The organism is Photobacterium iliopiscarium (genome assembly GCF_003026395.1).
GTDB lineage: Bacteria > Pseudomonadota > Gammaproteobacteria > Enterobacterales > Vibrionaceae > Photobacterium > Photobacterium iliopiscarium.
This window is the reverse complement of sequence record NZ_PYOO01000009.1, coordinates 115,344-160,916: the sequence shown is the minus strand read 5'-3', so window position 1 is coordinate 160,916 and position 45,573 is coordinate 115,344. Positions and strand designations below refer to the sequence as shown.

The 45,573-nt window shown below is 42.4% G+C and carries 47 protein-coding genes; 11 read left to right on the top strand and 36 right to left on the bottom strand.

Going from position 1 to position 45,573, the window contains the following annotated elements; genetic code table 11:
* From C9J51_RS13990 to fkpA, 9 genes are all read right to left on the bottom strand, one after another.
* A partial coding sequence (locus tag C9J51_RS13990; RefSeq protein ID WP_146144939.1) for an elongation factor Tu occupies window positions 1–727 on the bottom strand: 727 nt, incomplete at its 3' end.
* A gap of 100 nt (window positions 728–827) precedes the next feature.
* Window positions 828–2,933: an elongation factor G gene (gene fusA / locus C9J51_RS13985; RefSeq protein ID WP_045039747.1), complete on the bottom strand. Its 2,106-nt coding sequence runs from the start codon at window positions 2,931–2,933 to the stop codon at window positions 828–830.
* A gap of 89 nt (window positions 2,934–3,022) precedes the next feature.
* Window positions 3,023–3,493: a 30S ribosomal protein S7 gene (gene rpsG, locus C9J51_RS13980; RefSeq protein ID WP_045035985.1), complete on the bottom strand. Its 471-nt coding sequence runs from the start codon at window positions 3,491–3,493 to the stop codon at window positions 3,023–3,025.
* A gap of 95 nt (window positions 3,494–3,588) precedes the next feature.
* The gene (rpsL, locus tag C9J51_RS13975; RefSeq protein ID WP_004399892.1) at window positions 3,589–3,963 is read right to left on the bottom strand and encodes a 30S ribosomal protein S12; all 375 of its coding nucleotides are present in this window, start codon (window positions 3,961–3,963) and stop codon (window positions 3,589–3,591) included.
* Window positions 3,964–4,139: 176 nt separating this feature from the next.
* On the bottom strand, window positions 4,140–4,433 hold the full coding sequence (gene tusB / locus C9J51_RS13970) for a sulfurtransferase complex subunit TusB (protein WP_045035984.1): 294 nt from the start codon (window positions 4,431–4,433) through the stop codon (window positions 4,140–4,142).
* Between the two features lie 7 nt (window positions 4,434–4,440).
* Window positions 4,441–4,797, bottom strand: coding sequence for a sulfurtransferase complex subunit TusC (gene tusC / locus C9J51_RS13965; protein ID WP_045039746.1), 357 nt, complete (start codon window positions 4,795–4,797; stop codon window positions 4,441–4,443).
* Between the two features lie 10 nt (window positions 4,798–4,807).
* Window positions 4,808–5,200, bottom strand: coding sequence for a sulfurtransferase complex subunit TusD (gene tusD / locus C9J51_RS13960; protein ID WP_107237227.1), 393 nt, complete (start codon window positions 5,198–5,200; stop codon window positions 4,808–4,810).
* A complete protein-coding gene (locus tag C9J51_RS13955) occupies window positions 5,197–5,919 on the bottom strand; it encodes a helix-turn-helix transcriptional regulator (RefSeq protein ID WP_045035998.1) in 723 nt (240 codons plus the stop codon). Before C9J51_RS13955 ends, tusD begins: the two co-directional genes overlap by 4 nt.
* A gap of 188 nt (window positions 5,920–6,107) precedes the next feature.
* Window positions 6,108–6,971, bottom strand: a complete 864-nt coding sequence (gene fkpA / locus C9J51_RS13950; RefSeq protein ID WP_045035981.1) for an FKBP-type peptidyl-prolyl cis-trans isomerase — start codon at window positions 6,969–6,971, stop codon at window positions 6,108–6,110.
* 192 nt (window positions 6,972–7,163) lie between these two features.
* Between fkpA and C9J51_RS13945 the strand changes: the two genes are divergently transcribed.
* Window positions 7,164–8,141, top strand: a complete 978-nt coding sequence (locus C9J51_RS13945; RefSeq protein WP_045039745.1) for a WD40 repeat domain-containing protein — start codon at window positions 7,164–7,166, stop codon at window positions 8,139–8,141.
* A gap of 10 nt (window positions 8,142–8,151) precedes the next feature.
* A complete protein-coding gene (locus C9J51_RS13940) occupies window positions 8,152–8,373 on the top strand; it encodes a SlyX family protein (protein ID WP_045035979.1) in 222 nt (73 codons plus the stop codon).
* A gap of 87 nt (window positions 8,374–8,460) precedes the next feature.
* Here the strand turns inward: C9J51_RS13940 and slyD are convergent, their stop codons facing one another.
* From slyD to kefG, 4 genes are all read right to left on the bottom strand, one after another.
* Complete coding sequence (gene slyD / locus C9J51_RS13935; RefSeq protein WP_045039744.1) at window positions 8,461–9,060, bottom strand: peptidylprolyl isomerase; 600 nt, start codon at window positions 9,058–9,060, stop codon at window positions 8,461–8,463.
* An 83-nt stretch (window positions 9,061–9,143) separates the two neighbouring features.
* Window positions 9,144–9,353, bottom strand: coding sequence for a YheV family putative zinc ribbon protein (locus tag C9J51_RS13930; protein ID WP_045035977.1), 210 nt, complete (start codon window positions 9,351–9,353; stop codon window positions 9,144–9,146).
* A gap of 15 nt (window positions 9,354–9,368) precedes the next feature.
* Window positions 9,369–11,174 (bottom strand): glutathione-regulated potassium-efflux system protein KefB, encoded by a 1,806-nt coding sequence (gene kefB, locus C9J51_RS13925; RefSeq protein ID WP_045039743.1) that lies wholly within the window; start codon window positions 11,172–11,174, stop codon window positions 9,369–9,371.
* A complete protein-coding gene (gene kefG / locus C9J51_RS13920; protein ID WP_045035975.1) occupies window positions 11,167–11,742 on the bottom strand; it encodes a glutathione-regulated potassium-efflux system ancillary protein KefG in 576 nt (191 codons plus the stop codon). Before kefG ends, kefB begins: the two co-directional genes overlap by 8 nt.
* Before the next feature lie 259 nt (window positions 11,743–12,001).
* Between kefG and C9J51_RS13915 the strand changes: the two genes are divergently transcribed.
* The 4 genes from C9J51_RS13915 (at window position 12,002) to C9J51_RS13900 (ending at window position 16,284) form a co-directional block, all read left to right on the top strand.
* Complete coding sequence (locus C9J51_RS13915; protein WP_045039742.1) at window positions 12,002–13,924, top strand: ABC transporter ATP-binding protein; 1,923 nt, start codon at window positions 12,002–12,004, stop codon at window positions 13,922–13,924.
* A 63-nt stretch (window positions 13,925–13,987) separates the two neighbouring features.
* Window positions 13,988–14,968, top strand: coding sequence for a hydrolase (locus C9J51_RS13910; protein WP_045039741.1), 981 nt, complete (start codon window positions 13,988–13,990; stop codon window positions 14,966–14,968).
* A gap of 85 nt (window positions 14,969–15,053) precedes the next feature.
* Window positions 15,054–15,266 (top strand): YheU family protein, encoded by a 213-nt coding sequence (locus tag C9J51_RS13905; RefSeq protein WP_045035972.1) that lies wholly within the window; start codon window positions 15,054–15,056, stop codon window positions 15,264–15,266.
* Between the two features lie 148 nt (window positions 15,267–15,414).
* Window positions 15,415–16,284 (top strand): phosphoribulokinase, encoded by an 870-nt coding sequence (locus C9J51_RS13900; protein WP_045039740.1) that lies wholly within the window; start codon window positions 15,415–15,417, stop codon window positions 16,282–16,284.
* Between the two features lie 89 nt (window positions 16,285–16,373).
* Here C9J51_RS13900 and C9J51_RS13895 read toward each other — a convergent pair whose 3' ends face one another.
* Entirely contained in the window at window positions 16,374–16,778 is a 405-nt protein-coding gene (locus C9J51_RS13895) for an OsmC family protein (RefSeq protein WP_045039739.1), read from the bottom strand.
* A 382-nt stretch (window positions 16,779–17,160) separates the two neighbouring features.
* Here C9J51_RS13895 and crp point away from each other — a divergent pair, with 382 nt between their 5' ends.
* Both crp and C9J51_RS13885 read left to right on the top strand, forming a co-directional pair.
* Complete coding sequence (gene crp / locus C9J51_RS13890; RefSeq protein WP_036789513.1) at window positions 17,161–17,793, top strand: cAMP-activated global transcriptional regulator CRP; 633 nt, start codon at window positions 17,161–17,163, stop codon at window positions 17,791–17,793.
* Window positions 17,794–17,987: 194 nt separating this feature from the next.
* A complete protein-coding gene (locus tag C9J51_RS13885; protein ID WP_045035969.1) occupies window positions 17,988–18,170 on the top strand; it encodes a hypothetical protein in 183 nt (60 codons plus the stop codon).
* Window positions 18,171–18,242: 72 nt separating this feature from the next.
* Here C9J51_RS13885 and C9J51_RS13880 read toward each other — a convergent pair whose 3' ends face one another.
* From C9J51_RS13880 to rpe, 8 genes are all read right to left on the bottom strand, one after another.
* Entirely contained in the window at window positions 18,243–19,037 is a 795-nt protein-coding gene (locus tag C9J51_RS13880; RefSeq protein ID WP_045039738.1) for a DUF1338 domain-containing protein, read from the bottom strand.
* 40 nt (window positions 19,038–19,077) lie between these two features.
* Window positions 19,078–20,538 carry a succinylglutamate-semialdehyde dehydrogenase gene (astD, locus tag C9J51_RS13875; protein WP_107275217.1) on the bottom strand — a complete coding sequence of 487 codons (1,461 nt, stop codon included), beginning with the start codon at window positions 20,536–20,538 and terminating at the stop codon, window positions 19,078–19,080.
* A 13-nt stretch (window positions 20,539–20,551) separates the two neighbouring features.
* The gene (gene astA, locus C9J51_RS13870; RefSeq protein ID WP_045039737.1) at window positions 20,552–21,568 is read right to left on the bottom strand and encodes an arginine N-succinyltransferase; all 1,017 of its coding nucleotides are present in this window, start codon (window positions 21,566–21,568) and stop codon (window positions 20,552–20,554) included.
* Window positions 21,569–21,672: 104 nt separating this feature from the next.
* Window positions 21,673–22,902: an aspartate aminotransferase family protein gene (locus tag C9J51_RS13865; RefSeq protein ID WP_045039736.1), complete on the bottom strand. Its 1,230-nt coding sequence runs from the start codon at window positions 22,900–22,902 to the stop codon at window positions 21,673–21,675.
* Window positions 22,903–23,258: 356 nt separating this feature from the next.
* Window positions 23,259–23,834: an aminodeoxychorismate/anthranilate synthase component II gene (locus tag C9J51_RS13860; protein WP_045039735.1), complete on the bottom strand. Its 576-nt coding sequence runs from the start codon at window positions 23,832–23,834 to the stop codon at window positions 23,259–23,261.
* A 103-nt stretch (window positions 23,835–23,937) separates the two neighbouring features.
* Window positions 23,938–24,957, bottom strand: a complete 1,020-nt coding sequence (gene trpS / locus C9J51_RS13855; RefSeq protein WP_045039734.1) for a tryptophan--tRNA ligase — start codon at window positions 24,955–24,957, stop codon at window positions 23,938–23,940.
* Between the two features lie 105 nt (window positions 24,958–25,062).
* Window positions 25,063–25,746 (bottom strand): phosphoglycolate phosphatase, encoded by a 684-nt coding sequence (locus C9J51_RS13850; protein WP_045035997.1) that lies wholly within the window; start codon window positions 25,744–25,746, stop codon window positions 25,063–25,065.
* Window positions 25,747–25,760: 14 nt separating this feature from the next.
* A complete protein-coding gene (gene rpe, locus C9J51_RS13845; protein WP_045035963.1) occupies window positions 25,761–26,435 on the bottom strand; it encodes a ribulose-phosphate 3-epimerase in 675 nt (224 codons plus the stop codon).
* 201 nt (window positions 26,436–26,636) lie between these two features.
* Between rpe and C9J51_RS13840 the strand changes: the two genes are divergently transcribed.
* The gene (locus tag C9J51_RS13840; RefSeq protein ID WP_045035962.1) at window positions 26,637–26,834 is read left to right on the top strand and encodes a DUF2970 domain-containing protein; all 198 of its coding nucleotides are present in this window, start codon (window positions 26,637–26,639) and stop codon (window positions 26,832–26,834) included.
* Window positions 26,835–26,843: 9 nt separating this feature from the next.
* On the opposite strand, the gene dam is transcribed toward C9J51_RS13840, so the two are convergent.
* The 9 genes from dam to pilM form a co-directional block, all read right to left on the bottom strand.
* Entirely contained in the window at window positions 26,844–27,680 is an 837-nt protein-coding gene (dam, locus tag C9J51_RS13835) for an adenine-specific DNA-methyltransferase (protein WP_045035961.1), read from the bottom strand.
* Between the two features lie 108 nt (window positions 27,681–27,788).
* Window positions 27,789–29,225, bottom strand: a complete 1,437-nt coding sequence (locus C9J51_RS13830; protein WP_045039732.1) for an AAA family ATPase — start codon at window positions 29,223–29,225, stop codon at window positions 27,789–27,791.
* A 23-nt stretch (window positions 29,226–29,248) separates the two neighbouring features.
* On the bottom strand, window positions 29,249–30,328 hold the full coding sequence (gene aroB / locus C9J51_RS13825; RefSeq protein ID WP_045035959.1) for a 3-dehydroquinate synthase: 1,080 nt from the start codon (window positions 30,326–30,328) through the stop codon (window positions 29,249–29,251).
* Between the two features lie 23 nt (window positions 30,329–30,351).
* A complete protein-coding gene (gene aroK / locus C9J51_RS13820) occupies window positions 30,352–30,870 on the bottom strand; it encodes a shikimate kinase AroK (protein WP_045035958.1) in 519 nt (172 codons plus the stop codon).
* Between the two features lie 387 nt (window positions 30,871–31,257).
* Window positions 31,258–32,979 carry a type IV pilus secretin PilQ gene (locus tag C9J51_RS13815; protein WP_082301460.1) on the bottom strand — a complete coding sequence of 574 codons (1,722 nt, stop codon included), beginning with the start codon at window positions 32,977–32,979 and terminating at the stop codon, window positions 31,258–31,260.
* A 13-nt stretch (window positions 32,980–32,992) separates the two neighbouring features.
* Window positions 32,993–33,508, bottom strand: a complete 516-nt coding sequence (locus tag C9J51_RS13810; RefSeq protein WP_045035957.1) for a pilus assembly protein PilP — start codon at window positions 33,506–33,508, stop codon at window positions 32,993–32,995.
* 10 nt (window positions 33,509–33,518) lie between these two features.
* Window positions 33,519–34,103 carry a type IV pilus inner membrane component PilO gene (locus C9J51_RS13805; protein WP_045035956.1) on the bottom strand — a complete coding sequence of 195 codons (585 nt, stop codon included), beginning with the start codon at window positions 34,101–34,103 and terminating at the stop codon, window positions 33,519–33,521.
* Window positions 34,096–34,707, bottom strand: a complete 612-nt coding sequence (locus C9J51_RS13800; RefSeq protein WP_045039731.1) for a PilN domain-containing protein — start codon at window positions 34,705–34,707, stop codon at window positions 34,096–34,098. The genes C9J51_RS13805 and C9J51_RS13800 overlap by 8 nt, the downstream gene beginning before the upstream one ends.
* Window positions 34,704–35,684, bottom strand: coding sequence for a type IV pilus biogenesis protein PilM (pilM, locus tag C9J51_RS13795; protein WP_045035954.1), 981 nt, complete (start codon window positions 35,682–35,684; stop codon window positions 34,704–34,706). Before pilM ends, C9J51_RS13800 begins: the two co-directional genes overlap by 4 nt.
* 148 nt (window positions 35,685–35,832) lie before the next feature.
* Here pilM and C9J51_RS13790 point away from each other — a divergent pair, with 148 nt between their 5' ends.
* Window positions 35,833–38,421 (top strand): penicillin-binding protein 1A, encoded by a 2,589-nt coding sequence (locus C9J51_RS13790; protein WP_045039730.1) that lies wholly within the window; start codon window positions 35,833–35,835, stop codon window positions 38,419–38,421.
* Window positions 38,422–38,508: 87 nt separating this feature from the next.
* On the opposite strand, the gene oxyR is transcribed toward C9J51_RS13790, so the two are convergent.
* A complete protein-coding gene (gene oxyR / locus C9J51_RS13785) occupies window positions 38,509–39,420 on the bottom strand; it encodes a DNA-binding transcriptional regulator OxyR (RefSeq protein ID WP_045035952.1) in 912 nt (303 codons plus the stop codon).
* Window positions 39,421–39,579: 159 nt separating this feature from the next.
* Here oxyR and C9J51_RS13780 point away from each other — a divergent pair, with 159 nt between their 5' ends.
* Window positions 39,580–40,308 carry a glutathione peroxidase gene (locus tag C9J51_RS13780; RefSeq protein WP_045039729.1) on the top strand — a complete coding sequence of 243 codons (729 nt, stop codon included), beginning with the start codon at window positions 39,580–39,582 and terminating at the stop codon, window positions 40,306–40,308.
* Between the two features lie 71 nt (window positions 40,309–40,379).
* On the opposite strand, the gene argH is transcribed toward C9J51_RS13780, so the two are convergent.
* From argH to argC, 4 genes are all read right to left on the bottom strand, one after another.
* Window positions 40,380–42,257: an argininosuccinate lyase gene (argH, locus tag C9J51_RS13775; protein ID WP_045035950.1), complete on the bottom strand. Its 1,878-nt coding sequence runs from the start codon at window positions 42,255–42,257 to the stop codon at window positions 40,380–40,382.
* A gap of 98 nt (window positions 42,258–42,355) precedes the next feature.
* Entirely contained in the window at window positions 42,356–43,561 is a 1,206-nt protein-coding gene (locus C9J51_RS13770; RefSeq protein ID WP_045039728.1) for an argininosuccinate synthase, read from the bottom strand.
* 103 nt (window positions 43,562–43,664) lie between these two features.
* Window positions 43,665–44,459 carry an acetylglutamate kinase gene (argB, locus tag C9J51_RS13765; protein WP_045035949.1) on the bottom strand — a complete coding sequence of 265 codons (795 nt, stop codon included), beginning with the start codon at window positions 44,457–44,459 and terminating at the stop codon, window positions 43,665–43,667.
* A 10-nt stretch (window positions 44,460–44,469) separates the two neighbouring features.
* Window positions 44,470–45,483 carry an N-acetyl-gamma-glutamyl-phosphate reductase gene (gene argC / locus C9J51_RS13760; protein ID WP_082064127.1) on the bottom strand — a complete coding sequence of 338 codons (1,014 nt, stop codon included), beginning with the start codon at window positions 45,481–45,483 and terminating at the stop codon, window positions 44,470–44,472.
* Window positions 45,484–45,573: the final 90 nt, after the last annotated feature.

Here is a 45,573-nt window from a genome sequence, read left to right as displayed (position 1 = left end):
CTTCGTCACCAACTTTAACGATACCTTGCTCAATACGACCAGTTACAACAGTACCACGGCCTTGGATTGAGAAAACATCTTCGATTGGAAGGATGAATGGTAGATCGATAGCACGCTCTGGCTCTGGGATGTAAGTATCTAGAGCTTCAGCTAGTTCAACAATCTTAGCTTCCCACTCAGCTTCGCCGTTAAGCGCGCCTAGTGCAGAACCCATGATTACTGGGCAATCATCACCAGGGAAATCGTACTCAGAAAGAAGTTCACGAACTTCCATCTCTACTAGTTCAAGTAGTTCTTCATCATCAACCATGTCACATTTGTTCATGAATACGATGATGTAAGGAATACCAACTTGACGACCAAGTAGGATGTGCTCACGTGTTTGAGGCATAGGACCGTCAGTTGCAGCAACAACTAGGATACCACCATCCATTTGAGCAGCACCAGTGATCATGTTTTTAACATAATCGGCGTGTCCAGGACAGTCTACGTGTGCGTAGTGACGAGAAGGAGTATCGTATTCTACGTGAGAAGTAGAGATTGTGATACCGCGCTCGCGCTCTTCAGGAGCGTTATCGATAGATGCGAAGTCTTTAGCAACACCACCGTACACTTTTGCAAGTGTAGTACAGATAGCAGCTGTTAGAGTTGTTTTACCGTGGTCAACGTGACCGATTGTACCAACGTTAACATGCGGTTTTAGACGTTCAAATTTTTCTTTAGACACAATTGTGTTCCTTCCTAGTTAAGATACGCCCCCTACTAGGTCGGGGACGGCTCTGAAGTTTGTATTTTATGCGCCAATAGCCATTGACGCAATAATGAAATTAAATACGTTCAGCAATAATTTTATCAGTAACGTTCTTTGGCATTTCAGCGTACTCGCTAAACTCCATAGAATAAGACGCGCGGCCTTGTGTTGCTGATCGTAAATCAGTTGCGTATCCGAACATTGCTGATAGTGGAACTTGCGCACGAATAATTTTAATACCCGCGTTGCCATCTTCCATACCGTCGATCATACCACGGCGACGATTAAGGTCACCAATGACATCACCCATCCAATCTTCTGGCGTGGTAATTTCAACTTTCATCATCGGTTCAAGCAATACTGGAGTTGCATCAAGTGCACCTTGTCGTAATGCCATTGAACCTGCGATTTTAAATGCAATTTCGCTTGAATCTGTGTCGTGGTAAGAACCATCAACTAACGTCGCTTTAACGTCAATCATAGGGTAGCCTGCTAGCACGCCACTCTTCATTTGTTCTTCAATACCTATGGCAACAGCACTAATGTATTCTTTAGGTACGCTGCCACCGACAATTTCATCTACGAAGACGAAACCTTCACCCGGTTCTGATGGTTCAAGATTTAGCCACACATGACCATATTGGCCACGGCCGCCAGTTTCACCAGCTTGACGAATGAATTTACCTTCAACTTTAGTTTTACCGCGAATAGTTTCACGATAAGCAACTTGGGGTTTACCCACGTTACAGTTGACGTTAAATTCGCGTTTCATACGATCGACGATGATATCTAGGTGAAGTTCACCCATGCCAGAAATTAAAATCTGACCTGATTCAGCATCGGTTTCAACGCGGAAAGATGGATCCTCTGCTGCTAATTTATCTAGCGCGATTGTCATCTTATCTTGATCAGCAACAGAACGTGGTTCAACCACAATCTGAATAACCGGTTCAGGGAAATCCATACGCTCTAGAATCACTTTATGATTCTGATCACATAGGGTATCACCTGTTGTTGCGAATTTAAGACCAATAGCTGCAGCGATATCGCCAGCACGAATTTCTTTGATCTCTTCACGTTTATTGGCATGCATCTGAACGATACGGCCTAAACGTTCGCGTTTTTCTTTAACAGTGTTGAAAACAGTATCACCTGTATTAACAACACCTGAGTATACGCGCATGAAAGTCAATGTACCTACGAACGGGTCGGTTGCGATTTTGAACGCTAGTGCTGAGAATGGTTCGTCATCACTTGAATGACGCTCAACAGGGTTACCGTGTTCGTCTTCACCAGTAATTGCTTTTACTTCAGTTGGTGAAGGTAAGTAATCAACAACAGCATCTAGTACGGCTTGAACACCTTTGTTCTTAAATGCAGAACCACAAGTTGCCAATACGATTTCGTTGTTGAGGGTACGTTGACGCAGACCAGCTTTAATTTCAGCTTCAGTCAGTTCACCTTCTTCAAGGTATTTATCCATTAGTTCATCATTAGCTTCAGCTGCTGATTCAACTAAGTTCATGCGCCACTCGTCTGCCAACTCTTGCATGTCAGCAGGAATATCTTCATAGGTAAAACTGGTTCCTTGATCAACGTCAGACCAATTAATGGCTTTCATTTTGATCAGGTCAATCACACCTTTAAATTCATCTTCAGTACCAATATTTAATTGCAGCGGTACTGGTGTTGCACCAAGACGATGTTTGATCTGCTCGATAACGCGGAAGAAATCTGCGCCCGTGCGATCCATCTTGTTAATAAAAACGATACGAGGAACTTCATATCGATCGGCCTGTCGCCATACAGTCTCAGACTGAGGCTCCACACCTGAAGCACCACAGAACACAACTACAGCACCATCTAATACGCGCAGTGAACGTTCAACTTCAATCGTGAAGTCTACGTGTCCTGGAGTATCAATGATGTTGATTCGGTGCTCGTCGAACTGCTTGTCCATACCGCGCCAAAAGGTGGTCGTTGCAGCAGAGGTGATCGTGATACCACGTTCTTGCTCTTGCTCCATCCAATCCATAGTAGCAGCGCCGTCGTGTACTTCACCTATCTTGTGAGATAGGCCTGTATAAAACAGGATGCGCTCGGTAGTGGTTGTTTTACCGGCGTCAACGTGAGCACAGATACCAATATTACGGTAGCGCTCGATAGGCGTTTTGCGAGCCACGGTTGTATCCTCTTACTAAGGTGAACCTTAGAAAATGGTTTAGGCACAGCAGGAAAACCTGCTGTGCCCAAGCGGTATTACCAGCTATATTACCAGCGGTAATGTGCGAACGCTTTGTTCGCATCTGCCATACGGTGAACGTCTTCACGTTTCTTAACAGCAGAACCTTTGTTGTCAGCCGCATCAAGCATTTCGCCTGCAAGACGCTGAGCCATAGATTTTTCACCACGCTTACGCGCAGCTTCAACCAACCAACGCATAGCTAGTGCATTACGACGTACTGGACGTACTTCTACAGGCACCTGGTAAGTTGAACCACCCACACGGCGAGATTTAACTTCTACCGCTGGACGAATATTTTCAAGAGCTTTTTCGAATACAGATAAGTGTTCTTCACCAGAACGCTCAGCTATAGTGTCTAGTGCAGAATAAACAATTTTTTCTGCAGTAGATTTCTTTCCGTCAACCATTAGGATGTTAACGAATTTTGCCAGCAATTCTGATTTGAATTTAGGATCTGGAAGGATCTTACGCTGACCGATTACGCGACGACGTGGCATGGATTATCTCCGTTGTCTTCTTCAGGTTATCCAAAACTTTTCAGTTTCTTCAAAATTAAATAATTTTAGTGTTTGGCCTTACTTAACGGAATCCATTAAGATTTAGGACGCTTCACACCGTACTTAGAACGACCTTGTTTACGGTCATTAACGCCTGCACAGTCAAGTGCACCACGAACAGTATGGTAACGAACACCCGGTAAGTCTTTAACACGACCACCGCGGATAAGAACAACTGAGTGCTCCTGAAGGTTGTGACCTTCACCGCCGATGTATGATGTTACTTCGAAACCGTTTGTTAGACGAACACGACAAACTTTACGTAATGCTGAGTTCGGTTTTTTAGGTGTAGTAGTGTAAACACGAGTACATACACCACGTTTCTGTGGGCACGCTTCTAGTGCAGGCACGTTGCTTTTTACAACTTGCTTAGCACGTGGCTTACGTACCAACTGGTTAATAGTTGCCATTAAATAGCTCCTGATTGTTACTTTCGTAAGGTGAAAAATCTGCCTCCCAACAACAGGAGGACGCGAAATTTTAGGCATCGCACCTAAAGGTGTCAAGATCTAACCAACGATCAATTAAGTGATCATTTCTTAAACAATCACTTTTTTGTCCATATATCGTTACTAATAATGGCTTATCATGACCATTTCATGTGCTTGTCATGTTGTTCGGTTAACAAAACAAACCCTTTATAATCAATAACATCTATATCTTTGTCACATTTATCCTGTAAACCACGCGCAATAATGTCGGCTTCCAGTAAATAAATTTTTACGCCAATATTTTTTATTAAATCAAAGTAAATATTTTTACTCAAGGCGACAATTACAGCATCTTCGAGCAATAAGATCTCATCACCAGGGCAAATAAACTGTAAACATTGTGTCAATGAGTGGCTCTGAAATGGTGATCGGGTCACGGTATGTAACATCGGCACCTCAAAAAGTGAGAATTTGATGGCAACAATGTAATCTTGTCATCAGCTCAGTATGGGGACAGATAATAACGTCAATTAATAAATCATCGACGCTTAATCCTCGTTCAATTAATGATTGCTGACAAACATAAATATTTTCGATGTCATACAGAGGCAACATTTTAAAAGTCGCAATATAATTACGACTTAAAATAGCGTCTGGCTGCTGATTTTTAATCAATTGCAGCACCCCATCACCAATAAAAAACACGTTTAATGCCTCGGTATAAGCTGACGCTGCCAATAATGCATCAAGTCCTTCACGGCCACTGCTATTGCCATGAGGTGGCTGTCGAAAAACAAACCCTACGTTATTCACTCGCTTAACCTCAAAATTGAATCACGCGATCAGCACTAAGTAACACTTCAGCAAGACTACCAAGCCCTGCCGCTTCAAAATCTGATGCTAAATTATTACTGAGTAATTGATGTTGTTGTGCTTCTTGTTCACCAATAATGCCACGTCGTAATGCTGCTGCAACGCAAGTGTGTAATTCAACCTGATGTGTTTGTGCTAACTGCTGCCAAGCGGCGACAAGATCAAATTCATCAGATGCAGGTACTGTCAGTGCATTACTATTAAGCACACCATCTTGATAAAAAAACACGCGGGTTAATGTATGCCCCAACTCAATAACAGCACATGAAAATTGATACGCTGAACGTGCAGCCTGCGTGCCATAGGCGGGACCATTAACCACAATGGCGTAAGTTAAACTCACTTGTCACCATCCTCTGTCTTTCGCTGACGAATATAAAGATACACGGTGTGTTTAGAGATATTTAATCGATCAGCTACGCGGTTAATCGCATCTTTAATGTCAAAAATACCTTTATCAAACAGTGCCATCACTATCTGACGATTTTTGGCATTATTAGAGACATTCTTATCCGCGTTAATTTCTTCAATCGTGCGTTCAACCGTTTGATCCACTAATTCATCAACATCACTAGCAAAATTCACTTTTGATGCCGCTTGTTTCGCTTCATCGGTTGGCATAAACGATTGCAGGATTTGGGTAAAAGGTACGTCGAGATTAACGTTAATACACAACAATCCAATCACTTTATTATCACCATTTCGAATCGCGATAGTGATCGATTTCATTAAATCACCGCCTTTAGCGCGAGTGAAATAAGGATGTGAAAAATTACGTTCTGACTTTTGAATATCACGTAAAGATCGTAACGCAAGATCAGTAATTGGTGATCCCACTTTACGACCTGTATTTTGGCCATTGGCTATTTTGATTGCCGAGGTATTTAAATCGGCTAAGGAGTGCAGAACAATTTCACAAAATGGCCCAATCAATGCGGCTAAACCGTCAACAACGGCTTCATATGCACGCAGAATATTATCATCGTGTTCAGAAAAAATTCGTCTGTCAACGATGTCACTATCAACAATTATCTCTGTTCCAAAATTATCTACTGAAATCACGATATCACCTTCCATTTTGTTGCTTATCTACAATGCGATCGCCCTGATCTATCACCACAAGCATTCAATATAATTGATAAAAATTAAAATCTTCTCAGTAAGTTTATCAGATAATTGAACAAAAAAGACCCGACATATGCCGGGTCTGGATCAACTGTTACGCTTTTTTGTCACTAAATAGTGATAATTTATTGCGCTTTTGTCGTTGTAGTTGTTGTTTTTACTGCTTCAACAACAGGTTGCTGAGCTTGCTTAGCACCTTTAATGCTGAGTAATTCCACTTGGAAAACTAACGTAGAATTAGCAGGAATACTTGGATTTGCTTGTGCGCCATAAGCAAGTTGTGGCGGAATAACAAATTCAAACTTAGAACCAACAGGCATCAATTGTACGCCTTCAGTCCAACCTGGAATCACTTGGTTTAGTGGGAAGGTTGCAGGTTGGTTACGTTGGTATGAGCTATCAAATACAGTACCGTCAGTTAGCATGCCTTTGTACTGTACTTCAACAGTATCAGTTGCAGCTGGTTTTGCGCCTGTACCTTCTTTCTCAACTTTGTACATCAAACCTGATTTAGTGGTAACAACACCGGCTTCTTTAGCAAATTTAGCGCGGTATTCTTCACCAACTTTAATGTTCTTTTCAGATTCAGCTTTTGCTTTCTGCTCAACAATCTTAGCAACACGTTGATCTAGAGATTGTAGTGCTTGTTGAGTTTGCTCTTGTGTCATCAGGCTCTTACCTGCAAACACATCTTCTACACCCGCAAGTACATCTTGGCGGTTAAGATCAAGACCAAGTTCTTTTTGTTGATCAAGATTAGCGGATAGGTATTGTGCTAGTGATGCACCAATAGCATACGCTGCTTTTTGATCTTCAGTTTTAAATTCAACTTTAGCAGCATCCGTTGTTGCAACAGCAGCTGAAGTCGTTGTTTGTTCAACTTTTACAGGCTCAGCAGGCTTGTTGGTGTCTGCTTTATTATCATCCTGGCAACCCACAACAAGGAAGATTGTTGCTGCTAATACAGACATCTTTAAAATAGGCTTCATGTATTTCTCCATCAGTCATTGAGGTCATGCCTCACTTTTATACTGTGTTTATTAGTATGAGTATGAAAACAAAATTATATCAATATACTACTACCACTCTGATTAAGTAACTGTAAATACTTAGCGCTGCAGTTATTTAATCAGATTCATTTCTTCTATCTAGTTACCCTAATAAAGCGGAACCAGAGCTTAATGTACAAGAAATTTTTGTCAGTTAGTCTACTTTTCTCTACCTTTGCCTTAAGCGGTTGTTTGTTCTTTGATTCAGAAGTTCAACGCTGGCATCTTGCTCAACAAGGTAGCACGAGTTTAAGCCTTAGCCGTGATGGCCGTTTTGCACTTATTAGCACAAACATACAAGGTATCGCGCTATGGGATTTACAGCAAAACAAAAAGTTAGCAGATTTTGGTTCTCAAGATCAATATCACAATAGTGTGATAACAAGTTATATATCCGATAACAATCGTTATGCTATAACCGCAACAACTCAAAATTTTGCCGTGTGGGATTTAGGCTGGTCACAAGCCCATGGTTTATGGTCTGTTGACAACGCGACGATTCAAGATGTCGCTATAGCCAATAACGGTACTGACGTATTATTAGCATTAAACAATGGTAAAGCGCTATTTATCGATCTCACGAATGGGCGACGATTGGAATTTTTAGCGCATCGAGACAAAGTAAACAGTGTTGCCCTTTCCGCTAATGGCCACTATGCCCTTTCTGGCGGTAATGATCACCACGCCTATTTATGGGATACCCGCAGCGGACAGATTATTTATTCATTTAAGCATAGCAGCCGTGTCAACCAAGTCGCACTGCAACGAGATGGAAAATTCGCTTTTTCTGCTACCGATAATAATGACAATATTATTTGGGACTTAACCACGGGTAAGAAAATCACTCAATTAGCGATGAAAGTACGTTATCAAACATTCTCAAGTGTCCGTTTTTCCGATAATGGACAACGCTTAGTAACGGGAACACCGTCACGTCGAGTCGATTTATGGCGCACAGATAATGGAGAAAATATCGGAGATTGGCGAGCAGAAGTACAGCCAGGGACTCGACCCGCCACAGCAGTGGTGTATGATGTCGCTATTAGCCCTACAGGTAATGTTGTCGCTGGCTCTTCTGCCGGTTACGCTCAAGCCTGGTCAACCGACTGAAAAATATCCCATGAATGAGATACAACAACTACAAAGCCGTCTTGATGAACTCGAGATGAAACTCGCCTTCCAAGAACAGACCATTGATGAATTAAATGATGCGCTAACGAAGCAGCAATTTATGATTGATCGAATGGAAGTACAACTTAAGTTTATGGTCGGTAAAGTTAAAGGTATGCAAACCTCTAATATGGCAGATGAATCAGAAGAAACACCGCCACCACATTATTAAATAGAGGTTTGAAATTCCACAGCATAAAACGTTCAAAAACAAAAAAGGAAGCCGAGGCTTCCTTTTTTATGATCACAATAAATGTGATTAGTGAGAACAGCCGCAGCCGCCCTTGCCTTCGCCACCGCAACAACCTTCGTCGTTACCGTGATCATGGTCGCCGCCACAGCAATCGTCGTCACCGTGATCGCCACAACCGCCTTCACCGCCACAACAACCGCCACCTTGGTGTAGGTGACCATGTTCCATTTCTTCTTCAGTTGCAGCACGTACAGCAACAACTTCAACGTCAAAACCTAGTGTTTGACCAGCAAGCATGTGGTTGCCATCAACAACAACTTCGTCGCCGTCAACTTCAGTTACTTCTACAGGGATTGGACCTTGATCAGTATCTGCTAGGAAACGCATACCAACAGTGATTTCATCAACACCTTGGAATACATTTGCAGGAACACGCTGAACCATTTCGTCCATGTGCTCACCGTAAGCTTCTTCAGGAGCAACAGTGATTTCAAACTTGTCGCCTGCCACGTGGCCTTCAAGCGCTTTTTCCAGACCAGGAATAAGGTTGTTATGACCGTGTAGGTAATCAAGAGGAACTTCAACTGTTGATTGATCGACAACGATACCTTCTTCAGTTTTCACTTGGTAAGCTAAGCTTACTACTGTGTCTTTAGCGACTTTCATGTTAACTCCAAAATTTAAGCTTGGGGTGATAGTTTTTGTTACCATATCATACAGGATAATACCATTGAGATGCCATTATCACATTAGTCTGGTTTAAAAATCCCTATCACTTGTTGTTTGGTGGCTGAAGAAAGTTGTTCACTCTCTTTCACTGCCTGTGGCAAACGTGTATCAAGATGCTGACATTGAACACATTCTATGTGCTCAATATCATGTTGTTGCCACCAGCGTAAAGTATCTAAAGCTTGGCAATTAGGACATACAGCCCCAGCAATAAATCGTTTTTTAATCATTGAATCATTCCTTGATTAATCCCAATCTTGGTGGCGTTGTTGCTCACCACGCATTTCACGATCAAAAATATCTTCCAACTCTTTACGAGCCTCTTTTTGACGTGATGCTAAATTGACATCTTCACTATGCTGAGACAGTAAATCACGTAATGCTTGGCTATCGATTTTACGAAAATGCGCCTGAGCACGATTCGCTTTATAAGGATGTATACCCAAAGATATGAGGGCTTGACGACCTAAATCAAGGGCGCCTTCAAATGTTTCACGTGAAAAACATTCAACCCCATGACTCAATAACTGATGGGCTTCAACTCGACTACGTGCGCGCGCCATTAATTTCAGTTGAGGAAAGTGTTGTTGGCATAACGCGACCACTTCCATCACTTCATTTGGATCATCAGTACAGATAATCAAGGCTTCAGCATTATCAGCCCCCGCCGAACGTAATAAATCCAATTGCGTCGCATCGCCGTAATAAACCTTATAACCAAATTTACGTAAAAATTGAATTTGACTGGGATCGCGCTCTAATACGGTAACGCGAATTTTATTGGCAAACAGTAGCCGTCCCACCACCTGCCCAAATCGACCAAATCCGGTAATAATGACGCGCGGCTGACGATCAACTACATCCGAAATTGGTTGCTGTGAATCTTCGGCTTGAAAGCGCCACACATACCACCGTTTTTGTAATTGTAAAATTAATGGGGTGGTCATCATCGATAGAGTCACGACCACTAATAACAACGGTGCTAACTCACCACTTAATAATCCATCTGCTTTAGCTGCGGTAAATAACACAAATGCAAATTCACCTCCTTGGCTTAAAATAACCGCCATTTGACTGCGTGATTTTTCACCCACCCCAAACATGCGCGCCAACAGATAAAGAATCCCCATCTTAATGGTTACTAAAGCGATAACTACCGCGAGGATCTGCAATGGGTATTGTAATAACACCCCCAGATTAACCGCCATGCCAACTGAGATAAAAAACAATCCCAGTAATAATCCTTTGAACGGTTCAATCGCAATTTCAAGCTCATGTCGATATTCACTTTCAGCCAGTAATACACCCGCTAAAAATGCTCCCAGCGCCATCGATAAACCGATCATTTGCATAATCAGTGCAATACCCACCACCAATAATAAAGCGGCGACATTAAACAACTCACGCACACCACTCATCACCACATAACGAAATAACGGCCGCAACAAAAAGTGACCAGCAACTAAAAACAGTACAATGCAGCCTAACATCCAAATGCCATCCAACCAGCTGCCACCAGCATTACCGGCTAATAATGGCAACAGTGCTAACATTGGAATAACCGCGATATCTTGAAACAGCAGTACTGCAAATCCTGATTGACCGGTTTCGCTACCACTTAATTGTTGTTCATCTATCACCCGTAATGCAATTGCAGTTGACGATAGTGCCAACCCCATACCAATAACAATCGCATCACGCCAACCAAGCTCAGGAAAAAACCATCGCCAGCCAAGAGCAATTGCAGCAATAACCAGCGTCGAGATCACCACTTGGCTGCCACCTAATCCTAAAATTGGCTTACGCATTTGCCATAATTTTTTCGGATTAAGTTCCAAACCGATAAGAAACAGTAACAACACCACCCCAAACTCAGAGAAGTGCAATATTGCATCCACATCAGAGATTAGCCCTAATCCCCATGGGCCAATACAGATTCCCGCAATGAGATACCCCAACACGGAGCCTAAACCCAACCGTTGCGCTAATGGCACCGCAATAATGGCCGCCCCTAAAAAAATCACCATTACCAACAAAAAGTCATTATTCATCACTTACTCCTAATGCTAATGGCAATTGAGGATCATATTGATGGGGATTCATTAACCATTGGCGATACAGTTGCGCATGTTGTTGCCGCTCCGTCTCAGAGATCCGTCGCGCCCAATGCACCACTAACGGCGGTAACCATTGCATGCGACAAAGATCGGCACACAATTCAAACGGCTTTAAAATATCGTCAATACTGCAACGGTTATAACCATCAGCACTATAAGCCTCAGCCGCACCACCGGTGGTGATCACTGAGCGCCAATATTTACCCGCTGTCGCTTTACCATCGCCATGAGCAAAACCTTTACTCAATACCCGATCAAGCCATTCTTTGAGTAATGCTGGGCAAGAATACATATATAAGGGATGTTGAAATATAATCACATCATGAGCGGCCACTCGTGCGCGTTCTGCTACTTCATCAATAAAAAAATCAGGATAAGTGGCATACAGGTCATGCACCGTGACATGAGATAGCTGTTTTACTTCATTGAGTAACGCATAGTTAGCAACTGATTCTTGAGGATCAGGATGCGCAAAGATAATTAATATTTTCAAATCAGTCATATTGTCCTTTGCATATCATTTGATGCTCCAAGTAATACGTTACTAAACTATTACACCGTCTAATTGTTAACCATCATACCTAATTGTTACTTAATATGATCATTTAGTTACAACTGTTCTTTTTATCCCGTTAACGCCATCGCGGTACCAGTATGGTGCTAACTCAGTGTCAGGTTAGCCACTGGTTCAAGTTTGGGTTAGACTCCTGAACATAATTCCAGTTTAATTTTGTGGAGCGGGCACGTCCCCGGCGCTATCGATGATTATCTTCTCAGATATCCAACTTCTACGTGGTGGTAAAGTTCTGCTTGAAAATGCCACAGCGACCATTAACCCTGGCGATAAAGTGGGCCTTGTGGGTAAAAATGGTTGTGGTAAATCAACCTTATTCGCATTACTCAAAAATGAACTCAGCTTAGATGGCGGTAATTGTCAGTTTCCAAGTAATTGGGAATTAGCGTGGGTAGCACAAGAAACACCAGCCCTAGAGCGAGCGGCGATTGAATATGTTATTGATGGCGATCGCGAATACCGCGAACTTGAGCGTCAATTAATCGCGGCGGAACTGGCTGACAACGGCAATAAAGTCGCTGAACTGCATGGTAAAATTGACACCATTGGTGGTTATAGTATCAATGCACGTGCGGCAGAATTATTGAATGGTTTAGGCTTTTCACAACATCAAATGCAGTGGAACTTAACCCAGTTCTCTGGTGGTTGGCGCATGCGTTTAAACCTTGCCCAAGCACTGCTATGTCGTTCTGACCTATTATTACTCGATGAGCCAACCAACCACTTAGATCTTGATGCGGTAATGTGGCTTGAGAAATGGCTCCAAAGCTACCGTGGCACGCTAGTACTGATTTCCCATGACCGCGATTTCTTAGATCCGGTTATCAACCGCATTATTCACGTTGAAAACCAAACCATGAACAGTTACAGCGGTAACTACTCATCATTTGAAGTCCAACGTGCAGAAAAGCTAATCCTGCAACAAGCAATGTTTCAAAAGCAACAGAAGCAAATGACGCACATGCAGTCATATATCGAACGCTTCCGTTATAAAGCGAATAAAGCACGCCAAGCGCAAAGCCGAATTAAAGCTCTAGAACGGATGGAAAAAGTACTGCCCGCGCAGCTTGATAACCCGTTTATGTTTGAGTTTAGAGAGCCTACTGCACTGCCAAATCCGATTCTAATGATGGATCATGTTGCCGCAGGTTATGATGACTTACTGATTCTAGAAAAGATCCGTTTGAACCTTGTTCCAGGAAGCCGCATTGGTCTTCTGGGTCGTAATGGCGCAGGTAAATCAACCTTAATTAAGATGCTTGCTGGTGAGTTACCTGCTAAAGCCGGTGATATGGCTTTTTCACAAGGGGTTAAAATTGGTTACTTTGCTCAACACCAATTAGAAACCTTGTACCTTGATGATACGCCAATTCAACACATGGCTCGTATTGCGCCTAACTCAACTGAACAACAACTGCGTGATTACTTAGGGAGTTTTGGATTTCTTGGTGATAAAGCACTAGAAAAAGTCGGTCCGTTTTCTGGTGGTGAAAAAGCACGGTTAGTATTAGCGCTAATTGTATGGCAACGTCCAAACCTATTGTTACTCGATGAACCGACTAACCACCTTGATTTAGATATGCGTCAAGCACTGACCTTTGCATTGCAATCTTATGAAGGTGCAATGGTTATTGTGAGTCACGATCGTTATTTATTGCGCGCGACCACCGATGATTTATACCTTGTCCATGATCGTCAAGTAATGCCATTTGATGGTGATTTAAGTGATTACCACAAATGGTTAACAGAACAACAACGCAGTGAGCGTCGTGAACAACAAGCGGCAAAACCCGAAACCAATAAAGATAATAGTGCCGCATCACGTAAAGAACAAAAGCGTTTAGATGCCGAATTCCGTAAGCAAACAGCACCGATTCGTAAAGAAGTGACTAAGCTTGAAAAACAAATGGATAAGCTTAATGCGATCATTACAGCAGCTGAAACGGCATTAAGTGATAGCACCATTTATGAGCCAGAAAATAAAGCGCAAATGAATCAACAGTTAAAACTTCAAGGGGATGCTAAATCTGATCTTGAAGACATTGAAGTTGCATGGATGGAACTGCAAGAACAACTAGAAGAAATGGAAAGCCAGCTTAACGCTGAGTGATCATTTAACGCCGTAGTGATACTTTTATTGCTACGGCGTTTTTATTCGGATCAAGGACATCACATGCAACCATTTAGCGCTGCTATCGGATTGGGTAACCCCCACTTACAAACCTTATTACCTCGCTTCATTCGTCGCCAGCCCCTCTTTACACCCATCACCCAGCGTCTTGAAATGCCCGATGACGATTTTGTTGATTTAGCGTGGACAGAGCAGCCCGACCTGACAAACCATCACCAACCATTGATGATTTTATTACATGGCTTAGAAGGAAGTTTTAATAGCCCTTACGCTAATGGTCTATTGATGGCAGCCAAACAACAAGGTTGGCTTGGCGTGATGATGCATTTTAGAGGTTGCAGTGGTGAGTTAAATCGTCATCCGCAAAGCTATCATTCTGGTGACATTAAGGATGTACGCTTCTTCATTCAATGGTTACGTCAGCAATTTCCACAGCGTCCGTTAATGGCAGTAGGCGTATCACTTGGTGGCAATGTGCTGATTAATTACTTAGCTAACTACCCTGATAATAGCGAGCTCATTGCCGCCCAAGCTATTTCACCACCACTTAACCTTGCCTCATGTTCTGATCGTATTCAGCAAGGGTTCTCACGGGTTTATCAACGTTACTTATTAACATCACTCAAACGCACCGTTGCCCAAAAAATTGAGCGTCACCCTTACACCATGCCTATTAACCGCCAACAATTAGCATCAATTAACAACGTGTGGCAATTTGATCAAGCGGTGACCGCACCATTGCATGGGTTTAAAAATGCCGATGACTACTATCAACGCTGTAGTGGTTTACAGCAACTGACTAACATCACTCAACCATTACGGATCATTCATGCTCAAGATGATCCGTTTATGAATAATGACGTCATTCCTTCACAGCCATTACCCACCAACATTCGTTATGATTTATCAACCACTGGTGGTCATGTCGGTTTTATTAGCGGCAGCTTACTTAAGCCTCAATTTTGGTTAGAACAAACGGTACCAAAATGGTTTCAACACCAACTCGCCTTGCATCAATCATAACCACTTAATAATGACTGACTTTCTTTCGCGTTAATTTTAAGAATATACTGCGGTTATTATTTCATTAGTCATTTAAGAAGTTGTAATGATTATTCCTTGGCAAGACATCGCACCAGAAACATTAACCAATCTTATTGAGCAATTTATTTTACGAGAAGGCACTGATTATGGCGAAGTAGAAATCAGCCTCAGTGATAAAGTGGCTTATGTTCGACGCCAATTACAATCTGGTGATGCGGTGATTTTTTTCTCTGAATTGCATGAATCGGTAGATATTAAGCTCCGCAATCAAATGTAATAAACACGTTATTGTATCGATAACCATTAAAACTTGGCTTCAGTTGCATTTTCATCACTTAACACCGACATTTTAGCAAACATGTAGTAACATTTATCACTAACAATTATTTGTTATTAAACCTATGCTAATCACAACAAGGTGAGTTATGTCGGTAAAACACCCTATTATTGCTGTTACTGGTTCATCAGGCGCGGGCACAACCACCACCTCTGAAGCCTTTCGCAAAATGTTTAATATGATGGACATCAACGCCGCATGGCTAGAAGGCGATAGTTTTCATCGCTTCACTCGCCCAGAGATGGATTGTGAAATTCGTAAAGCCAAAGAACAAGGCCGTCATATCAGCTATTTCGGCGCTGAAGCCAATGACTTTGAACAGTTAGCCCACTTTTTCGAGCAGTATGCTCAAGATGGCAGTGGCAAATTCCGCCGCTACTTACATACATTTGATGAGGCCGTACCTTACAATCAAATGCCCGGAACATTCACCCCTTGGCAGCAGCTTGCTGAAAATACCGATGTATTATTTTATGAAGGGTTACATGGTGGTGTAGTTGATGGGGAAACTAATGCAGCCCAACATGTTGATTTACTGATTGGCATGGTGCCGATTGTTAACTTAGAGTGGATTCAAAAGATCATTCGCGACACTCGCGACCGCGGCCATTCAAGAGAAGCGGTAATGGAGTCGATAGTGCGCTCAATGGATGACTACTTAAATTACATCACCCCGCAATTTTCTCGTACCCATATTAACTTTCAACGTGTTCCTACGGTGGATACCTCAAACCCTGTCAGTGCCAAAGGTATTCCAAGTTTAGATGAAAGCTTTGTAGTGATCAGGTTTCGTGGCTTAAAAAATGTCGACTTTCCGCATTTATTAGCGATGATTCAAGGCTCATTTATGTCACGCCACAATACCCTTGTCGTTCCTGGCGGAAAAATGAGTTTTGCAATGGAGTTAATTATGCGGCCGCTACTCGAACAATTGATCGAAAATGGCAAAATAGCTTAATACTTACTGCTTACTGCTTACTAGATAAATTTGCGGTTACTGGGGTAATTAACGGTCGCTAATATCAGCAACCGTTAGTGATAATTAGATTATGCCGCCACAATTTCATAGCTGTGACTAAGCTCAACCCCTTTACCCAGCATTAAACATACTGAGCAGTATTTTTCGAGAGAATCAACCACCACCTTACTCACCAACTCATCATCTAAAGCATGGCCTGTAACGACAAAGTGTAAATTTGCATGAGTGAAGATTCGTGGCGCTTGTTCACGACGTTCAGCGGCGATATTCACTTCACAGCCCGTGATCTGCTGCTGTAAATCTTGTAAACCACTAACCACATCAACCGAACTACAGCCACCCGCAGCCATTAACACTAATTCCATCGGACTCGGCCCTTTTTCGCCACCGTTACCGTCTAAAACCACACTGTGACCCGATGCTGATTGACCAACAAACGTCATGTTTTCTACCCATTTCACACGTGACTGCATTTTTATATCCTTGAGCTATATTTTTCAGAAATTAACCATATTTTTGTTGATAATCCCACCAATGTAAATGTTATTTATTTTGTTTAACGTGGATTGCGTTGCATATTTGTATTAGAGAAATTAGACAACAAAACCACTTTAAAACGGCGCTTTTGGTAACTAAGTCACAACGATGTGATCATGTGCACACTTATCTCTCATAAATGAGCGAGTCAGCGAGATCAATATCAAGAAAAAACCACAGAAAAAGGATACACTCTAAACCAGTTCAAGTTAGCTCGCAGCCCAGCAGCTGCATGAATAACCCTGCCAACGCACAGTTTTGTTGAGTTATCTTTACAGAACATATTGTTGGGCAACATATGCAGAGGAAGTTAGTAATATGGTTCCAGGTAAACCGCAAACAGATCCAACTTTAGAGTGGTTTCTTTCCCATTGTCACATTCACAAATATCCGTCAAAGAGCACGTTAATTCACGCAGGTGAAAAAGCCGAAACTTTGTATTACATTGTGAAGGGTTCTGTTGCTGTATTAATCAAGGATGAAGAAGGTAAGGAGATGATCCTTTCTTACCTAAACCAGGGCGACTTTATTGGTGAACTCGGCTTGTTCGAAGAAGACCAAGAACGTACAGCTTGGGTTCGTGCAAAAAGCCCTTGTGAAGTTGCAGAAATTTCATTCAAGAAATTCCGTCAATTAATTCAAGTAAACCCAGATATTCTAATGCGTCTATCTGCTCAAATGGCATGTCGTTTACAAGTGACAAGCCAAAAAGTAGGTGATCTTGCATTCCTTGATGTGACTGGTCGTATTGCACAGACATTACTGAATCTTGCAAAACAACCTGATGCAATGACACACCCTGATGGCATGCAAATTAAGATCACTCGTCAAGAAATTGGCCAGATCGTAGGTTGTTCTCGCGAAACAGTCGGTCGTATTTTAAAAATGCTGGAAGAGCAAAATCTTATTTCTGCTCACGGCAAAACTATTGTGGTTTACGGTACTCGCTAATTATTTAGCAACACCTTAATCACCGATGAAACCGTAGCGAATAGCTGCGGTTTTTTTTGTATCAATTATTCTAAAAAATACCACAGTAAAATAATCATTAGCGGTGTTAGTCTTACTGTTAAATTTTAATTTGTAATAGCACCTATTTATGCTACATTTTGCTTATATACGGATTTAAATCAATAAGGGTCAATATGGATATTGAACGCTTTTCAATGAATAGTTACACCACCGTACCAGGGGTCTTAACTAATCAACCAACAACCATTGAAATGACAGGATTTAGTGATAGCCGTTGTTACCTTGAACAACAAACCGGATTACGTCGCTGCCCTGCTGATGAATCAGGTGTTTGGGCTTCACCGTTAGATAATTAACCTGTGACTACCAACAGCACTTATCACAAGTGCTGTTTCTATTACTGTCTTTATCATTATGCAAAGCCGCCATTAACGATGAGTACTCTCAAATATTTTATTCGCTGATGCAGTCACAAATCCTGAATATAATTCGCCATTGGTTTGCGGATAACGTTTAGCAAATTCGTAAAAACCACCCGATATTTTATGAATACCATCTCTAAAACTCACACCCACGACATCAGCCATCGTTGCTGATTGTTCTAGCATTACTTCAGCATTGCCTTTTATTTCTCCGCCCGATTGATTAATCACAAACTGATTATGGCGTAATAAATGATTCACCTCTTCAAGGTTAGCAAATTGTTCTAACTGATTAATGCTGACCGTAAAATGATTAGCACCAAAACCATGCGCTGCTACCCATGCCGCATATTCACTTTCAGCGGCTAAAAATTGATAGGTCGCAAAGTCGAGTTGCCATGGACGGCCACTATAAACAAAATCAGGTTGGCGAAAATAAGCATCATCAACCTGATCGAGCAATGTCCGTATCATTTGTTGCAATTCTGCGGAACACCCCGCTAATTGTAATTCACTGATAAAGACTTTTGGCTGTAACGGATTGGAATGAATAAAAGATTCTGCATACAACTTTTTAGCACTAAAATGATATTTCGCTTGTGGCTGATACCCCAAAGCAATAAATGGTGCGGCAATTACTGCTAAGCCACATTTGGGTAATCCAAAACTACGTAACGCAATATGGTCATTTAATAATGCTGAATCCTCCGTTAATAATTGCTGTATTTGCACCGCAGAGGGGCATAACCGTTGACTATAATCGCGCCATAAACTATCAAAAAGTTGGGTAATAGATTCCATAATCAGCCTGCCTATTGAAAGTATTATCACTCATTAAACCTTAGCTCAAGCTTACTCCTGGCGCTAATTGAGACGGTAATTGCACATCATCCCCCTCAACAGATGCCATCGGATAAGCACAATAATCAGCCGCGTAGTAAGCACTTGGACGAAGATTACCTGATGCGCCAGGGCCACCAAAAGGCGCGTCACCACTTGCTCCCGTTAATGGTCGATTACGATTCACAATTCCAGCTTGAATATGGTCAATAAAATACTGCCATTGCTGGCTATCAGTGGAAATTAACCCCGCGGCTAATCCATAACGGGTTTGATTAGCACTCGCAACCGCTTGAGTAAAATCAACATAACGACTCACGTGTAATAACGGTCCAAAATATTCTTCATCCGCGAGTTCACTGATAGCACTAACATCGATAATCGCAGGCGTCACAATTGCGCCTTGGCCTCTTGTCGCCATTAACAACGCAACCCCACCAGCCTCCAATAACTGCTGTTGATGCAATATGATGTGATCTGCCGCCACAGCAGAAATTAATGGTCCCATAAACGGTGCAGGGGTTGCTAATGGATCTCCCACCAGCAATTGCGAGGCGACCGCAACTAAACGGGCTAACAGAGCATCACCAGCTTTTCCGGTGGCAATATATAATCGCCGCGCACAGGTACAACGCTGCCCTGCACTTAAAAAAGCCGATTGAATAATAGTATATGCTGCTGCCTCAATCTCACCATACTCTTGACCGACAACCAATGGGTTATTGCCTCCCATCTCTAAAGCCAGCATTTTTTGAGGTTGCCCTGCAAATTGCTGATGCAATAAATGTCCTGTTTGTGCACTCCCGGTAAACAATACCCCAGCGACTCCAGTTGCCATGGCTAATGCTGCTCCCGTTGCTCGTCCACCTTGCACCAAATTAAGCACCCCATCAGCAATACCCGCTTGCTGCCACAACTCACACATCCGTTGGGCAGTATTGGGCGTCAATTCTGAGGGTTTAAAGACCACGGTATTACCGGCTAACAATGCAGGAATAATATGACCATTAGGTAAATGAGCGGGGAAGTTATACGGTCCAAATACCGCCATTACCCCTAACGGACGATGACGAACAACCATGGTGGTATTGGCCTGTTGACGCTGACGGGTGCCGGTTCGCTCATGATAAGCTTGCGTTGATAGCCCTACTTTGGCAATCATAGCCGCAACTTCAGTGGTACTTTCCCATAATGGCTTACCTGTTTCAGTCGCAATAATGTGTGCCAGTTGCGATTGATGTTGTTGCAGTAATTGAGCAAAGCGTTCAATGATGGCTAAGCGTTCACTAAACGTCGTATTACGCCAGCTTAAAAACGCCATATTTGCAGCAGCGACAGCACGCTCAACTTGATCAACACTCGCGGCATGACCTTGCCAAACCACATCATCATTATAAGGATTGAGTGATTGAAATTGCTCACCATCGCCCACTAGCCATTGATTATTAATCCATAAGCTCATTCGATTCTCCTTATTATGATTGCGCAACTAATCGTACTTCATCACCCATTTTCACATTAAGCGCTACTGCAACATCCGCGGTCATCATGGCTTGTCCTTGCGCCGTAATCACAATAGGAGCAGCAACCGCTCGAAACCCAGCTAACTGGCAATTTGAAATAAGGTAATGTTGTTGGCTGCTATGTTCACCAATATCGACCGAATAGCGCTGCGAATGACGCACAGTTTCAATATTTCGAACGTCACATTCAACACTTGGACCCGCATCAAAAATATCAACATAACCGCGGCAACAAAATCCTTCTTGTTCTAACAGCTGTAATGCTGGGCGAGTATTGGTATGTACTTTCCCAATCACCGCTTGTGCTTCTTTGCTGAGTAAATTGACGTAAATCGGTAATTTCGGCATTAAATCAGCAATAAAGCCTTTGCGACCAATGCCCGTTAAATAATCTGCATAAGTAAAATCAATCGAAAAGAAATGCTCTTTCAACCATTGCCAAAAAGGAGAATTACCCTGCTCATCAGACACACCACGCATTTCAGCAAAGGCAACGTCAGCAAATCGCTGTCGATGATCCGCCATCAACAAAAAGCGCGACTTAGACAATAAGCGTCCGTTGACACCTTGCCGCCACTCGGGCAATAAAAATAAGCTACACAGCTCCGTCTCACCCGTATATTGACTCCCCAATGTCAGCACTTTTACGGTGTTATGCACCCCTAACTGACGCGAGGCATAAGTGACAGTACTTAAATGATAATTATAAAAAGGAACATCAAGCCCAACCGTTGCCTCAATCGCAGTGGTACCAACCACTTGGCCACTGTCACTATCAACGGCGACCAACAGATAACTTTCTTGTCCTGGTGAAGTAACGTTGGCATTAAAACTGGCTTGAGAATGTTGAATACGACGACGAAGTAAATCTTCATTGATAGGCAGTGACGTAAAACCATGGCCCGATGCTTCAGCACATTGCATCAGCGCAGGATAATCAGTGGTAGTAATAGGACGAATAATGAGCATGGCATTCCCTCCTAAAGTAGGCAATGACTCCAGCCATTGCCCCGCTCTAAATCAGCGTTAAAATGAGGTTATTAGTATTAACTAACCCCGCAATTACCATTCAATCACAGCTCAGAATGCGCGTTATATAACGTCGCAATTGCCGCTTCTAAGCGTCGCATCCCTTCATCGATATCTTTTTTATCAATCACTAGTGAAGGTGTAAAGCGCACCACATCTGTACCTGCAACTAATACCATCACCCCTTCTTTACCTGCTGCAACTAAGATATCTCGTGCTCGACCTTGCCATTGTGGGCATAACACCGCCCCAAGTAATAACCCTTTACCGCGAATTTCACTAAAAATAGGATAACGGCGGTTAATTTGCATTAATCCCTCACGAAACCATTGCTCGCGCTGTTTCACTCCGGCTAATAGTGCTGGCTGACTAATGGTATTGATCACCGCTTCAGCAACCGCACATGCGAGAGGATTACCACCATAGGTTGAACCATGGGTACCCACTTTGAGGTGAGCGGCAAGTGCCGTCGTTGTCAGCATAGCAGCAACAGGAAAACCGCCGCCTAATGATTTTGCAGTGGTGAGAATATCTGGAGTAACACCCAAACCTTGGTAAGCAAACAAGTCTCCCGTCCGTCCATTACCCGTTTGAACTTCATCAAAGATCAACAATGCATGGTGTTTATCACACAGTTCACGCACCCCTTGCACAAACTCAATGGTTGGGCTAATTATACCGCCCTCACCTTGTAAAGGTTCCATCATCACGGCGCAGGTTTTATCAGACATTAATTCAGCAATAGCTGCTAGATCATTATAAGGCAGGTGAGTAACGGCTTGGGGCTTAGGCCCGAAACCATCGGAATAAGTACTTTGACCACCGACTGTCACGGTAAAAAAGGTTCGACCATGAAAACCATGATGAAAAGCGATAATTTGATCTTTATCGGCACTAAAGTTATCAACGGCATAACGACGCGCCAATTTTAATGCGGCTTCATTGGCTTCTGCGCCAGAGTTAGCGAAAAAGACTTTGTCGGCAAAAGTGAGTTGGGTTAGTTTGTCTGCTAAGCGCAAAGCAGGCTCATTGGTCATCACATTACTTAAATGCCATAACTTTTGTGCTTGCTCGGTTAATGCCGTCACCATCACTGGATGACAATGGCCCAAACAGCTAACCGCTATCCCGCCAGCAAAATCAATGTATTCCCGTTGCTGTTGATCCCATAAGCGCGAGCCTTGTCCTCGAACAGGAATAATATCCATCGGCGCATAGCAAGGTACCATGACCTCATTAAACAACGAACGTTGCAGTTTCTCTTCTGTTGCCATCACACTGTCCTTCTGTGCTGTATGCCTTATTACTAGTATTTACATTTTATTAACCTTTGCCAACAATAACAGTTATTTTTATTAAAACTAAGGTGTTAAGTAATAAATACACTCGCGATAGTTATGCATTATTTACGGAAGATGATTAACCACTCTAATGACCAATATTCTTTCCGTTAAGGAAACTATTTCCATCAAATGCATAACATTGTATTTTAGCGAAAACAAAGCAGCTCAAATAACGAAGACAAAGAAGAAGAAGAAGAAGAAGAAGAAGAAGAAGAAGAAAAACAACAACAGAGAAGCGTACTTACTCGCGCAGTAATAAGTACGTTAGAAAAGCAGTAGCAGAAGGATTAACGCTGGAGGAAATTAGCCAGCAATCGATGGCCTTGTTCGGTCAAAATGCTTTCTGGATGAAATTGCACCCCTTCTAAATCCAATGTCTTATGTCGAATACCCATAATTTCATCGAATTGACCGTTTAATTGTGTCCACGCCGTGATCTCAAAACAATCAGGTAATGTCGCCGCTTTAACTACCAAAGAATGGTAACGGGTAACGGTTAACGGGTTATTCAGCCCTTCAAACACACCGCGATCAGTATGGTAAATGGGGGATGTTTTGCCATGCATCACTTGTCGAGCGCGTACTACATCACCACCAAACACTTGTGCGAGCGATTGATGCCCAAGACAAACCCCAAGAATAGGCAATTTACCCGCAAAATATTCAATGGCTTGCAAAGAAATACCCGCGTCATTAGGCGTACAGGGACCAGGGGAAATGACTAAATGCGTCGGAGCTAATGCTTCGATGGCTGCAATATCAATCTCATCATTGCGCACAACAACCACTTCAGCGCCTAACTCACAAAAGTATTGATAGAGGTTGTAAGTAAATGAATCATAGTTATCAATAATTAACAACATACTACAACTAAGCTCTTATTCTTAACTGCCAACGACAGTGACTAACTCGCGATAAAAAAGCAGAGCCGAAGCCCTGCTTTTTTATAATAATTACTGTCAGTGCTTATGGGCGAGCAACAAAACCGACTGCATGGTAAGCTTTTTTCAACACTTCAGCAGCACGTGCAGATGCTTTATCCGCACCCGCTTTCATCACGCTATCAAGATAAGCACGATCATGACGAATACGTAGGTATTCAGCCTGTACAGGCTCTAGCATTGCAACCAATGCTTCACCCACGTCTTTCTTAAACGGACCATACATATCAACGCCAGCATACTGCGCTTCAATCTCAGCAAATGTTTTGCCTGTTGCGCCAGAATACAAACCCATTAGATTTGAGATCCCTGCTTTTTGCTCAACATCATGGGCAATACGGGGTGGCATGTCTGCATCTGTTTGTGCTTTATTGATTTTCTTAAGAATTGACTTAGGATCTTCAAGCAGCGTAATAACGTTCTTACGATTATCATCTGACTTAGACATTTTCTTAGTCGCATCTTGCAAGCTCATTACACGAGAACCTACTGCAGGAATATACGGTTCAGGTACTTGGAATATTGGGCTTTCAACGCTGCCATAGAGATTATTAAAACGGGTCGCGATATCACGAGCTAACTCTAGATGTTGTTTCTGATCACTGCCTACAGGTACTTGATGCGCACCGTATAATAAAATATCGGCAGCCATCAGTACTGGGTAACCAAATAAACCCGCATTAACATCATTCGCATGACGAGCTGATTTATCTTTAAACTGGGTCATGCGGCTTAGCTCACCCATTTGAGTATAGCAATTTAATAACCACCCCAACTGAGCATGCTCTGGTACATGAGACTGTACGAACAAGGTGCTTTTCTTTGGATCAACACCAACAGCCAAGCAAATAGCTAATGCATCTAAGGTTGCTTCATGAAGTGCTTTGGGATCTTGACGTACAGTAATGGCATGTAAATCAACCACGCAATACTGGCAATCATAATCATCTTGCATCTGTTCCCACTGACGCAGCGCACCAAGGTAGTTGCCGATACTCAATTCACCAGAAGGCTGTACGCCACTTAATACAATGGGTTTACTCATGATCAGGCTGTCCTGTTAATATCTGTAATTGTATTGACGAAAGGCACTAATAACATCGTTATCAGTACCTAACGTTATTGTTTTTTTAGTGTACACCGTAATGTACTAGCAGCCTAGTTTAACCACATCAAGTAATTGCTTGAAGTGATCACAGACAACATCGGGCTGACTGTCGCTGATCGGTTGACCATAGTTATAACCATAAGTCAGCCCTAACGAGCGGCAACTAGCAGCTTGTGCCGCTAAAATATCATTGCGTGAATCACCCACCATCAACAGCTCAGTAGCGGCAATATGGTGTTTTTCCATTAGCCAATGTAGCGCATAAGGATCCGGTTTTTTCAATGGGAACGTATCACCACCAATCACATCAACAAAGTAAGCACTCAAACCATGTTCTTCAAGCAAATGAGGCACAAATTGTGACGGTTTATTAGTCACAATCGCCATTGGCACACCGGCTTGGTGTAAGCTGGCTAAGGTCGTTTTCACATCCGCATACAAGGCACTTTTTTGATGGCCACCCGCTGCATAATAATGATCAAACAGCTCACGCGCTTGACGATGCAACGCGGGATCAAGTAGAGGGTCAATATCCATGCTACGGCTTAATGCGCGACCAATTAGAATATCAGCCCCATTACCAATCCAAGTGGTAACTTGTTCTACAGTTACCCCTTCACGACCAAGATGACGCATAGTCAAATCAGCCGCATCGGCTAAATCAGGTACGCTATCAAGTAACGTTCCGTCTAAATCAAACGCAATAAATTTAATATTTTCAATCATGTTTTCAGCAATCATTAACGCTTAGCCTCAGCTAACTGTACCCGCATATTATCAATCGCGGTTTTATAATCTGGTTCATTAAAAATAGCAGAACCCGCAACAAACATATCTGCGCCTGCCGCTGCAATTTCAGCAATATTATTAACGTTAACACCACCATCCACTTCTAAACGAATATCACGCCCTGAAGCATCAATGCGCTGACGCACTTGGCGCAATTTATCTAACGTACTAGGAATAAAAGATTGACCACCAAAACCAGGGTTAACTGACATGATCAAAATCATATCTACTTTATCCATGATGTAATCAAGGTGATGTAATGGTGTCGCTGGATTAAACACGACTCCAGCTTGACAGCCATGTTCTTTAATTAGCTGTAAAGTACGATCAATGTGGTCAGTCGCTTCAACATGAAATGTAATCATGCTAGCGCCAGCTTTGGCAAAATCAGGAATAATACGATCGACAGGTTTTACCATTAAATGCACATCAATCGGCGCGGTAATACCGTAATCGCGTAACGCTTGACAGATAGGTGCACCAAACGTCAAGTTAGGGACAAAATGATTATCCATAACATCAAAATGGACTACATCAGCACCCGCTGCCAATACGTTTGCTACATCTTCACCTAAGCGGGCAAAATCAGCAGACAAAATAGATGGAGCGATCAAAAAGTCCTTCATGTTTAGCCTCTTTACACTAACGATAAAAACAACAGGCTCGGCTCACCAAGCTTATAAATTGTTGTCAGTCTACCCGATCCCCTAAGTGTTGTCCTACTGGATTTATGTATTGCTGTAGTTAGCCATAATTATCAGTACCGCTATCAACATAGCCACTACAATCAAAATAACAACAGTACAAAAAACGACAAAAGGGAAGCAATGGATAAACGCTATCGTGCAGTGTGGCAAATAATAAAGAGTGTCTTAGCGGCATTGTTTGGGGTGCAGTCACAACAACAGCACCAACAAGACTTCAAGCATTCAAGTCCATGGCCATTTATTGTGATTGGAGGGGTTGTTATCGTAATATTAGTCAGCATCTTGATTGCTATCGCTCAGCAAGCAATAGCAATCTAAAAACGTATTTTATTCGCTATCAGTCGCAACGGGGGTTTTGAATAACGCCAACAATTCATCAACTTTATTGCGGCCGCTACCATTACGACTGATGGTGCGTTTAACTCTAACGACGGACAAATCAGCCCCCGTATATAAACGACGGGTTAACGGCGTATCATGATTAGAAATCAATACCGCAATATCACGCTCAGTCGCTGCTTTTTCTGCCACATTAGCTAACGTTGCTTGATCATCTAAACTAAAACCATTACCAGAATAAGAAGTAAAGTTAGCCGTGGTTGATAATGGCGCATACGGTGGATCGCAATAAATCACACTGCCTTTACGGGCGCGTGAAAATGTCTGGCTGTAACCTTCACACACAAAAGTTGCACGTTTAGATTTTTCAGAAAAGTAATACATTTCAGCTTCAGGGAAATACGGTTTCTTGTACGATCCAAAAGGTACATTAAAACCGCCTTTTTTATTATAACGGCATAAACCATTAAACCCATGGCGATTTAAATAGAGAAAATAAATCGAACGCTGGTAAGGATCGGTACTGTGATTAAACTCTTCTCGAATACTTAAATACGCCGCTTTAGTATTATATTCAGGCGTAAATAATCGACGTACATCTTCAATGTAACGCTCAGGTTCTTGTTTAATAATATTATATAAATTAATCAGATCTGGATTGATATCTGCCAGTAAGTAATGCTCATAATCCGTATTTAAAAATACCGATCCAGCACCCACAAAAGGTTCAACCAATTTACGCGCAGGCGGTAGGTGTCGTTTGATTTCCTCGACCAGAGAATACTTACCTCCAGCCCACTTCAGGAATGCACGATGCTTTTTCATTAAGCTGACCCACCACCACTTACAAGAATGTCACGAAAGGTCGCGGATTGTACCTCATTTTCACCCTGTGCTGATACCAATTCACATAAATAACTATCATTTATGGTTTTATTTTAAGCGATCCATTTCTTGTGTAATCTTACGATAAGATTTTAACCATGGTTTTAGCTGTTGTAACGAAGAAGGTAATTGATTTTTTGCAGTGCGTGCCTGACTCGCCGTAGCGTAATCGCCGGTCACAACAATAAACCATGATTGCTGATTACGTACCGTTTGGTAAATCATGGCATCAGTTACATTATGAGTTGTCATAAATTCTGCAGCCGCGGCAAGACTTTGGGTTGCAGCCAATTGTAACGCATAATGCGTCGACTTCACTGCGGCTAATTGTTGCTGATCTGCGGCTAATTTAAGTGACCAATCTAACTTAGAGGCCGGTGCCGATATAACACTAACAGCCGCAGAAGGTGGCGTTTCAATGGCTTTAGCCGCAACAATAGACGGCGTTTTAACCACTTCTGTTGCTTCTGTTGCTTCTGTTGCTTCTGTTGCTTCTGTTGCGGCAGGATATCCTTTCAGCGCATGGTCATCAATCATGGCATCAATTTGCTGATCCGAGATAACAACTCGCTCTTGACCCGCGACATCGTCTTGACGTCCTACCGTTAACCCCTGAGGATTAACTTGTGGCGGTAATGGCGCTTTATCAATAGTAACCGACGCTATCACCGCAGGCTGAGATGCAGTTATTGTTGCCGATGCAGATTCACTACTAGAGCCCGATGTCATAAAGAAATAACCACCAGCAATTAAAACAATGATCACACCACCAATCACAATGGGCAATAATGGTTTGTTGCTAATATTTGAATTCATGGTTATCCCTTCTGCTTGTGGAAGATTATGTAATACGCCAGGGCGAGGAAGCGCCATCAGTAAACGCTGTTTTAACGAACGTCGACAAGGTGCATCTACCCCATCCTCTGTCATTAGCATATCACTAAATAACATCACTTCTTGCTGACTCAAATCATCAATATCAAGTTCGACTGGGATAATACCAGAACCATGAGCGACATGAGCTAAGGTTTGATTTAACTCACCACGATGCGCAAATAACACGATATTCAGTTGTAACTCAGCATGTTGATTTGCATATTGTGCCAATGCCCATAATTCAGCAATTAAGGTTGGACTCAAAAGATGGGCGTCATCAATCACCACCATTAATTTATAATGTTGGTTTGCCAATAAATGCTCAACACTTTGACATAAAGAGTCATGTTCATTAAACATAGCGTGGCTAACAAATTGTTGCAGCAGTAACGTGCGATGTTGAACATCAGTTTGTCCACGCTGACACATCAATAATACTTGATGACAATCGGTGGCATAATTTTCAAGAAAAGCGTGTGCAAGCCAAGTTTTACCTGAGCCTTGAGCACCGGAGAGGTGAATAAGATGAGAGCTAAATCGAGTGATGAACTGTATTCGAGTCAGCAACTGGATCTGGCTTTCCAGATCCAGACTTTTTCGTTTTGTCATGCAAGTCGTCAATTGGCTACAGTTTAGTGACCAATAACGTCCTGAAGCACATCAAAAGGAACATCAGCCACAACTTCAGCACTACCAATTGATGTCGGTAATACTAAGCGTAGCTGACCTGACAATACTTTTTTATCACGCATCATATGCTTAATAAAATCATCAAAAAACATTGTATCAGGGGCAACAACGGGCAAATTTGCTCGTTGATGTAATGCAATAATACGCATTACATCAGCATCACTGATTAATCCCTGCTTTGCGGCAGTCTGTGCTGCGAGAACTGTACCTGCTGACACCGCTTCGCCATGCAGCCAATTACCGTAGCCCATTTCTGCTTCAATAGCATGGCCAAATGTATGACCAAGATTAAGTAACACCCTAACGCCTGATTCTTTTTCATCAGCAGCAACAACATCGGCTTTAATTTGACAGCAACGGCTAATGGCGTAACACAACGCCTCGTTATCCAATGCTTGTAACCGCTCAATGTTATTTTCTAACCAAACAAAAAAATCATGATCGGCAATAATGCCGTATTTAATGATTTCTGCCAATCCTGCTGCTAACTCTCGTTGCGGCAAGGTATGTAAACAATGATTATCAATAATCACCGCTTTAGGTTGGTAGAAAGCACCAATCATGTTTTTACCCAGACGGTGATTAACCGCAGTTTTTCCACCCACAGATGAATCAACTTGTGCTAACAACGTGGTTGGCACCTGAATAAAATCGACCCCACGCTGGTAACTCGCAGCCGCAAAGCCAACGATATCACCAATTACGCCGCCGCCTAGGGCAACTAAAATCACATCACGGCCATAATTACCTTCTAGTAAAAATGTCATGATGTGATTAAACGTATCAAGGGTTTTGTACTGTTCACCATCAGGTAGAGAAAGTAGTGCCACTTGGCACGATAATGAACTGATGGTAGCCATTACCTGATCCGCATATAACGGGGCAACAGTATCATTACTGACCACAACTACTCGTTTGCCCGCAGATATCGCAGATGCAAACAACGCCGAGTTGTCGAACAACTCGGCGCCAATTGAAATAGGGTAGCTTCTGTCATCTAAATTGACATTGATCCGTTCCATGGTCAGCTTCTCTTTTTAATTAATTAACGCTCTTCCAGCATCTTGATGATTTGGTTAGCAACTACTTTCGCACTTTGATCATCAGTACGAACAACGTAGTCAGCAACCTCTTCATACAATGGATTACGCTCTGCTGCTAGTTCTTCAAGTACTTCACGAGGTGTGTCAGTTTGAAGTAACGGGCGTTTTTTATCACGTTGAGTACGAGCTAATTGCTTTTCAATAGTCGTCTCTAGATAAACAACAATACCACGAGCAGAAAGGCGATTACGGTTCTCTTTATTAATAACAGAGCCGCCACCCGTTGCTAGAACAATGCCTTGTTCTTGTGTTAGGTCATCAATTACAGCTTCTTCGCGAACACGGAAGCCATCTTCACCTTCAACATCAAACACCCAACTAATATCAGCGCCAGTACGTTCTTCGATTACAGTATCTGAATCAAAGAATTCCATATGCAGCTGCTGTGCAAGATGTCTACCAATAGTGCTTTTGCCGGCACCCATAGGGCCAACCAAGAAAATATTTCGTTTTTCAGCCATTTTTAGCAATTTACGCGCGGTTAATAAAACGACACCACCCGCAGGCTCTATTTAAAATAAGCCCGAGGCGCCAAGTTCCTCACATATAATTCGTGATAAGACAGGAAATTATCTCAGGACTGACTACTATTTTGCAATAGCTAGTCGACATCAATCAATATTTTATTAAGCCTGTCTTACCCACAGAGGCTGCCATAATGGCTTACCCGAGGTCAGAGGTCAATCGTATTAAGCTCGTAAATATCCTAATAATTGACTAATAACGTGCTCAACACCCATTACACGGGTTAAGGTAACCAATAGAAATAAAACAACTTTTAACCACACACACCCTGCTGAAGCATTGTTTAGAAGCACTATCAGCAAGGTGATTAGATATGTGAAAAATTATTGCACTACAATTTTTGGCGTTACAAAAATCAACAATTCACGTTTTCCAAGTTCTTCCATTTTATGTCTAAATAATACACCAAGTACTGGAATGTCACCCAAAATAGGTACTTTACGAACTGTATTGTTAACTTGATTTTGGTAAATGCCGCCTAATACAACGGTTTCACCGTTATTGACTAACACTTGCGTACCAATACGCTGAGTTTTAATTGCTACGGCCGTACCAACCCCCGTTGGCACCTCTTCACCTTTACTGTCTTGAGTGACTTCGAGATCAAGTACCAGTTTATTATCAGGCGTAATTTGAGGGGTTACCATCAAGCTTAATACTGCCTTTTTAAAATCAACCGATACTGCACCACTGGATGACGCTTCTAGATACGGTATTTCGGTACCTTGTTCAATGTATGCTGCCTTTTTGTTAGTGGTCATTAAACGTGGACTTGAAATAATTTCAGCTTTACGTTCTGACTGTAATGCTGATAGTTCTAAATCTAACAACACATTGCCTAACTTTGCCACCTGAAAGGCAATACTGGCCGCTCCATTTTGACTCGCACCTAAGTTAACGTTAAGAAAATCATCAACGGTAGTGTCATCTAATAATCCAGAACTGCCGAGGTTACCTTCAATAGAGCCACCGATAGTGGTATCACCATCAATACTTGAAACCCCCCAACGAACACCGAGCTCATCAATGTTACCTTCATCAATGGTAACGATACGCGCTTCAATCTGTACTTGTTTAACCGGAATATCAAGCGCTAACACTATCTCTTTAATACTCTCAATATTTTCTGGTGTATCTTTAATTATCAACGCATTAGTACGTTCATCAACATGCAAAGAACCGCGTTCTGACAGCATTCCCACACCATCACTCGATCCACTTAGTAACGCCGAGATATCTGTCGCTTTAGCGTAATTCACTTGAATAAGCTCAGAGCGTAAGCTGGCTAATTCTTGTTGTTTACGGGCAGTTTCCATTACTTGATGTTCATTAGCGGCTAATTCGGCCTTAGGTGCGACTAATAGCACCGAGCCACGCACACGCTTATCTAGTCCTTTCGCTTGTAGAATAATATCTAACACTTGCGGCCATGGCACATTATCTAAACGCAGCGTAACGTTACCGCTCACCGTATCAGCAACAACCAAGTTAAAATCGTTATAATCTGCGATTAACTGTAAGACATTACGCACGGGAATATCTTGAAAGTTAATTGAGATCGGTTTGCCTTTGTAAGAAACATTGCTCTTATTGGCAGTTGCGGTTGCTTTCGGTTGTGTTCGTTTAATTAACGTAACCTCAAGATTATTTCCTCGAATACGATAGTCATAATCATAGTTACCGGTCATATTAAACATAAACCGCGCTCCACGAGGCACGTTACTGGTATCAATGCTATTAACGACGGTCGCAAAATCAATCACATCTAAAGTGTGTATTTGCTCATTGGTTAACTGAGTATCAAAGATATCCAGCTGTAATTTCTTACCTTGACGGCGAATATCAACCAATGATTGCGGCTGTTTTAACTTAACAGTTAACACCCCTCGACCTTTGCCATCACGATGAAATTCAATATCTTGAACTTGATTAGTGATGCCACTCGCTGGCGCAGCAATAACACTGGTTACGGTAAGTAAACCCCAGCACATTAACCATACACTGACGAAAATCTGGCGGCCAAGCCCCCACGTATTCCCTTTCATAACTCATCCTTGATTAATGCTGAACTAAAGCCAGCTTTGCAGGCCGTGTTAGCCAACAACCTTTGCCATCGGGTAATGTTTCTTCTATTTCAATGAGCTTATCACTCACTTTTATTACTTTGCCGCGATTAAGCCCGACAAATTGTCCTGGCTTAATTTTTACTAATTCGCCTTTAGGGGTATAAATTAACCCCCACAACTGCCGTTGATGCCCAATCGCCCCCTTCATAGAAAGTTGTTCTAATGGAAACGTTTCTAATTGGGTAGGTTGATGATCATTAAGCGGTTGCCAACAACTACTGTTCGCTTGTTTAGCCAAGAGTAACTCTGGTCGTGGCCGTAAAAACGGCACTCGCTTACTGGTCATTACAAATGACTCAGCAACAAAAATATAAGGAGCAGCCAATGGTTTTACTTTTGCTTTCGCATTGGTGTGTGTTTTGGCAATAAACTGCTCTATCGAATCCGTGTTAGCCTGACACCCCATTAACCCGAGTCCTAACGGCAACAGCCATAATAGTGTTCTCATAAGATCCTCATTATTGTGGGGTTTTAAAACGGTATGTGGTTGCAGATACCGTCAACGACAACAGCTCATCAAGACCGTGTTCATCCACTCGCGCTAATTCAACATTACGTAAATTAACAATCCGTGGTAACTGTGCAATCGCTTCGGCAAACTGACCTATTTGTTGATAAGAACCAGTAAGTTGCATATTAAGTGGCAATTCATAATAAAGATCATTTTCTATACGAGCAGCCCACTTAATTGATTGGAAGATCAGCCCATTTTTAACCCCAATATCGTTAATGCTGGCTAATAAACTGGCTAACTCTTGCTCTTCAGGCAATTGCTCGATCACTTCTTGATAACGACGATTAAGCTCCGCAACTTGTTCTTTAACTCGCGGTAAGGCTGCCACTTGAGCAGCGCGACTAACGAGTTGAGCGCGTAACGTTATTTCCTGTTGTTTTTGTTGCTCTAAAGCCTCAGTTAATGGCGTTAACCAATACCAATAGCCAAAGATTGAAAGTAATACCGTTAACACCAAAGCAATTAAGCCTTGAGGCAATAATGGCCATTCAGTGATTTCATCAAGCTCTAATTCACGCCAATCAATCATTGTTTTTCTCCACTATTGCAGTAGGAAAGGTCGCCTTTAACGGCTTGTTATCAATTATTGGCGTAGTTAAATCAAAAGAAGCATTAAACTGTGATTTTTGTTGTTTATCTGCACTTTTGGTTGTGACTAAAGAATGCATTTCAATGTTTTTAAACCACGGTGATTGCTCGGCCTTACCTAACAAAGCGGCTAAGTGACCATTGGTATCACCAAAGCCATCAACTTTGACCCGTTGCGAGGCTAAATTAACGCCGTCCAGATAAACCCCAGCAGGCACCACTTCGGGTAATTGATTCAACAATTGCGTAACTCGATTACGTGATAATTGAATATCTGCAATCACTTTCAAGCGCAGTTCAATGGCATCCCGTTGTTTATCTAACTTAGGCAAAAAAGCCAACCGCTGCTCTAAACTGGTCAGCTCTTGCTGAAGTTGGTCATTACGGCTTTGCTGCTCAAATTGCTGATTTTCAATATATTCACCAATCGCACCGTTACCCATAATTGCCACAACAACACTCGCTATCAGTAAACCAACAAAGCGTTGTTTATGGTGTTTTCGCCGCAAATCTCGCCACGGCAATAAATTCAGTTTATCAATCATGCTAGACCCCGCAGTGCTAACCCTGTAGCAACGGCATATTGACTCGACATCGAGTGCGGCAATTCAACTTTTTTAGCACAACTAAAATGTTGAAATGGACTCACCCACACCACATCAAGCCCAATTAATCGTTGCAGCAATGATTCAGACACTAAATTTTGGCCGCCACCACATAGCCATAACCCTTTAATACCACTACGAGGGTGAGTCGAGTTATACAATTGAATTTGACGCTTCAACTGCTCAGCTAATTGTTTGGTGAATTGTTCCGCATGATTATTACCAAGATCGATTGATTCATCTTGCTGTTCAAACAACCCCGTACCAAAGCGAATTTCACGATGATAAGCAGCACTGCCTTGTGGTTTCATACAAAACTCAGTATGTCGTTTACCCACATCGACAACACCCCATTGGTTATAATGGCTGCCCATTTCGGCAAGGTATTCCGCCAGCCACAATAAAGCATGCGTTTGCAACTCCATTACTTTTGGTTTAAAACCTAGCTTTAATAGTGCGTTCACACGGTTATCAATCGTTTCTTTGCGTGAAGCAAACACTTGAAACGGTGTCGTCGATGCTGAATCACTAAAACGATCACTAATTAAAGGAAAATAATCAAACCATAGCTCTTCCACCGGAAACGGCGAAGCCGCGCCCAATGCTTGTAGTATGGCGAACTCAGCCTCTTCTTCATTGAGACTTGTATCTAATTGAACAACTTTGCTGATCACAGCACTATCGGGTAAGGCTAAGGTAACGGCTTTGGCTTGCCATGGTAATTGCTTTTTAATTTGACGCATCGCTGACAACAGCTCAGCATTATTCACGCTATGCTGATCGTTTATGACAGTTTTAGTCAATTCGACTTCAACAAATGCAGCTAATTCAAACTGCTCTTTCTTTTGTTGTAGCACCACAGCTTTTATACTGTGATTACCAATATCTACCCCAACACTTAATGGGTTCCGAAACATCCGTGTTATGCTCCCATGTGGCGAAAAAACAAACTATTTCGAATAAACACCATCAACGGCATTAATTAAATTTTTGTTATCTTTATACTTAAAGGTAAAAGATAATAGATAATGACCGCCAGAACGATGGCGTAACGGGAAATCTCAAGTGAAGTTCATAAAGCGATTACTAATACTTGCAATAATTTGCATTACTCTTGGAGTGGGTACAATTTTTGGTTTTTATTTATACCTAAAACCAGACCTTCCTGATGTTGCTAAATTAAAAAATATAGAACTGCAAACACCATTAAGGGTGTACAGTGCCGATGGTGAACTGATCTCACAATTTGGTGAGAAACGTCGTATACCATTAACACTTAAACAAATGCCTCCACTGCTAATCGATGGTTTTATTGCGACCGAAGACAGCCGTTTTTATGAGCATCACGGCGTAGATCCGATAGGTATCGCACGTGCCGCCTTTGTGATGTTAACCTCTGGTCACGCTCGTCAAGGTGCCAGTACTATCACTCAACAACTTGCGCGTAACTTTTTCTTATCCAATAAAAAGACTTTCTCTCGTAAAATTCGAGAAGCCTTTATTGCGATTCATATCGAGCAAATTTTAACTAAAGACCAAATTCTTGACCTTTATTTGAATAAAATTTATCTCGGCTACCGCGCTTATGGTGTGGGGGCAGCAGCACAAGTTTACTTTGGTAAAGATGTTAATGAACTAACCTTAAGTGAAATGGCAGTGATTGCAGGCTTACCTAAAGCACCGTCAACCATGAACCCTATTTATTCCATTGATCGTGCGACAACTCGTCGTAACGTAGTACTTGATCGCATGTTTAAAGAAGGTTACATCACTCAAGCACAAATGGATCAAGCCCGCTCCGAACCAATTGTTTCCCATTACCATCGCGCTGAAATTCAGTTGTATGCCCCTTATGTGGCAGAACGTGCACGTGCGTGGATGGTGAATCGTTATGGTGAAGATGCTTACACCAAGGGCATGGACGTTTACACGACTGTTAACGCTAAATTACAGCACGCGGCTCAACAATCTGCGGTTGATAATTTACTAAATTACGATGAACGTCATGGTTATCGTGGTGCAACAGCGGTGATATGGAAACCAGGTCAAACACCACTTAATGCTAACCAGATCGTTGAGAAGCTAAGTAACCAACCCACTTATGGTGAATTAATTCCAGCGGTAGTCACTGACGTTGAGCAGCAAACTGCCACTGTGGTTACCAAGCAAGGCCAAACAGTGACATTACATTGGGATGGTATGAAATGGGCGCGTAAATTCCAGACCAATAAAGCTCAAGGCCCAGCACCAACAACTGCGTCTCAAATCTTAACCGCAGGTCAGCAAATCTGGGTTCAGAATAAAACCACGACGATAGCGGCAACGGCAGATAGCGCAGCCGTAACCACAAGTCATTGGGTATTAAGTCAAGTCCCTGGTGCCAATACTTCATTTGTAGCAATGTCACCCGATAACGGTGCAATATTGGCGATGATCGGTGGTTTTAACTACACCCAAAGTAAATTTAATCGTGCTACTCAATCTATTCGCCAAGTAGGTTCAGGAATTAAACCGTTTATCTATTCAGCGGCAATTGAAAAAGGCCTCACATTAGCGACCCTCATCAATGATGCTCCAATCACTAAATGGGATAAATGGCAAGGTACGGCATGGCGACCAAAGAATGCTGATGGCCGTTATGGCGGCCCTACCCGTGCGCGTATTGGTCTAGCACGCTCAATTAACGTGATGGCTATTCGTGTGTTACGAATGGCTGGGTTAGATTTCACTATTAACTACTTAACTCGCTTTGGTTTTAAGCGTTCAGATCTTCCTCGTGCAGAACCGTTAGCACTAGGTGCTGGTAGTTTAACCCCGTTAGAATTAGCCCAAGGTTATTCTGTATTTGCTAATGGTGGTTATGCCGTCAAACCCTTCTTAATCAATAAAGTTGATAATAGTAGTGGTCAATTGATCTATAGTGCTAATCCTAAAATTGTTTGTGATGATGTATGTCAAAGTCAAAACCCACAAGCAAAAATGCAAGTCGAACTAGCCACTGCTGCTCAAAATGCACCAATACAAAAATCATTATTACCAAAGGCTGAAAAACCAACCTTAGCGCAATTAGAACAAGTAATCACACCACCAGCGGTACGTTATGCACCAGAAGTGATCAGTGAACAAAATGCGTTTCTTGTTCGTCAAATGTTAACCAGTAATATTTGGGGTGAACCTGGCCATCCGTATGGCACAGGTTTTAGAGCTCGCGTATTAGATCGACATGATATTGGTGGTAAAACAGGTACAACTAATGATTCGAAAGATGCATGGTATACCGGTTTTGGGCCTAATATTGTTGCAACCACTTGGGTAGGTTTTGACGATCACCGTCATGCATTAGGTCGCACTAGCTATAATAAAAACCTGGGTAAAAATCAGGTAATGGGGGGTGAGTACGGTGGTAATGCCGCACAACCAGCATGGATTAACTTTATGCGTATTGCATTGAAAAATACGCCAGAGCAACCACTACAGGTTCCTGCTGATATCGTTAAAGTACGTATTGACCGTGCAACGGGTAAACTGTCTGATCGAGATGGTTCAAGATCAATGTATGAGTACTTCATCAAGGGTACTGAACCAACACAATCAGCTCGCCAAGTTACCTATGAGCAAAAGTTTGATACTGAAACAGCAGAAGAGTTATTCTAATTACGGTTTCTAACCACGATCAAAAAGAGCGCCAATAGGCGCTCTTTTTTTTGTTTAATTTTAATGCGTTATCATAAATACAATCTATTACTTCTGAACATGTTTCTCAAAAATTTCAGGCATTTTAGCTTTGATGGCTGCCGCTAATTTCTCATAACGAGATTTAAGTGGCGATCCTGGACGATAAGCCAATGTAATGAGACGCGTTGGTTGCGGATGCTCTGCGGCAATATAACAAACACCATCACGGCAATGTTCTTTCGGTGTTGCTAACTGAGGCAGCAACGTAATACCGCTTCCCGCTGCAACCATATTACGTAACGTTTCAAGACTGGTGGCTTTAAAACGACCATCATCACGCGCCCCTGCTGCAAAACAGAAACCCAATGCTTGATTACGCAAACAGTGCCCATCTTCTAACATCAACAAGGTTTCACCGTGTAAACGCGACATATCAATTTCTTGCTCTTGTGCCCATTGATGCGTTTCAGGTACTGCAAGCATCATTGGCTCATCATACAATGGCAACTCAATAAAGGGTTCACTCTCTTTAACAGATGCTAAAATCATGCAGTCGAGCTTACCTTCTTCAAGTTGCTGTACCAACTGATGAGTTTGCGCTTCATGTAAAAATAACTCTAAATCAGGGAACGCTTCTTTTAAAGTTGGAATGATTTGTGGCAATAAATATGGACCGACAGTTGGAATAAAACCAATATGTAACGGTCCAGCCATGCTTTCTCCTTGTAAACTAGCAAGTTCGGTCAATATTTTGACCTCAAGCAACACTTTTTGAGCTTGGGCGACTAAACTCAATCCCGCATCGGTAAAAAGTACGCGACGACTGGTTCGTTCTAACAACGACACCCCTAACTCATCTTCTAATTTACGAATTTGACCACTTAGGGTTGGCTGACTGACATAACATGCTTCAGCGGCTTTACGAAAATGCTTATGTTCAGATAGGGCGACAAGGTACTCAAGATCTCGAATATTCATTTGCTAAGGCTACCAATAGGAATTAACTATCAAAACCATAGCAGTAAACGATTAGAACTATCAAGAGTAAAATCGCATAATTGCTTCATCAATATGGAGAACATATTAACGAAGCTCCGATTGCATTAAATTAATTTATATTTTTTAAGGAATCACATTATGTTCGCATCTAAAGAAGGTCAGCCAGTACCTCAAGTTACTTTCCACACTCGTAAGGGTGATCAATGGATTGACGTAACAACTAATGAGTTATTTGCTAATAAAACTGTGGTTGTATTTAGCCTACCCGGCGCATTTACACCAACATGTTCTTCTAGCCACCTACCTCGCTACAACGAGTTAGCTTCAGTATTTACTGATAATGGCGTTGACGACATTCTATGTGTATCGGTTAACGATACGTTCGTAATGAATGCATGGAAAGCAGACCAAGAAGCAGCAAACATCACCTTCATCCCTGATGGTAATGGTGAGTTCACTAACGGCATGGGCATGTTAGTTGAAAAAGATGACCTAGGCTTTGGTGCCCGTTCATGGCGTTACAGCATGCTAGTTAAAAATGGCATCGTTGAAAAAATGTTTGTTGAAAACGAAGAACCTGGCGACCCGTTCAAAGTTTCTGATGCAGATACGATGCTGAACTACATTGCACCAGAACAAAAACTACAAGAATCAATCACTGTATTCTCTAAGCCCGGTTGTCCTTTCTGTGTTAAAGCAAAACAGAATCTGATCGACAAAGGTCTACAGTATGAAGAAATCATTCTAGGTAAAGATGCGACAACCGTTTCTTTACGTGCAATTACTGGCCGCAGTACTGTTCCTCAAGTATTCATTGGTGGTAAGCACATTGGTGGTAGCGAAGAATTAGAAATCTTCTTAGGTTAATACCACAGCGACACCGTTAGCAAAAAGCCCTCATTTCACACTGAAATAAGGGCTTTTTTGTGTCAGCTTAATTAAGCGACATTTACGGTTGGAATATGTTTGGCGACATCAAGCCATACTTCTAAAGCCACTTCATCACACGCATGTTGACGCGGGCAACGATCACAGTCTTTCATTACTTTTTCAGGCAACAATGTTTTTGACGTCGGCGTAAAACCACGCTTCATAAAAAACTCAGGCACTCGAGTTAACACAAATACTTTTTTAATCGCCATTTGTGCCGCTTTCTCAAGTAAATAATCAACAATGGCTTTACCCTGCCCTTGTTGTTGCCAACCCGCTTCAACCCCTAAAGATCGTATTTCAGCCAACCCTGAATCATAAACATACAGAGACGCACATCCGGTAACCACCCCGTGATTTTCAGCCACAGCAAACGAACCAATATCGCGCACTAACTCATTACGATTACGTGGTAAGTTCTCACCCAGCCCCGCCCAATACACCACCATACCTTCGATAGCATCGAGATCAGTGAGTCGCGCGCCTCGTACTTTAACATTAGGCGAATAACGTTTATCAAGCCGTCTTTCCGCTTGACCAATGGCATAATCAACTTGATTTGGCGCAACACCACCTAAAGCACACCGTTTATCTAAGCACGATTCAATAGTCAGAATCGAATAAACATCATTTTCAATTACCGTTGAAAATTGTTTCATCTCCTCAAGAGAGAGTTCTTCTAATGCGCACCCTTTTGCAATTGCGGCGACAACTGCAACCCCAACAATATGATGAGCTTCACGAAAAGGAATACCTTTTGCCACTAAATAATCGGCTAACTCGGTCGCATTTGAATAACCTTGCATCGCCGCTTCTAAAGTACGATCTTGATTAATCTTGATCCCTTCAAAACATAATGCAGCCATTTCCATACAATCATGCCAGCTATCTAACGCATCAAATAGCCCTTCTTTGTCTTCTTGCATGTCTTTGTTATAAGCCAGCGGTAATGCCTTTACCGTCATCATCATCGCTGCCATCGCGCCATACACTCGACCACACTTACCACGAATAAGCTCAAGTGCGTCGGGGTTTTTCTTTTGCGGCATCAACGACGAGCCAGATGTCACCGCATCATCAAGTTCAATGAAATTGGATTCGCCAGAGTTATAAAAAATTAAATCTTCTGCCATTCGTGATAAATGCAGCATTGAAATCGATGCGGTAGACAATAATTCCATCACATGATCGCGGTCAGACACCGAATCAAGACTATTACGGGTTGCTCGCTGAAAGCCAAGATTATGCGCTAACATTTCACGATCTATCGGATAAGCAGTTCCTGCCAGCGCCCCAGAACCTAATGGGCAGGTATCAAGTCGCGTCATGGCATCGTCTAATCGTGAATGATCACGCTCTAGCATTTCCACATAGGCTAAACACCAATGGGCAAAGGTGACAGGTTGCGCCCGTTGCAAATGAGTATATCCAGGTAGCACGGTTGCTTGATGCTGGCGCGCGACAGTAACTAACTGTTGCTGTAATTTATCCAGCATCAACAGTAATTGTTGCCCTTGCTGACGGCACCATAGTTTAAGATCTGTTGCCACCTGATCATTACGCGAACGACCCGTGTGCAATTTTTTACCCAAATCTCCGACCTTAGCAATCAATTGTTGTTCCACCCAGCTGTGAATATCTTCAGCATCAGAAGCAAGGATTTGCTCAGGATCTTCCATTACCGCTAATTTGAGTTCATTAAGTGCCAATTCAAGCTGTTGTTGCTCTGTTTCTGTTAACACATTCACTTGGCGTAGGGCTTTTGACCAAGCTATTGAACCGACAATATCTTGCTCTGCGAGTCGATAGTCAAAACGCAACGAATCATTAAATTGTTTAAATCTGATGTCAGCTGCCTGACTAAACCGCCCTCCCCATAATGCCATGGTGAATCTCCTTTTTCTGTCCAGCGAAATAGTATTGAGAAGCTTACGCTGCAACGAATATCATCGTCGATCTAGCGTAAGCTACAATCTTGAATTAATTATTTTTGACTGTTAAGCGCACGAATACGACTAGCCAAAGAATACAAACGAATAAAACCGCCAGCATGGCTATGGTCATAAACATCATCTTCACCAAACGTTGCAAACTCTTCCGAGTACAAACTATTGCCTGAACGCTTTTGAGTAACTGTCGCTTGCCCCTTATAAAGTTGGATCACCACCTCACCCGTCACATCTTGTGCCAGCGTATTCGCCGCGGCTAATAATGATTGGCACAATGGCGTAAACCAACGACCATCATAAATAAGATGTGATGCTTTAAGCCCCAACGTTTGACGGAATTCAAACGATTCTTTATCAAGCACTAATTGTTCAACGGCACGCAATGCTTCCATCATGATGGTACCGCCAGGGGTTTCATAGCAACCACGTGACTTAATTCCTACGAGACGGTTCTCAACAATATCAATCCGTCCAATACCATGTTCAGCACCTTTACTATTAAGATAATGAAGCGCGTTATACGGTGTCATCGGCTCACCATCTACGGCAACCACCTCACCTTTTTCAACGAGCACTGACACCGTTTCAGCCACATCAGGCGCTTGCTGTGGATCTTTAGTCCACACCCAACATAATTCATTAGGTGCATTCCACGTATTTTCAAGCACGCCACCTTCAGTGGAAACATGCCATGCATTAGCATCACGTGAATAAATTTTTTCTAACGATGCGGTACAAGGAATATTACGCTCAGCCAAATAATCAAGCAGTGCTTCACGGCTACGTAAATTCCACTCACGCCATGGCGCAATCACGGTCAGTTGTGGTGCAAGAGCGGCAAACGCTCCTTCAAAACGGACCTGATCATTACCTTTCCCCGTACAACCATGACACAACGCATCAGCACCAATTTCTAATGCACACTCTACTTGTGCCTTAGCGATGATCGGACGCGCCATTGAGGTACCTAATAAATATTTACCTTCGTAAATTGCCCCCGTTTTAAGGGATGGGTAAATATAATCTTTTACCATCTCTTCTTTTAAATCAGCGATATAACATGCAGAGGCACCAGAGGCGATGGCTTTTTCTTCAATGCCAACCAATTCTTCTTCACCTTGACCAACATCTGCCACAAACGCGACCACTTCACAGTCATAGTTTTCTTTTAACCATGGAATAATGGCTGAAGTATCTAAACCACCTGAATAGGCCAATACCACTTTATTAATTTTACTCATCTGCTGCTCTCCTTTTCAGCCTTGTCGCGGTCATCCCGTTCAGGCACTATTTTCAAAAATATTAATTCGTCGTCATAAATCAAGGCATCTAAATCAATGCTGTTTAATTACCCGTTGATGACAGCGTAAATCGAGTCCCAATACTGTCGCCCGCTAATAAATCATTGAGCTTGTCGGGATAGCGCCAACTGGCGACTTCAATCGAACGCCCTAGTGCTTTAGCTGCTGTAAATGCCGCACGCACTTTCACAATCATGCCATCGGTGATCACCGCTTGAGCAATTAACGCTTCCGCCTCAGATTCCGTTAGCTGCTTAATTAAATTACCTTTACCATCAAGCACTCCCGTCACATCGGACAATAAAACCAATTCACCACCCACAGCCGCAGCGACCGCGACCGCCGCTTGATCGGCATTAACATTCATCATTTCACCGCTATCATTAAGCCCAATAGAACTAATGATTGGCACAAAACCTAACTGCATAATTTGACCTACTAAAGCGCCATTATTGGGCTCAGCATGACCGACAGCACCCAGTTCTGGATCTAATTGACTAACCGTACATAAACCGCCATCGGCTAAACTCAATCCTACCGCAGCCACTCCCGCTTTAACGGCTTGCCCTTGCAGCATTTTATTAGCCGTGCCCGCTAGCGCGCCGGTAATCAAACCAATTTGATCGCTTGGCGTAACCCGTAATCCTTGTTTTTTAACAGTTGGTAACTGCAATTTTTTCATAAGTTCATCAACGAGATAGCCACCACCATGAACAAATAAGATCGGGCGTTGTGAGCGCGATTGGTAAGCATTGATGGTTGAAAACAATCGTTCTAAGGTAAGGTTACATTCAAGTGCGGCACCACCGAGTTTAATCACTAAAGGGACTTGATTCATTATGTTACTCCTACACCAATGCGGTTAACTGAGGAAAGCTATTACGAATATTTATGCATTGAACTGCTTGTGATGACGCCCCTTTCAATAAATTATCAATCGCGGCGGTTAAAATAATATGCTCACCTTGCACCTGCCAGCCGATATCACAAAAACAACTACCAACAACATCATCAAGTTTGGCGGTCTTATTTTTAAGCAAACGTACCGCATGTTGATCTGCTGCATTTAAATACGCAGATTCCATTGCGGCCGTCACCTCGTCAGCGGTTACACCAATGGCTAATTTAGCGGTAATGGTGGCTAAAATACCGCGTTTAAAATTCCCGAGATGAGGCGTAAAAATAATATCACAATTAAGATGATGGGCAATTTCAGGCTGGTGTCGATGCGTAAACAAGCCATAAGCCTGTAAGCTCACCTCACAAAAACTATTGGTCATGTTAGCTTTACGGCCTGCACCCGACACACCACTGACCGCATTAATCACTGGCCATTGATCGCAATCAAGTAGACCGGCAACAAGCAATGGTTTTAACGCTAATTGAGATGCGGTGGGATAACAGCCAGGAACGGCAACTAACTGAGCTTGACGAATTTGATCATGATTCCATTCAGCTAAACCATAAACAGCACTGTCCAGCAATGCCTCATGTTGGTGCTCAAAACCATAATATTGATAATAAAAACCATCAGCTTTAACTCTGAACGCCCCTGATAAGTCAAACACCTGACACCCCAAATTAAGAAATTCAGCCGCAATATCATGGCTCACTTCATGGGCGGTTGCTAACAACACAATATCGATGTTTGCCGCAGCTGTTTTAATATCCGTTAACGGCTGCAACGGTAAATCAACCACATCTCTTAACTGACCATGTAAGTCACTTAATGGCTTTCCCGCATCAAGACTCGTTGCCGAAACATACAAACCGCAAAGCGTTAATTGCGGATGACGACTCACTATCTTTGCTAGTTCTGCACCGGTATATCCACTGGCGCCAACAATAACCGTGTTTAACATTGCTAATTCCATATCGTTATCGTGTTATCGAGCCGTAATCAAATAATTGGAGCGATGACTAAGTAGTAATAATTGTCATAACGGCTAACA

Bases quoted from the DNA above. Each gene is read 5' to 3' on its own strand.
- aroK (WP_045035958.1), bottom strand. From the start codon at position 30,870: ATGGCTGAAAAACGAAATATTTTCTTGGTTGGCCCTATGGGTGCCGGC.
- C9J51_RS13885 (WP_045035969.1), top strand. From the start codon at position 17,988: ATGGATATTGAACGCTTTTCAATGAATAGTTACACCACCGTACCAGGG.
- C9J51_RS13910 (WP_045039741.1), top strand. From the start codon at position 13,988: ATGCAACCATTTAGCGCTGCTATCGGATTGGGTAACCCCCACTTACAA.
- C9J51_RS13860 (WP_045039735.1), bottom strand. From the start codon at position 23,834: ATGTTGTTAATTATTGATAACTATGATTCATTTACTTACAACCTCTAT.
- tusB (WP_045035984.1), bottom strand. From the start codon at position 4,433: ATGTTACATACCGTGACCCGATCACCATTTCAGAGCCACTCATTGACA.
- C9J51_RS13770 (WP_045039728.1), bottom strand. From the start codon at position 43,561: ATGAGTAAAATTAATAAAGTGGTATTGGCCTATTCAGGTGGTTTAGAT.
- C9J51_RS13880 (WP_045039738.1), bottom strand. From the start codon at position 19,037: ATGGAATCTATTACCCAACTTTTTGATAGTTTATGGCGCGATTATAGT.
- C9J51_RS13915 (WP_045039742.1), top strand. From the start codon at position 12,002: ATGATTATCTTCTCAGATATCCAACTTCTACGTGGTGGTAAAGTTCTG.
- rpsG (WP_045035985.1), bottom strand. From the start codon at position 3,493: ATGCCACGTCGTCGCGTAATCGGTCAGCGTAAGATCCTTCCAGATCCT.
- pilM (WP_045035954.1), bottom strand. From the start codon at position 35,684: ATGTTTCGGAACCCATTAAGTGTTGGGGTAGATATTGGTAATCACAGT.
- C9J51_RS13800 (WP_045039731.1), bottom strand. From the start codon at position 34,707: ATGATTGATAAACTGAATTTATTGCCGTGGCGAGATTTGCGGCGAAAA.
- C9J51_RS13900 (WP_045039740.1), top strand. From the start codon at position 15,415: ATGTCGGTAAAACACCCTATTATTGCTGTTACTGGTTCATCAGGCGCG.
- crp (WP_036789513.1), top strand. From the start codon at position 17,161: ATGGTTCCAGGTAAACCGCAAACAGATCCAACTTTAGAGTGGTTTCTT.
- C9J51_RS13930 (WP_045035977.1), bottom strand. From the start codon at position 9,353: ATGATTAAAAAACGATTTATTGCTGGGGCTGTATGTCCTAATTGCCAA.
- argH (WP_045035950.1), bottom strand. From the start codon at position 42,257: ATGGCATTATGGGGAGGGCGGTTTAGTCAGGCAGCTGACATCAGATTT.
- astA (WP_045039737.1), bottom strand. From the start codon at position 21,568: ATGCTCATTATTCGTCCTATTACTACCACTGATTATCCTGCGCTGATG.
- oxyR (WP_045035952.1), bottom strand. From the start codon at position 39,420: ATGAATATTCGAGATCTTGAGTACCTTGTCGCCCTATCTGAACATAAG.
- C9J51_RS13805 (WP_045035956.1), bottom strand. From the start codon at position 34,103: ATGATTGATTGGCGTGAATTAGAGCTTGATGAAATCACTGAATGGCCA.
- dam (WP_045035961.1), bottom strand. From the start codon at position 27,680: ATGAAAAAGCATCGTGCATTCCTGAAGTGGGCTGGAGGTAAGTATTCT.
- C9J51_RS13830 (WP_045039732.1), bottom strand. From the start codon at position 29,225: ATGACAAAACGAAAAAGTCTGGATCTGGAAAGCCAGATCCAGTTGCTG.
- slyD (WP_045039744.1), bottom strand. From the start codon at position 9,060: ATGAAAGTCGCTAAAGACACAGTAGTAAGCTTAGCTTACCAAGTGAAA.
- rpsL (WP_004399892.1), bottom strand. From the start codon at position 3,963: ATGGCAACTATTAACCAGTTGGTACGTAAGCCACGTGCTAAGCAAGTT.
- C9J51_RS13850 (WP_045035997.1), bottom strand. From the start codon at position 25,746: ATGATTGAAAATATTAAATTTATTGCGTTTGATTTAGACGGAACGTTA.
- trpS (WP_045039734.1), bottom strand. From the start codon at position 24,957: ATGAGTAAACCCATTGTATTAAGTGGCGTACAGCCTTCTGGTGAATTG.
- C9J51_RS13840 (WP_045035962.1), top strand. From the start codon at position 26,637: ATGGATAAACGCTATCGTGCAGTGTGGCAAATAATAAAGAGTGTCTTA.
- argB (WP_045035949.1), bottom strand. From the start codon at position 44,459: ATGAATCAAGTCCCTTTAGTGATTAAACTCGGTGGTGCCGCACTTGAA.
- astD (WP_107275217.1), bottom strand. From the start codon at position 20,538: ATGAGCTTATGGATTAATAATCAATGGCTAGTGGGCGATGGTGAGCAA.
- C9J51_RS13815 (WP_082301460.1), bottom strand. From the start codon at position 32,979: ATGAAAGGGAATACGTGGGGGCTTGGCCGCCAGATTTTCGTCAGTGTA.
- C9J51_RS13895 (WP_045039739.1), bottom strand. From the start codon at position 16,778: ATGCAGTCACGTGTGAAATGGGTAGAAAACATGACGTTTGTTGGTCAA.
- rpe (WP_045035963.1), bottom strand. From the start codon at position 26,435: ATGAAGGACTTTTTGATCGCTCCATCTATTTTGTCTGCTGATTTTGCC.
- C9J51_RS13865 (WP_045039736.1), bottom strand. From the start codon at position 22,902: ATGGCAACAGAAGAGAAACTGCAACGTTCGTTGTTTAATGAGGTCATG.
- C9J51_RS13810 (WP_045035957.1), bottom strand. From the start codon at position 33,508: ATGAGAACACTATTATGGCTGTTGCCGTTAGGACTCGGGTTAATGGGG.
- kefG (WP_045035975.1), bottom strand. From the start codon at position 11,742: ATGACTGATTTGAAAATATTAATTATCTTTGCGCATCCTGATCCTCAA.
- fkpA (WP_045035981.1), bottom strand. From the start codon at position 6,971: ATGAAGCCTATTTTAAAGATGTCTGTATTAGCAGCAACAATCTTCCTT.
- C9J51_RS13780 (WP_045039729.1), top strand. From the start codon at position 39,580: ATGTTCGCATCTAAAGAAGGTCAGCCAGTACCTCAAGTTACTTTCCAC.
- C9J51_RS13945 (WP_045039745.1), top strand. From the start codon at position 7,164: ATGTACAAGAAATTTTTGTCAGTTAGTCTACTTTTCTCTACCTTTGCC.
- C9J51_RS13940 (WP_045035979.1), top strand. From the start codon at position 8,152: ATGAATGAGATACAACAACTACAAAGCCGTCTTGATGAACTCGAGATG.
- aroB (WP_045035959.1), bottom strand. From the start codon at position 30,328: ATGGAACGGATCAATGTCAATTTAGATGACAGAAGCTACCCTATTTCA.
- argC (WP_082064127.1), bottom strand. From the start codon at position 45,483: ATGTTAAACACGGTTATTGTTGGCGCCAGTGGATATACCGGTGCAGAA.
- kefB (WP_045039743.1), bottom strand. From the start codon at position 11,174: ATGAATAATGACTTTTTGTTGGTAATGGTGATTTTTTTAGGGGCGGCC.
- C9J51_RS13905 (WP_045035972.1), top strand. From the start codon at position 15,054: ATGATTATTCCTTGGCAAGACATCGCACCAGAAACATTAACCAATCTT.